Source organism: Pseudomonas sp. TWI923 (assembly GCF_039673365.1).
In the GTDB taxonomy this organism is placed as follows: Bacteria; Pseudomonadota; Gammaproteobacteria; order Pseudomonadales; family Pseudomonadaceae; genus Aquipseudomonas; species Aquipseudomonas sichuanensis.
This window is the reverse complement of record NZ_JBDJLM010000028.1, coordinates 1-57,671: the sequence shown is the minus strand read 5'-3', so window position 1 is coordinate 57,671 and position 57,671 is coordinate 1. Positions and strand designations below refer to the sequence as shown.

Genomic DNA, 57,671 nt, shown 5'->3' with positions numbered 1-57,671 from the left:
TCACCGCGTTCATGCTCATGCCGGCAAAGTCGGCAAGGCCGGCGTAGTCCTCCGACAGGAAGCGGTGGATGCCGCAGTACATCAGCATCATGTGGTCCTCGGACTCGAAGCGCTGCTGCAACGCACGCAGCGACTGGCCATGCTCGATCATCAGCTCTTCGCGCATGGAGTCCAGGCAGCCCAGTTGCGGGTAGGCGTCCTTGAGGTCGAACAGGGTGAAACGGCCCGGGTAGTGCTGGTCGGCGTAGCGCTGGATATCGTCGGTGTAGGCCTGGACATGGGCGTCGGGCACCCGCACCAGGTCAGAGAACACATAGCCGTCGGAGCAGATATGGATCACCGCGCCCGGTGCGTGCAGCGCGCGGATCTCTTCACAAAGCCTGTGCAGTTCATCGATGGCGTGGTGCTCGGCCAGGTCCGGCAGCGGACCGAGGGTTTTCTGGCGATTGGGTGACTTGCCTGGGAAAGCCGGCAACACCATCTCGATCGGCTCACCCTGTTCGAGGGCGGCCATGACCTTGGGCAGGTGCGGCGCGAGGGCCAGCTCGTCCAGCGCAGGATCCTGCCCCGGCGCGAGGCTGCGGCGGCTGAACAGGCAGTGCAGGATGGCAAGGGCGGTGTCGATGGGCGCAGCGGGGTGACGTTGGCGCAACAACGCGCCATACGCCGAAAGAGCGAGGCTCGAATCGGTCATGGAACATTCCTTTGTCTGAAAACGCGGCATTTGGGCCGCCGGGTCATCCTGACCCGCGGCGCATAAAGTCCTGCAAAGCGGGTGACGATGTCAACCACGCCCCGAGGAATTTTTACCTAGGCATAAAAAAACCCCGGCGCAAAGGCCGGGGTTTTTCGGGTAACAGCCCGTTGTATCAGCGTGCGTAGGTCATCAGCACATCGGCTGCGGTCTGGCTGTCCACACCCATCATCACGCTCAGGGCGGTGACGGTGAGGATGGAGAAGCCGAAGACCTTGCGCGCCCACTTGCTGTCGTCCTCGGCCTTGTAGCCGCCCCAGGCCATGTACAGCCAGTACAGGCCCATGGCGGCTGCCACGGCGAGGTAGCCCAGGCCGGCGTAGCCGCCCAGGGTCAGCATCAGGGTGGCGAGCACGAAGGCCAGCACGTACAGCACGATCTGCTTCTTCGCCGCGAGGATACCGCGCGCCACCGGCAGGACCGGGATGTTGGCGGCGCTGTAGTCCTTGAAGCGGAAGATGGCGATGGCAAAGCTGTGCGGCATCTGCCACAGGCTGAACATCACCAGCAGGGTCACTGCAGCGAGGTCGAAGCTGTTGCTCACGGCGCAGTAACCGATCACCGGAGGCATGGCACCGGACAGGCTGCCGACCAGGGTGCCGTGCACCGATTTGCGCTTCAGCCAGAGGCTGTAGAAACCGACGTAGACCACGAAGCCAACCAGGGCGCAGAACGCCGACAGTGGGTTGGCCTGCACATACAACAGGCTGAAACCCGCCACCCCGAGCAGGGTGGCGTAGATCAGCGCGAGGGGCAGCGACATGCCGCCCTGCACCATGACGCGGTTCTTGGTGCGCTCCATCTTGTGGTCGATGTCACGGTCGATGCAGTTGTTGAACACGCATCCGGACGCGACCACCAGGGAGGTACCGATCACCACTGCCAGGAACAGGGCGAAGTCCACTTGGCCCTTCGCGGCAAGGAAGAACCCGCCTGCCACGGAAAGCACGTTACCGAAAATGATCCCCGGTTTGGTGATTTGGATAAAGTGCTTCACGGACATGCAGTCTTACCTCACTTGGCCATCATTTCGAAGTGGATGCTGAACATGATCCACAGCGACAGGCCGACCAGCAGTGCAATTACCAGAACGGTGAACAGGAACGTCGACACGTTGGAACGCTGCTCTTTCGAGCGGTCCATGTGCAGGAAGTACACGAGGTGCACTACCACCTGGATGACGGCCATGGCCACCACGATCAGGACGGTCAGGTTCTTCGGCAGGCTTGGGTACATCACCAGGCCGAACGGGATCGCGGTCAGGATGATCGACAGTACGAAGCCGATCATGTAGGACTTCACGCTGCCGTGGCTGCCTTCGTGATGAGTGTCGTGTGCGTTAGCCATTACAGAACCCCCAGCAGGTAGACGACGGTGAATACGCAGATCCAGACCACGTCGAGGAAGTGCCAGAACAGGCTCAGGCAGCTCATGCGGGTCTTGGCGGTCGGCGTGATGCCGTGCTTGTTGATCTGGTACATCATGATCGCCATCCAGATCAGACCGGCGGTCACGTGCAGACCGTGGGTACCGACCAGCGCGAAGAACGCCGACAGGAAGCCGCTGCGCTGCGGGCCGTAGCCCTCAGCGATCAGGTGATGGAACTCGTAGATTTCCATCGCGATGAAGCCAGCACCGAACAGGAAGGTCACAGCCAACCAGCCCAGTACACCTGCTTTCTTGCCGTCGAACATCTTCAGCATGGCGAAGCCGAAGGTGATCGAGGACAGCAGCAGGAACGCGGTTTCAACCAGCACGAAGTCGAGCTGGAAGATGTCGTGACCCGACGGGCCGCCGGCGAAACCGCCGGACAGCACCGCGTAGGTGGCGAAGAGCGACGCAAACAGGATGCAGTCGGTCATCAGGTACAGCCAGAAACCGAGGACGGTCATCTGGCCCGAGTCGTGGTGGTGCTCGTCGTGCCCATGGTCGTGACCATGAGCAGCACCGTGGATTACTTGACTGGACATTGATTACACCCGTTCAAACGATTCGACACGTGCGCCGCCGGCAGGCAGTACACCAGCCTTGGCCAGCGCCTTCATGCGCTCGCCTTCGATGCGCGCCACTTCTTCGGCCGGAACCATGTAGCCCTGGTCGTCACGTGCAGCGTGGCGAACGAAGACCGCGATGGTCGCAACCAGGCTCGCACCCACCAGCCACCAGATGTGCCAGATGAAGGCGAAGCCGAACACGGTCAGGAACAGACCCATGAACAGACCGGTGGACGTGTTGCTCGGCATGTGGATCGCTTCGTACTTGGCCGGAGCCTTGTACGCAACGCCGGCTTCCTTGGCTTCGTGCCAGGCGTCCAGGCCAACTTTCTCAGGCATGTGAGCGAAGTTGTAGAACGGAGGTGGCGACGAAGTGGACCATTCGATGGTACGGCCGCCCCATGGGTCGCCAGTGACGTCCATGTTGTCTTTGCGGTCGCGAACCGATACGAAGATCTGGATCAGCTGGCAAGCGATACCGAACAGGATCAGCACGGCGCCGACAACGGCTACGTACAGGTAGGGTTCCCACAGTGGGTTGTCGGAGTGGTTCAGACGACGGGTCATGCCCATGAAGCCCAGGGCGTACAGCGGCATGAACGCAACGTAGAAGCCCGACAGCCAGAACCAGAAGGCAGCTTTGCCCCACTTCTCGTTCAGGGTGAAACCGAAGGCTTTCGGGAACCAGAAGGCGAAACCGGCGATGTAGCCGAATACCGCGCCACCGATGATCACGTTGTGGAAGTGAGCGATAACGAACAAGCTGTTGTGCAGGACGAAGTCAGCACCTGGAACGGCCAGCAGTACGCCGGTCATGCCACCGATGGAGAAGGTGACCATGAAGCCCAGGGTCCAGAGCATCGGTGCGGTGAAGCGCACACGGCCTTGGTACATGGTGAACAGCCAGTTGAACAGCTTCACACCGGTCGGGATGGAGATCAGCATCGTCGCCAGGCCGAAGAAGGTGTTGACGCTGGCGCCGGCACCCATGGTGAAGAAGTGGTGCAGCCAGACCGCAAAGCCGAGGATGGCGATGGCGCCCGATGCGTAGATCATCGAGTGGTGGCCGAACAGGCGTTTGCCAGAGAACGTCGAAGTCACTTCCGAGAACACGCCGAAGGCCGGCAGGATCAGGATGTAAACCTCAGGGTGACCCCAGGCCCAGAACAGGTTGACGTACATCATCGGGTTCCCACCAAGCTCGTTGGTGAAAATGTGGAAGTCCAGATAACGGTCAACAGTCAGCAGGGCGAGTGCGGCGGTCAGGATCGGGAACGAAGCGACGATCAGCACGTTGGCCCAGGTGCAGGTCCAGGTGAAGATCGGCATGTCCATCAGCTTCATGCCAGGTGCGCGCATCTTCATCACAGTGACGAGGAAGTTCACGCCGGTAAGCGTCGTACCCAAGCCTGAGAGCTGTAGCGCCCAGATGTAGTAGTCGACACCCACCCCAGGGCTGTACTGAATGCCCGCGAGCGGCGGATAGGCAACCCAGCCGGTCTTGGCGAATTCACCAACGCCCAGCGAGATGTTGACCAGCAGCACGCCTGCCAGCAGCAGGTAGAAGCTCAGGGAGTTCAGGAACGGGAAGGCAACGTCACGTGCACCGATCTGCAGAGGAACCGCCAGGTTCATCAGGCCGGTGAAGAACGGCATCGCCATGAAGATGATCATGATCACACCGTGGGCGGTGAAGATCTGGTCATAGTGTTCAGGCGGCAGGTAGCCTTCGGAGCCACCGGTAGCGGCAGCCAGCTGGGTACGCATCATGATGGCGTCGGCGAAGCCGCGCAGCAGCATGACCATAGCGACGATGATGTACATCACGCCGATTTTCTTGTGGTCGACCGTGGTCAGCCACTCGGTCCACAAGTAGGTCCACTTGCGGAAATAGGTGATGGCACCAACGACAGCGATACCACCGAGCGCGATCATGGCAAGCGTCACCATGACTATCGGCTCGTGATACGGTATCGCCTCCAGAGTTAATTTACCGAACATCTCTTACTCCTCTGCACCGGCAGCTGGTTGCATACTCGATTCCACACCCTTGGTGGTGGCCAGATCTTTGCTGCCTGCTTCTTCGTGGACCGGCTTGCCGCGGTTCATGCCTTCGTACTTGTCGACGATGCGCTGGAACTGGTCAGCCGGTGCCTCGCTGTACAGCGCGACCGGGTTGTTTTCGCTTGGTTTGGCCAGGGCTTCGTATTCGGCCTTGTCCAGCTTCTTCGGCGAGGCCTTAACTTCAGCGACCCATGCATCGAAGTCAGCTTGCGAAGTGGCGGTTGCCTTGAATTTCATACCGGTGAAACCGGCGCCGCTGTAGTTGGCGCTGATACCGTCAAACACACCGTTCTCGTTGGCGATCAGGTGCAGTTTGGTGGTCATGCCAGCCATGGCGTAGATCTGGCCGCCCAGGCCCGGGATGAAGAACGAGTTCATCACGGCGTCCGAGGTGACGCGGAAGTTGACCGGGGTGTTGGCCGGGAAGACGATCTTGTTGACCGTGGCGATGCCTTGTTCCGGGTAGATGAACAGCCATTTCCAGTCCAGCGCGACCACGTCGATCTGCACCGGCTTCACATCGGAATCCAGTGGACGGTACGGGTCCAGCTTGTGGGTGGAGTGGTAGGTGACGTAACCCAGGGCGATGATGATCAGGATCGGGATGATCCACACCGCGGCCTCGATCTTGGTCGAGTGCGACCAGTCAGGGGTGTAGGTGGCGGACTTGTTGGAAGCACGGTACTTCCAGGCGAACGCCAGCGTCATGATGATCACGGGAATGACCACCAGCAGCATCAAGCCGGTGGCGATCAGGATCAGGTTCTTCTGCTCAATGCCTACCTGGCCCTTCGGGTCGAGCAGGGTCCAGTTGCACCCACTGAGTAAAAGCATGCCTAAAAAGGGCAATATGCCAAACAGTCTGGGGTAACGCTTTTTACTCATCTCACGACCTCTAGATCAGCTTGCTTCAATGCAATTTGTGTTTTGGTAGCCAACACTTCGTCCTGCCAAGCGTCAGCATTTCGAGCCCGAATTCGCCCCTGCCTGGGGTCCGACTGCTGGACCTGGGCGCGAGCGCGTATACGGTGCTTTATGGTTTCGTAGGCAAACGGCCTGTACTTCAGACCAAGTCCATTTGGTGCGGGAAAACGCGGAGGGGTGTCCGCCCGGATCGCCGTTGGGCGAAACTTGTCGAAGTCAGCAATAAGAAAGCGCTGCGGCTTCCTTCAATCCTGCGACTCGCAAGCAGTGCCGAACGGAAATTGGGGGCGATTGTAGATAGGTCGCCCCCCATTGACTATGACTTATTGAGCAACAGTCTTTTACAGAATCCGTAACAATAGCACCCCAAAAATCAACTTCGCGACAGTTTGTCGCACCCCGCGCAGTAGCCCTGAAACCCTTGTAGCGCAAGGCCTGGGGGTTGATCCAGAGCAACCCTGGGGGCTGATTTCCTACTTATCTCGCCGCGCAATAGACCTGGGTCAAACAAGGACTTTGGTCTAACGAACGGTGCGTTCGTGGCGACGGTTACGGTAGATCCCCAGCGGCACCAGGATGGCCGTCAGCACGAACGCCAACAGGGCCCACTGGGCAAGCGACAGACCGAGAATCGGTGGGTACGGCGTCGAGCAGAAGCCGTCGACCTGGAAGGCCAGCGGCCAGAGCTTGGCCAGCGGCAGGTCATCGACGATCGGCTGCAAGGTGTCGATGCCGCAGCTGACCATCGGGTTGGCGAGTATATACACATGGTTACCGGCTGCAACGATGCCACCGATGGCACTCAGCACCACCAGCGCCTCGAACAGGGTCAGGCTTTTACGCCCGGGCATGGCCGCGGCGATGAAGGCGAAGATCGCGATGAACAGCAAGGCGTAGCGTTGCAGGATGCACAGAGGGCATGGCGCTTCGCCCAGCACCACCTGCATGTACAGGGCACCGCCGATCAGCGCCAGGCAGATCAGGCCAAGGAGCACCAGGAAGCGCCGTTCGCGGTTCAGGCGCGATGAGAGTTCGTTCATTGCCGATTCCTTCGATGGAGAGTGGCAGCGCTGGCTGCCCGAGGGGCGCCAAGTCTACACGCTGGAGTGGACCTGTGACTGCGTCGAGGAACGGTGAGCGCGGCTATCCATTGATGACCTAGGACCGAGCGTGTCGGTTTCGGTTCACTGCCGCGCGTAAAAAACACGGCAGCCCGAGCGCCAGGCAGGAGCAAGCCCCTCGACACTCGGGAGTGAAGGATACAGTGATTAAAGGAGGATTAAAGATGAAGGCGGGTGTAACCGCGTTCATCACTTCCTTATATAGAAGAGGTGGTACGCCCAATTGCTGGCAAGCCAGCCCCCGCACGGCGAATGCAACCTTCCGCTTCGTTCTCGATTACCCACGGTCGGGAGCATCCGGTGCGAGAGCTGGTTTGCCAGCAATTGGGATGGTGAGAAACCTTGGGGGCGCTTTGCGCCCCATTCGCGACACAAGGCCGCTCCTACAGAATGTTGCGCACTCCTGTAGGAGCGGCCTTGTGTCGCGAAAGGGCTGCACAGCAGCCCCGGCGATTCTCGACTGAACCAGTTACTCCAAAGCCGCCGCCGGCCCGAAGAACTCATAACGGCTCTGCCCTTCCGGCACACCAATCGCCTTGAGCTGGCGCTTGATTGCTGCCATGAAGCCCTTCGGCCCCAGGAAGTAGGCATCCACATCACGCTCGCGTGGCAACCACTCGGCCAGCAGCTCCTGGCTCAGCAGGCCCACGGCATCAGCCGCCTGGCTACCGTCATTCTCGGCATAGCAATAAAAGCGCTTGAGCTGCGGATGACGCGCGGCCAGGCCGTCAATCCAGTCGGCAAAGGCATGCACCGCACCATTGCGTGCGCAGTGGATGAAATGCACCGGGCGCTGGGTTTTCAACGCAGCCTCAAGCATGGCCAAGGTCGGAGTGATGCCCACGCCACCACTGATCAGCACCAGCGGCTTGTCGCTGGCCGCCAGGGTGAAGTCGCCGGCCGGCGGGAACAGCTGCAGGCTGTCGCCCACCATCAGCCCGTCATGCAGGTAGTTGGACACCTTGCCGCCCGCTTCGCGCTTGACGCTGATGCGGTACTGCTCGCCGTCGCACAGCGCCGACAGCGAATAGTTGCGACGCTGCTCCTGGCCATCGATGAACAGCTGCAGGCCGATGTACTGGCCCGGCTCGGCCTTGAGCACCGGCTTGCCATCCACCGGGGCGAAGTAGAACGAGACGATCTCGCTGCTTTCCTGCTCGCGGCGCACCAGGCGGAACTCGCGGGCACCCCGCCAGCCGCCGGCGGCTTCTTCCTTCTGTTTGTACAGGCTCTCTTCGGCGCCGATCAGGATGTCGGCCAGCTGGCCGTAGGCGGCGCCCCAGGCGGCGATCACTTCAGGGGTGGCGATCTCCTTGCCCAACACTTCCTCGATGGCGCGCAACAGGCAGCTGCCGACGATCGGATAGTGCTCAGGGAGGATCTGCAGGGCGACATGCTTGTTGATGATCTGGCCGACCAGGCCACCGAGTTGTTCAAGCTTGTCGATGTGGCGGGCGTACATCAGCACGCCGTTGGCCAAGGCACGGGGCTGGTCGCCGCTGGCCTGGTGGGCCTGGTTGAACAGCGGACGCACCTCGGGGAACTCGCTGAGCATCATCTTGTAGAAGTGGGTGGTCAGCGCTTCGCCGCCGCTTTCCAGCAGAGGAACAGTGGCCTTGATGATTGCACGTTGTTCGGCATTGAGCATTGCTGCAACTCCTGAGCCTTTGGCTTCGAATGGTTGCCTTGGACTTATCAGCAATCGTGCCAACTTTAAAAGCCAATAAAATCAGGCCCTTGAGCATATAAGTGTCAAAAAGACACACTCAGGCGTATAGTCATTTCGACCCAATGGAGTCCATATGACTGCAAAACCCCTGCTCACCGCCCTCCTCCCCCTGGTCAGCGACCTGTCCTGCGACCTGCCCGACCAGGAACGCTACCGCCGCCTGCTCCAGGCCATGCGCGGCCTGTTGCCGTGCGACGCTGCGGCGCTGCTGCGCCTGGATGGCGAATGGCTGGTGCCGCTGGCGGTGGATGGCTTGTCGCCCGACACCCTCGGCCGGCGCTTTCGGGTCAGCGAGCACCCGCGCTTCCAGGCCCTGCTCAGCCGCCCCGAGCCGACCCGCTTCCCCAGCGACAGCCCGCTGCCCGACCCCTACGACGGCCTGGTCGATGCCGAACATGTCGACCTCGAAGTGCACGATTGCATGGGCTGCCCACTGATGGTCGACGAGCAGCCCTGGGGCCTGCTGACCCTCGATGCCCTCACCCCCGGCCAGTTCCAGAGCCTGGAGCTGGACGCCCTGCAGGCCTTCGCCAGCCTGGCCGCCGCCACCGTCACCGTGGCCGAGCGCATTGAGCACCTGGCCCTGCGCGCCGAGGATGAACACCAGCGCGCCGAGGTGTACCGCCAGGCCAGCGGCCAGGATCGGGAACTGATCGGCCAGAGCAAGGCGCACAAGCGCCTGGTCGAAGAAATCCGCCTGGTCGGCGGCAGCGACCTGACCGTGCTGATCACCGGCGAAACCGGCGTGGGCAAGGAACTGGTGGCCCAGGCCCTGCACCGCGCCAGCAAACGCGCCGACAAGCCCTTGATCAGCCTCAACTGCGCCGCCCTGCCCGACACCCTGGTGGAGAGCGAGCTGTTCGGCCATGTGCGCGGCGCGTTCACCGGCGCCCACGGCGAGCGGCGCGGCAAGTTCGAACTGGCCAACGGCGGCACGCTGTTCCTTGATGAAGTGGGTGAACTGCCCCTGGCGGTGCAGGCCAAGCTGCTGCGGGTGTTGCAGAGCGGCCAGTTGCAGCGCCTGGGCTCGGACCGCGATCACCAGGTAGACGTGCGCCTGATCGCCGCCACCAACCGCGACCTGGCCGAAGAGGTACGCAACGGCCACTACCGCGCCGACTTCTATCACCGCCTCAGCGTGTACCCGTTGCAGGTGCCACCGCTGCGCGAGCGCGGCCGCGACGTACTGATGCTGGCCGGCTACTTCCTGGAACAGAATCGCTCGCGCCTGGGCCTGGGCAGCCTGCGCCTGTCCGCCGAGGCCCAGGCGGCGCTGTTGGCCTACGACTGGCCGGGCAACGTGCGCGAGCTGGAGCACCTGATCGGGCGCTCGGCGCTCAAGGCGCTGGGGCAGCATGGGCAACGGCCGAAGATTCTTACCCTGGAGGCGGCGGATCTTGATCTGCGCCCCGCCGTGCCCAATGCGCAGTTGCCCGCCCCTGTGGAGCTGGCGCAGGCGCCACTGCCGAACGGTGGATTGCGGGAGGCGCTGGATGAGTACCAGCGGCAGATCGTCGAGGAGTGCCTGAAGCGCCATGGTGATAACTGGGCGGCTGCGGCACGGGAACTGGGCTTGGACCGGGCCAACCTGAGTCGTTTGGCCAAGCGCTTGGGACTGCGCTGAATACGCCATCGCGGGGCAAGCCCGCTCCCACGAGCGTATACGCTGTCTGCGTGGGAGCGGGCTTGCCCCGCGATGGGCCACAAATAGCAAACTAAGCTAAAGCCTGACGTCAAAAAGCCGATAACCCGGCATCCTCCCCCTTATCCGAACGAAGGTTGCCCATGGCCACGCAAAAAGCCCGCGCGGACTCGTTGTCCCTGCTGCTGTTCACCCTGCGCAGCGGCAAGCTGATGGCAATCAACCTGCTCAAGGTCAGCGAGATCATCACCTGCCCGCCGCTGACCAAGCTGCCGGAGGCCCACCCGCACGTCAAAGGCGTGGCCACCCTGCGCGGCAACTCGCTGTCGGTGATCGACCTGTCCCGCGCCATCGGCGAAATGCCCCTGGCCGACCCCGACGGCGGCTGCCTGATCGTCACCGAGATCAGCCGCTCGCGCCAGGGCCTGCACGTGCAGGCGGTGAGCCGCATCGTCCACTGCCTGAGCACCGACATCAAACCGCCGCCGTTCGGTTCGGGCAACCGCTCGTTCATCACCGGCGTGACCCGGGTCGACAACACCCTGGTGCAGGTGCTGGACATCGAAAAGGTCATCCACGGCATCGCCCCGCCGCAGCACGAACCGCACCCGGGCGAAGTCAGCGAAGAAGACGCAAGCCTCTTGGCGGCCGCCAACATCCTGGTGGTCGACGACAGCCAGGTGGCGCTGCAGCAATCGGTGCACACCCTGCGCAACCTCGGCATCGAATGCCACACCGCACGCAGCGCCAAGGATGCAATCAACGTACTGCTGGAGCTGCAAGGCACCGAGCGGGAGATCAACATCATCGTCTCGGACATCGAGATGTCCGAAATGGACGGTTTCGCCTTCACCCGCACCCTGCGCGAAACCCCGGACTTCCAGCACCTGTACATCCTGCTGCACACCTCGCTGGACAGCGCCATGAGCGGCAAGAAGGCCGAGGAAGCCGGGGCCAACGCCATCCTCACCAAATTCAGCTCGCCGGAGCTGACCGACTGCCTGGTGGTGGCGGCCCGCGCTGTGGTGTTCGCCGAGCGCTGATATATTCAGCGACAAACTCCCCGGCTTGCTGTCGGGGAGCGTTCGGGCATAATTCGCGCCCTTCGCAGCCAACGGCGGACCCGCACATGAAATACCTCAGCTCCCTGCTGATCGCTTTCGCGTTGTTTAGCGGCGCGGCCCACGCGTCCAGCACCCAGGCCTGGAACGACCAGCGCCAGCACATGCTCAAGGCTTGCCTGAAGGCCAGCCAGTTCAAGCAAGCCCACGCCCTGGGCAAGCCTGCCGAATTCGACGACCAGGTCGGCTACAGCGCCCTCCTGATCGAAGGCGTATACCCGCAAAAGCACATGAACAACGCCACCGGCACCGAACTGTGCCTGTACGACCGCCAGCGCCAGCAGGCTTTCGTCACCGAGTGGGCGGCCGGCAAGTGAGCGACAGCATCCGTTTCGGCTGTACCGGCTGCGGCAAGTGCTGCACCGGCCACCATGTGCCGCTGACCCTCGCCGAAGCGGGCCAGTGGGCGCATGCCGGGGGCCAGGTGATCGTGCTGATCGAAGGCTTCATGGTCGATGGCCCGGGCATGCCGCCAGAGCAGCGCGAACACGTGCTGCGCCGCTCCCACCCGGTGCCCTGCGGCACAGGCGAGCTGAGCGTGTCGGTGACCTTCGCCGCATTCAACCCGGGGCGCTGCCGCAACCTGAACGCCGACGATCTGTGCAGCATTTATGAAAGCCGCCCGTTGGTATGCCGCATCTACCCGGCCGAAATCAACCCGCACCTGCCGCTGCGCCCCGAGAGCAAGGACTGCCCGGCCGAAGCCTGGGAGCAGGGGCCGGAGCTGATCCATGGCGGATTGCTGCAGGATGCAGAACTGCGCCGGTTGATCGAGGCGTCGCGCCAGGCCGACCGTGACGACATCGCCAGCAAGGTCGCCATCTGCCAGGCGCTGGGGATGACCACCAGTGCGCTCAAGGGCAATGGCTTCACCGCCTGGCTGCCGGACATGGGCGCCTTGGCAGCCGCGCTGGCCGCAGTGCCTGTGGATAACCCTGCGCAGTGGCAGGTGCATGTGGTGGATGGCGAGCTGGCCGGCAGCCTGCAGCGGCATGGGTTGCAAACTACCGCCGAGACGCCGGTGTATTACGCCTTTATCGGGTTCTGATCTGCCCGCTACCCATTGGCCAAACCAGCCCCTGTGGGAGCGGCTTTAGCCGCGAACACCGGCAAAGCCGGTGCCATCCACCGCGTTGTCTGCTTCGCGGCTAAAGCCGCTCCCACAGTGATCGCTTCTGCAAACTACCCAGCCGCTTACTGACACCTGCGCCAGAACTCATCCGCCAGCCGCCGCAGGTCCTGCGCCAGATCCGCCACGTCGCTGGCGCTGCCATGGCTGCGCTGCCCCACCTGCACCGTCGCCTCGCTGGCCTGGCGAATGCTGATGATGTTGCGGTTGATGTTCTCGCTGACCTGGCTCTGCTGCTCCACCGCCGCGGCAATCTGCAAACTCATCTCGTTGATCTGGTTGACCCGCACGCTGATGCTGTCCAGCGCATCGCTGGCCAGTTGCGCCTGCTCGACGCTGTGCCCGGCATGGGCGCTGCTCTCGCGCATCACCTGCACGGCAGCGCGGGCGCCGTCCTGCAGGGCGCTGATCATGTGCTGGATATCATGGGTGGACTGCGCGGTGCGCTGGGCCAGGCCACGCACCTCGTCGGCCACCACGGCAAAGCCGCGCCCCTGGTCGCCGGCCCGCGCCGCCTCGATGGCGGCGTTGAGTGCCAGCAGGTTGGTCTGCTCGGCAATGCCGCGGATCACGTCGAGCACCCCGGAAATCTCGCTGCTGTGGCTTTCCAGTTGCTGGATCACCTCGCCGGCCTCGACCAGCGAACCGGCCAGGTCCTGGATCGCGCAGCGGTTACGGTCCACCAGCTGGTGCCCGGCCTGGGTCTCGCCCTCGGCCTGGTCGGCGGCCATCGAGGCCATCTGCGCGCTCGTGGCCACCTGGGCCACGCTGGCGCTCATCTGGTGGATGGCAGTGGCCACCTGGTCAGCCTCGCTTTGCTGCTCAAGGCTATTGGCATGGCTGCTGTGCAGGGCCTCGACCAGCGAGCCGGAATGCCCGGCCAGGCGCGACGAGGTGTCGCCGATGCGCCCGACCACGGCGCCCAGCTGCGCCTTGAGCATGCGCATGGCGAACTCGATCTGGCCCAGGCCATCACGCCGGCCTGTGTATAAAAACTGGCTCAGCGGGTTGTCGGCAATCGCCAGGGCCTGGCGGCGCAGGCGCTCATAGGGGCGCAGCAACAGCAGGATGGCCAGGCCCGCCAGGCCCGCCACGGCAAACACTTCAGCCAGTGACACCAGCAGTGGCGCCCCTGCCCACCACTGCCCCACGCCGATCACCAGCGCCGCAACCCCCGCCACCGCCAGCGCCAGGCGCGTTGCCAGGCCCGCCACCGGCAGCCGTTCGCGCCAGCTGCGCCGCCCTTCGCGCAGGCGTGCATAGCAAGCCTCGGCCGCCGCCACCTGCTCTGCGCCAGGCTTGGTGCGCACCGACTGATACTCCAACGCCTGCCCACCACTACTGATAGGCGAGACGAACGCACTGACCCAGTAATGGTCGCCGTTCTTGCAGCGGTTCTTCACCAGCCCCATCCATGAACGCCCGGCCTTGAGCGCCTGCCACATCTGCGCGAAGGCCTGGGGCGGCATGTCCGGGTGGCGGACCAGGTGGTGGGGCTGGCCCAGCAACTCGTCGCGGGTAAAACCGCTGACCTGCATGAACACGTCGTTGGCGTAGGTGATGCGGCTGTCCAGGTCGGTGGTGGACAGGATGTTGGCGTCGCCGGGGTAATCCACTTCGCGACCGGTAACAGGCAAATTGCACTTCATCGGAGGCTCTCGTTGTTGTTGGGGACAATCGGCAGGGCGCTCGAGATTAGTGGCAATTGGCAATCATTTTTTGATCTGGCTCAATCATTTGTAGGTCAGGGTGAAGCTCAGCGAAGCGTTGGCTACACCGGCCGTGGGGGCGTCGTCGCCCAGCTGGATGTAACGAGCGGATAACGGCAGATCAAAATCGCCATCGGAGAACTCGAAGATCGGCACCTCCTCGTTAAGCCGCATAGGTTTTCCGCCGTAGGACTCCATCACCTGTACGCCAATCCCCGTGGCGTCGGACTCGGCATTGAGGCCAATGATGCCATTCGCGGAATCCACCACGGGCGAGCCATTGCGTGGGTCCAGGCGCAGGTAGGCAGTGGGGTAGTTGCCAGGCTCCGATCCACCTATGCAGTTCCTGAGCGGCAGGTAGAACACCTTGGTGTCGGTGAAACTGCCCGGCCCGCTGAAATGCGCGACCTGCCAGGTGCCCATCGGTACCCGTACCTGCTCCGAGGACGCGCCAGGCAAACCACACTGCGCCACATTCAGCGTGCCGCCGGAAAAGTCCACCTCCAGCACCTTGCCGCTACGGTTGCTGGTGAACTGGGCCAGGGTGTGCCCGGCAAGCGGTTGAGGGCCCATGCCTGGGTCGATGGGGCCGATCTTGATCAGGCGGTAGTGGTATTGCAGTGAGTTCACAAAAGGCACCCGGATCGCGCCGCCCACCTCTGCCGGGCTGACGATCTCGCGGTGCGGCACGCCCCAGCCAAAACGCCCCTGCCCCGGAATGAACTGCCAGTGCCGGCCAGGCGTGGCGTTGCCGAAGCTGGCCAGCACGGCCAGGCCGACACCGGGAATATTCGTGTGCAGCAACACCTCTCCTGGCGCCACCCAGGGTGAACCCGTCTCTTGCCGCAAGGGGGTGGTGACCTCGAATACCGTCTGATCAGGGCAGTTGATATTGACTGCGGAGAAAGCCACCGAGCTGTAGGTGTAACGGGTTTCGCTCGAGAAGATGAGGCTGCCGATGGGCGCATCCCTGCCCACCACCAGGTTGCCTGGGTCGAAGGAGATCCGCTGGAAGAATCCGGGGGGAAACTCACAGGCCAACGCCTGCAACGGCAGGTACAGGCCAGACAGCACTACCAGTTTGCGCAAATACATACTGCTACGCCTCCGGGGTAAGTAACCGGTTCAAGCTCATTTGTAGGTCAGGCTGAAGGCCACCGATGCATTGGCCACGCCACCGACGGGGGCGTCCTTGCCAACCTGGATGTAGCGGGCAGCCATGGGGATGTGGATATCGCCGTTCTGCAGGCGAGTCATCGGCACATCTTCCAGCAGCGGCATGGGCGTGAGGTCAGGCTTGAGCACCTGCACGCCGATGCCGGTGGCATCCGAGTCCTGGTTGAGGCCAAGGATGCCGCGCGGCGCGTCGAGCACACTGGAACCATTGCGTGGGTCCAGGCGCAACTCGGCAAAGTGCTCGTTGCCGGGCTCGGTGCCGGCCTGACAGGCTTGCAGCGGGAGGTTGAACGAACGGGCGTCGGTGAAGCTGCCCTCGCCGGTGAACTGGCTAGTGCGCCAGGTCCCCATGGGCACGGTGACCTGGGTGGACGGTGCGCCGGGCAAGCCACACAGGGCGATGTCGAGGGAACCCGCCGAGAACACCAGCTCGACCACTTTGCCTGCCTTGTCGTTGATGACCTCCGCCAAGGTGTGGCCAGCCAGGGATTGTGGCCCCATTCCCGAATCCACAGGGGCGTACTTGATGATGCGGTAGTCGTAGTACATGGGGCGGATTCCAGAACCCACCTCATCGCTTTCAGTCTGGACGGTCGACGTGTGGGGCACGCCCCACCCGAAGCGTCCATGGCCAGGCATGTACGTCCAGTAGCGACTCGAGGGCCAGCCATAGCTGGCGCCCATCACGACGCCGATCCCCGGTATCCGCGTCTGCAGGATCACCTCGCCAGGGCCGACCAGACTGGAGCCATGGATCTGCGGCATGGGCGATTTGACCTCGAACCGATTGGTCCCACGGCACCAAATCAGCTCCACGCTTGTGTACTCCCATTGATAGCTCGGCCTCTGAGGACGAATGACCGTGCCGACGGGGGCGTCCCGGCCGACAAACAGGTGCCCCGGGTCAATGTTCACCCGGTAGAAGAAACCCGGTGGAAAATCGCAGCCCAGCACTGACAGCGGCAACCACGAAAACATCGCCAGCACCCACTTCAATGCCCCACGCCAAATGGCACCATCCGACACACCACGCATTGCTCTGTCCAACAGACTGCTCCTCATCCACGCCCCTCGGCATGATGCTCAACCAACGCCACCTCTCCTGGGCGACAGACACTCTGCACCTGTCGATACCCTTGTGCAGGCGCTGCGCCAGCCAGTGCCAGCAGCGCCCGGCACTGTTGCGAGGCACTGGCGCCCCAGCGCACGGTCAGCGCCCCTGCTGCCCCTTCGAATGCCAGCAATGCCTGCCCGCCAGGCCCGACCACGCCGACCGTGCGCTGCGCCGCGTCCAGCACCTGAGCGCCGAAAGGCGGCAGCCCGCCGTCTTCCAGGCGCAGGTTCAACAACACCTTCTCCACCCGCTGCGCGGCAAATTCGGCCTTGACCACCGCACCCCGGCGCGGCACCACGTTGGTGACGCCGTTGTCGATCTCGGTGCTGTGGTCCAGCCCGCTGGTATCCAGGCTCACACGGTTCTTGCGGTACGGCGTGAGGTAGGGGATCAGCGCATAGCCGCTGCTGTCGGTTCGGGTGCCCGGTGCATTGCCAAGGCCCACCCCCGGCGTGTCGGTCACATGCACCAGCCCCAGGGTTTCGCCCAGTGTCTGGCCCAGGGCGATGCCGCCGCCATGGGCGAGCAACGAGCCCGAGGCACTGACGTTGACTTGCTGGTAGCGTTCGCCGGCACTCACCCCGGCGCCGAGCTGGGCGAACGGCGCCAGGTAGTTGAGCGAGGCCGAGCCGCTACCGCCGGAACGCTCGGCATGGCTGGCATCCACCGCATAGTTGAGGTGCCCTGAACGGCCCCGGTATCCGGCACGCTGGTCGTAGCTGCCGTCGTTATTGCGGGTCAGCGCCAGGGTGCCACTGCTGCCGCCCCCCAGCGGAATCGACAGGTTGAAGCTGATGAAGCTGGACTGGCCGAACGAGTCGACCAGGCTCTTGCTGGCGTACAGCCCGTAGCTCACCCCGCGGTACACGGTGTTGATGCCCAACTGCAACTGACGTTCGCGGCGCGAAGTGTTCCAGTAGTCCTGCTGGCTGAGGTTCAGGTACAGCGAGGTATTGCCGAAGTTCTGGTTGATGCTGGCCTGCACCCGGCTGCGCTTGGTCATGCGGTTGAAGTCATCGCCCTGGTGCTGCCACACCGCCTCGCTGAAATCGCGGTAGCCCTCGGTGGAGTAGCGGTAACCGGCGAAGCGCACCGAAGTGCCAGTGGCGAAGGCCTTGCCGTAGCGAATGCCATAGCTGCGACCTTGATCGCTGTGCCCGTCACGGCCCTCGGTGCGAGCCTGGGTCACATCCAGCGAGATGGCGCCGAGGCTGCCCAGGTTCTTGCCCAGGCCCACCTGCGTGGCGCGGTAGAAGTCATTGCCCAGCAGGCCGCCTGACAAGGTGTAGTCATGGGGCAGGCCGTAGGCCAGCGTGGCCTGGGCCAGGCCTGGGCGATTGCCGTTTTCGTCGGCGGCGTTGTACTCGCCGAAGGTCAGGCCGTAGCGCCAGGTATTCTCGCGCAGCAGGTTGCCGAGGGTGGCGTAGGGCTGGGTGAAGCTCCGCTCACGGCCATCGGCCTCGGTGATGATCACCTCGAGGTCACCGCTGCCGCTGGAGGCGTTGAGGTCGTTGATCTCGAACGGCCCGGGCGGCACATAGGTGGTGTACAGCGAATAGCCGTTATGGCGCACCTCGACCCGCGCGCGGGTTTCGGCCACGCCACGGATCACCGGCGCGTAGCCCTGCATCGAATCGGGCAGCATGCCGATGTCGCTGGCCACCTGCACACCACGAAACGGCAGGCTGTCGAACACATCACCGGCCGTGAAGCTCTCGCCGAGGGTGAAGGTGCCGAGGCTGCCCGGCAGGTCGGTTTGCGCGTAGCTGGTCGAACGCTGCCACTGGCGGCGGTTGTTCTGGTCCTGGGTGAAGCTGCCATTGGAGCGCAGGCGCCAGCCGGAAAGGTTGAGCCCGCCATTGAGGTACAGGCTGAACTGGTTGTGATCGCCCTGCCCTGCCGTGTGCCCTTGCGAGCCGGTGAACTGGTAGTTGAGCAGCCCGGCGTTGATGCCAGCGTCCCATTCCTCCGGCGCCACGTAGCCCGCTGCGTCGCGACGCAGGGCCACCTGCGGCACGCTGATGTCCAGCGCCAGATAGGCGGGATCGAAGGTCACCAGAGCGCCTTCGACCGCCTGCTGCAGGTCGACGCAGTCCAGCGTATCCAGCTCGCGCTGGTCGATGAACGCGGCCAGCTTCACGCCCATGGCGTCGAGCATTGCCGGGCTCAGGCAGGCACGTACCTCGCCGTTGCCGGCATCGTCGAAGCGCAGTTCGCGGCGCTCGTAGAAGCTCTGGTTCAGGCGGATGGTCACCTGGTGCAGGCCAGGAGGTACCTGGGCGTTGTGGGCGATAGCCTCGAGGTCGAGGTTGGGGCCGGCCGAGCCGCCGCCAAAGGGCTGCATGAAGCTGCTGTCGAACATCGCCGCCTGGGCAACCGGCAGGCCGACAGCGAACAAACAGGCGAGCAGGGTCGGGCCGCAAGCGCCAGGCCTGCGGCAGGAAGAATTGGGCATTACGGTTACTCGATCAGAGAGCGTGCGCCAGTCAGCGCGTAGCGCCAAGGCTGACCCGTTCGGGCTTGGTGTAGCCGCCGTAGTCGTTGATCACCGAGAACTCGACGCTGTTCGGCGTCCAGCCCAGGCGCGGGGCAATGGCGTACTGGCGAGTGGAGAACGGCGCCACCATCACCGGCTTGTCGATTTCGCTGTCGCGCCCGCCGTCGGCCACCTTGATATGGATGAACGAGACGTGGAACGGCGTTGGGTTGTGCACCTGAAGCCGCGCTTCACCGGCCTCCTGGCGAATGGCCCACTCCAGCCGTGGCAGGGCTTCGAGCAGGCTGCCCTGCAACCCCTTGGGCCGGTAGAACAGCTTGATCCGCGTGCGCAGGGCGATCTTCAGGGTGTTGCCATCGTCGTTGCTGGCAGCGGGGATTTCCTGGGCGTTGAAATAGAACACCGACTCGCGGTCGGTCGGCAGGTTGTGCGCGGTCGGCACGATACGCACCATCTGCTCCTTCATCGCATCCAGTCGAAACAGCGGCGGCGTGGCAATGAACGGCGCGCTGATGGCGTGGTCGTCTTCCTCGGTGTTGACCCAGGCCTGCACGGCGTAGGGTTTGTCGGTGCCGTTGCCAGCGGTGATCGATGCATCGCGCTTGCTGGCATCGAAGATGATGCGCGTGCCGCTCAGGGTCACCCCTGCCTGCGCCGTTGGCAGCAGTGCCAGCAACAACGCGACGGCCAGCCACCTGTGTGAATGGGTTCGGAACATCACAGCCCCCTTGGTTTCAGGGTGAGTTTCAAGGTGAGCCACGCCCTGCACAGGGCGCGGCTGCAGCCCGGTTTACTGGATGTTCACGGTGAACTGCGCCTTGGCGTTGGCCGGGCCAGGGGTGGCAGTGCCGGTGGCGATGTAGTTGGCGGTGAAGCGCAGGGGCTGGCTGAGGTTGGCGTACTCGGCGGACGGCTCGGACACCGGCAGCTCGGTGCCCCTGAAATCGCGCAGTTGCACCGCCACGTTGCTGGCGGCACCGGCCACCGGCTCCAGTGCCAGCCACTGGCCCGCCGCACCGGCGGAGCCGGTGATCGGCAGGAAAGTCACGGTGGCGGCTTTGCCGGTGATATCGCAACCTGGGTCGCTGGCGTTGACCTGCAGGGTGAATGCCCCACCGCCGGCCACGTCGCCGGCCTTGGCCAGGCTGCTAACCGGCACTTGGTCGCCGAGCTTGACCACACCCTTGGCACCGCCGGTGCCGTTACCCACCTCGATGGCGCAGGTGCTGTTGACGATGGTGCCTTCAAAGCTGATCTCGCCATCGGCGGCCTGTGCGAACTGGGCCGCGCCCATCAATGCCACTGCGGCGGCCAGGCCGCTCAAGGTTACCTTTTTCATGGTTGCTCCCTTCATGATGCTGCGCGCGTTGCGCCTTGATGATTCGTGCAACGGCAGCTTGCCGAGCACGAAGAGCATCATGCCGTGGCCGACAGGCCGGTCCACGGCGAAACGGAGCAAGTTCATGGGAACGCTTTCCCAAGCAAACTGCGAAATTTCCCAAACGCATGCAAAACTGACAGTGCTGACAGCCAGCGGTCACCCTGGCGACCCGATCGGCGCGCTATAAGACACTGTCCCCTTCCCCTTTCCGGCCACCGCCACATGACCCGCCCCCTGCCCCGCAAAGCCCTGATCCTGCTGCTCGTCGTCGCCCTCGGCGGCGCCGCCTGGTGGCTGCGCCCGACCGCGATTACAGCGCACAAGCCGGCTGCCGCCATCCCGGTGCGGGTGGTCGGCGTGGCCCAGCAGGATGTGCCGCGCTACCTCGGCGCCATTGGTTCGGTGCTGTCGCTGCACAGCGTCGAGGTGCGCCCGCAGGTCGAAGGCGTGCTGACCCAGGTGCTGGTGAAGGAAGGGCAATGGGTGAAGCAGGGCGACCTGCTGGCCACCCTCGATGACCGGGCGATCCGCGCCAGCCTCGACCAGGCCCGTGCCCAGCTAGGCCAGACCCAGGCGCAACTGCAGGTGGCGCGGGTCAACCTCAAGCGCTACCAGTTGCTGAGCAGCGATGACGGTGTGTCGAAGCAGACCCTCGACCAGCAGCAGGCGCTGGTGAACCAGTTGCAGGCAACGATCACCGGCGACCAGGCGGCCATCGACAACGCCGCCGTACAGCTCAGCTATACGCAAATCCGCTCACCGGTGAGCGGACGCGTGGGCATCCGTAACGTCGACCCGGGCAACCTGGTGCGCACCAGCGACAGCCAGGGCCTGTTCAGCGTTACCCAGATCGACCCGATCGCCGTGGAGTTCAGCCTGCCCCAGCAAAACCTGCCGACCCTGCATAAACTGCTCGAAGCCCCCACGCCCGCCGACGTGGAGGCGTTCATGGATGCCGACGGCGAGCGCAGCCTGCTGGGCAAGGGCCACCTGGCATTGATTGACAACCAGGTGTCGGCCAACACCGGCACGGTGCGGGTCAAGGCCGAGTTCGACAACAAGGACAGCCACCTGTGGCCCGGCCAACTGGTGACCGTGCGCCTGCTCACGGCGGTGGACGAGAACGCCCTGGTGGTGCCGCCGCCGGTGGTGCAGCGCAGCATCGACGGGCACTTCGTTTATCGGCTGGACGGCGACAAGGTCGCCGCCGTGCCGGTGAAAGTGCTGTATCAGGACAGCACGCTGAACGTCGTTGATGGTGTGAAGCCTGGGGATTGCCTGGTGCTCGATGGCCAGTCGCGGCTTAAGCCCGGCAGCCGGGTTGAAACCAGCGGACAGTGCGCAGAGCCGCAGCGCCTGGCCGATGGCAATCGCGGGGCAAGCCCGCTCCCACGCGATACCGCCACTGCCCAGGATGCAGGTAGTACCGTGGGAGCGGGCTTGCCCCGCGATGGCGTCAGCGCAAACAACCCGGAGCCCCAGCCATGAACACCCGCAACGGCGTGTCGGCCTGGTGCATCGACCACCCCATCGCCACCCTGCTGCTGACCTTCGCCCTGGTGCTGCTGGGCGCCATCGCCTTCCCGCGCCTGCCGGTGGCGCCGCTGCCGGAGGCCGACTTCCCGACCATCCAGGTTACCGCCCAACTGCCCGGCGCCAGCCCCGAAACCATGGCCTCGTCGGTGGCCACCCCCCTGGAGGTGCAGTTCAGCGCCATCCCCGGCATGACCCAGATGACCAGCAGCAGCGCCCTGGGCTCGACCAACCTGACCCTGCAGTTCACCCTCGACAAGAACATCGACACCGCCGCACAGGAGGTCCAGGCAGCGATCAACACCGCCACCGCACGCCTGCCCCAGGACCTTCCCAGCCCGCCGACCTGGCGTAAGGTGAACCCGGCCGACAGCCCGGTGCTGATCCTCACCGTAAGCTCGGCGCAGATGCCCGGCAACGAGCTCAGCGACTACGCCGAAACCCTGCTGGCGCGCCAGCTCAGCCAGATCGACGGGGTCGGCCTGATCAACATCACCGGCCAGCTGCGCCCGGCCATCCGCGTGCAGGTCCAACCGGAGAAACTCGCCGCCATCGGCCTGACCCTGGCCGACATCCGCCAGGCCATCCAGCAGACCAGCCTGAACCTGGCCAAGGGCGCGCTGTATGGCGAGCACAGCGTGTCGACCATCGCCGCTAACGACCAGCTGTTCCACCCCGAAGACTATGCCCGGCTGATCGTCAGCTACCGCAACGGCGCCCCCGTGCACCTTGCCGACATGGCCAAGGTGATCAACGGCGCCGAGAACGCCTACGTCAAGGCGTGGTCGGGCGACCAGCCGGGGCTCAACCTGGTGATCTTCCGCCAGCCCGGGGCGAACATCGTCGACACCGTGGACCGGGTGCTCGATGCCCTGCCGCGCCTGCAGCAAATGCTGCCGGCCTCGGTCGAGGTGTCGGTGCTGCAGGACCGCACCCAGACCATCCGCGCCTCGCTGCACGAGGTGGAGCTGACGCTGATGATCGCCGTGGCCTTGGTGATCGGGGTGATGGCGCTGTTCCTGCGCCAGTGGTCGGCAACCCTGGTGGTGTCCAGCGTGCTGGGCGTGTCGCTGATCGCCAGCTGCGCATTGATGTACGTGTTCGGCTTCAGCCTCAACAACCTGACCCTGGTGGCCATCGTCATCGCCGTGGGCTTCGTGGTCGACGACGCCATCGTGGTGGTGGAGAACATCCACCGCCATCTGGAGGCCGGCGACGACAGCCGCACCGCCGCGCTCAAGGGCGCGGGCGAAATCGGCTTCACCGTGGTGTCGATCAGCTTCTCGCTGATTGCCGCGTTCATCCCGCTGCTGTTCATGGGCGGCGTGGTCGGCCGGCTGTTCAAGGAGTTCGCCCTGACCGCCACGGCGACCATCCTGATTTCGGTGGTGGTGTCGCTGACCCTGGCGCCGACGCTGTGCGCGCTGTTCATGCGCAAGCCGCCGCAGGAGCAGCATGGCGGCTTCGGCCAGCGCCTGCTGGGCTGGTACGAGAAAGGCCTGGACCGCGCCCTGGCGCACCAACGCCTGACCCTCGGCATCTTCGGCATCACCCTCGCCCTGGCGGTGGTCGGCTACGTCGGCATCCCCAAGGGCTTCTTCCCGCTGCAGGACACCGGCTTCATCCTCGGCACCACCGAGGCGGCGGCGGATGTGTCATACCCCGCGATGATCGAAAAACACCTGGCCCTGGCCAAGATCATCGGCGACGACCCGGCGGTGCGCGCGTTCTCCCATTCGGTGGGAGTGACCGGCAGCAACCAGACCATCGCCAACGGCCGCTTCTGGATCTCGCTCAAGCCCCGCGGCGAACGCGATGTCTCGGCCAGCGAATTCATCGACCGCTTGCGGCCCAAGCTGGCCCAGGTGCCCGGCATCGTCCTGTACATGCGCGCCGGCCAGGACATCAACCTCAGCTCCGGCCCTTCGCGCACCCAGTACCAGTACGTGCTCAAGAGCAACGACGGCGTGGCGCTGAACCTGTGGACCCAGCGCCTGACCGAGCGCCTGCGGGAAAACCCGGCGTTGCGTGACCTGTCCAACGACCTGCAACTGGGCGCCAGCGTCACCCGCATCGACATCGACCGCCAGGCCGCGGCGCGCTTCGGCCTGACCACCACCGATGTCGACCAGGCGCTGTACGACGCCTTCGGCCAGCGCCAGATCAGCGAATTCCAGACCGAGACCAACCAGTACAAGGTGATCCTCGAGTTGGACGCCCGCCAGCGCGGCAAGGCCGAAAGCCTGAACTACTTCTACCTGCGCTCGCCGCTGTCGGGCGAGATGGTGCCGCTGTCGGCACTGGCCCACGTGGCGCCCCCCAGTACCGGGCCGCTGTCGATCAGCCACGACGGCCTGTTCCCCGCTGCCAACCTGTCGTTCAACCTGGCCCCCGGCGTGGCCCTGGGCGATGCGGTGCAGATCCTCGAACGCACCCAGCGCGAGCTGGGCATGCCCGACTCGATCACCGGCAACTTCCAGGGCGCGGCCCAGGCATTCCAGAGCTCGCTGTCGAGCCAGCCGTACCTGATCCTCGCCGCGCTGGTGGCGGTGTACATCATCCTCGGCGTGCTCTACGAGAGCTTCGTGCACCCACTGACCATCATCTCAACCCTGCCCTCGGCGGGCCTGGGGGCGATCATCCTGCTGTGGGGCAGCGGGCAGGACTTCAGCATCATGGGGCTGATCGGCGTGGTGCTGCTGATCGGCATCGTCAAGAAGAACGGCATCCTGTTGATCGATTTCGCCCTCGACGCCCAGCGCCACCACGGCATGACCCCCGAACAGGCGATCCGCCAGGCGTGCCTGGTGCGCTTCCGGCCGATCATCATGACCACCCTGGCCGCGCTGCTCGGCGCGGTGCCGCTGATGTTCGGCTTCGGCGCCGGTGCCGAGCTGCGCCAGCCACTGGGCATCGCGGTGGTGGGCGGGCTGCTGGTGAGCCAGGCGCTGACGCTGTTCTCCACCCCGGTCATATACTTGGCCCTGGAGCGCCTGTTCCATCGCCGCCAGGCCGCCACCGTCGCCGCGCCGACCGCCCGCTGAGACAAGACCATGCGTGTACTGATCATCGAAGACGAAGAAAAAACCGCCGACTACCTGCACCGCGGCCTGACCGAGCAGGGCTTTACCGTGGACCTGGCGCGGGACGGCATCGACGGCCTGCACCTGGCCCTGGAAGGCGACTACGCGGTGATAGTGCTCGACGTGATGCTGCCGGGCCTGGACGGCTACGGTGTGCTGCGCGCGTTGCGGGCACGCAAGCAGACGCCGGTGATCATGCTCACCGCCCGTGAACGGGTCGAGGACCGCATCCATGGCCTGCGCGAAGGCGCCGACGATTACCTGGGCAAGCCGTTCTCGTTCCTGGAACTGGTCGCCCGCCTGCAAGCCCTGACCCGCCGCAGCAGCAGCCACGAACCGCTGCAGGTGCAGGTGGCCGACCTGTGGATCGACCTGATGGCACGCAAGGCCACCCGCGCAGGCCAGCGCCTGGAGCTGACCGCCAAGGAGTTCTCGTTGCTCAGTGTGCTGGCCCGGCGCCAGGGCGAAATCCTGTCCAAGACGGCCATCGCGGAGCTGTTGTGGGACATCAATTTCGACAGTGACGCGAATGTGGTGGAGGTGGCGATCAAGCGCCTGCGCGCCAAGCTTGACGGGCCCTTCGACAACAAGCTGCTGCATACCATCCGAGGCATGGGCTATGTCCTGGAAAACCGTGGGTAGTGAGCAGTCCCTGTGGGTGCGGGTTTACCCGCGATGTGGCCACCGTGGTGCCTGGCACCGGCTTCGCCGGTGTTCGCGGGTAAACCCGCTCCCACAGGGGCTTGGCGGCGGCGATTGGATTGACAGTCAATGAACACAAAAGACCATTTGCGCAAAAGAGCCGGCAACTCCATCGCCCTGCGCCTCTGCGCCCTGTTCACCCTGGTCGCCCTGGGCGTGTTCGTGCTGATCGGCAGCGCCCTGTACCGCCAGGTCGACCGCAGCCTCGACCTGCTGCCTGCCGCCGAACTGGAAGCCCGCTTCAGCGTGCTCGAGTCCGCCCTCAACCGCTACGGCACGCCCGAGCATTGGGCCAAGATCCACAACAAGCTCAACCTGCTCGGCGAAGAGGACAAGCGCATCCGCTTCTGGGCAGTCGGCAGCAACCCGAACTACGAATATGGCCAACCCACCGAGCTGGTCCGCGCCTTCGCCGAAGGCCCGCCGGGCATGCGCGAGCTGCGCCTGGCGGACAGCCCCTACCCTTACAAGGTGCTGGTCAGCGAGCTGCCGGCACTGGGCGAACGCCCGCCGCTGCGCTTTCTGATCGGCATCAACACCGAAACGTTCTGGCAGGCCCAACACAGCCTGCTGGTGGCCATTGTCGGCCTGGCGGCATTCGGCGTGGTGCTGGCTTCGCTGCTCAGCTACTGGGTGGCGCGCATCGGTTTGAAGCCCTTGCTGACGCTCTCTGACCAAGCCCAGGGGCTCGCCCCGCCACGCCTGGACGGGCGCCTGCCAACCGAAGCCCTGCCACCGGAACTGGCGCGCTTCGCCGGTGCCTTCAACGCAGCGCTGGACCGGGTCAGCCAGGCCTATACCCAGCTCGAAGCGTTCAACGCCGACGTCGCCCACGAACTGCGCTCGCCGCTGACCAACCTGATCGGCCAGACCCAGGTGGCACTGACCCGCGGGCGCAGCGCCGAGCACTACTTCGAGGTGCTGCAATCGAACCTGGAGGAGCTGGAACGCCTGCGCAGCATCATCAACGACATGCTGTTCCTGGCCAGCGCCGACCAGGGCAGCAAGGCCACCGCCCTGGCCGAGGCCTCGCTGGCCGAAGAGGTGGCCACCACCCTCGACTACCTGGACTACATCCTCGAGGACGCCCAGGTGCGCGTGAGCGTCAGCGGCGACGCCCGCGCACGCATCGAGAAAGCCCAGTTGCGCCGGGCGCTGATCAACCTGCTGAACAACGCCGTGCAGCACACCGCGCCTCACCAGGTGATCCAGGTACGCATCGAGGCCGATGAGCAACAGGTCAGTATCGCGGTGAGCAACCCGGGGCCGAGCATCGCCGAGGAACACCTGCCGCTGCTGTTCGAGCGCTTCTACCGGGTGGATGCCGCGCGTGCCAACAGCGGTGGCAACAATCACGGCCTGGGGCTGGCGATCGTCAAGGCCATCGCCTTGATGCATGGAGGTGAGGTCTTCGTGCACAGCGATAAGGCAGGGAATTGCTTTGGGATCCGCTTACCGAATGCGGGGCCGGAGTACACCGCACAAGACGCCAGCAAAAAGAAAAGAGGCGAGCAGGTCTGAACGCCTCTTTAGCTTAAACCGATCTGCTATTTCTTGGCGCTAACAGCCGTGGCCTTGAATTTGCCCGGTTTGTTTGGGTCGGGTACCTTGGTGAAGGTTACTTCTGAGCCTACGGCAATTCCGGAGTTGGCTATTAATTCGAATTGAAGCTGGTCATCCTCTTCCTCCGACTCAGGTTCAAATTCAATCCAACCGAAGTGCAAGTCCGTGTTCATTGATTTAACTTTTCCACTCTGCTCGGCCATGTTGATCACCTAAATATTGAGTTGCTCCGGGCGCTCCGAATGCCTTGACAACTCAGTATTCGGAACAGCCTCTATTCAATCCTATTAAACTCATCAAACAGGCGCCACTAGCATTTCTATCAGGTCCTGCACCACGCGGCGACTCAAATACTGAGTTCCATTGTGCTGCGAATTTCGAACTGGCTAATAGCACGTGCTACTTCCTTGATGTTGGGATCAGGAAGATAAGAGCCTCTTGCCCTTGTACTGATTGTCGAGGTTTGATTACCCCGCGCCAGTGCAATCGACGAGTCGATCGTCCCGCGCAGGATGTTCGCTTCAATCGCCAACGCCATGTTTTGACTGAGTGTGGAAACGAAGCGCAATTGGTTCGCCCAATTGTAGAAGGCGATCGATCTACCCGTGAGGTTGAGGGGATCCGGTCCATCCCAAAGGCTTTTCAACTTGCCGAACACACCATGCCTTCCGTAAGTGGGCATAGGCTCAAGCCGAGCGGCCGGGGCCTTGATATAGTCGTCCACCTTACACAAGAGCTTTCCAGGCGCGGACTTGGCGGCTGCTATCGCCCTGGATGCACCCTCTCGTATACTCAGCCACACTGATTGGCGCGTGACGCCCAGTTTGGCGGACTTCAGTCGCTTGAAGCCCTGCCCGACGGCCTTCAACCCGTTCCCCACCCACCGGACAGTGCGTTGCACCAAAGTCCTGGTAGCGTTGAACAGCTTGATACTGGCTTTCATCACCCCCTGGAAGCCCTGCGTGGACGCCACGCCGGTTGCCATTGACGCAATCCCCAGCGCCTTGGACAACTCCGGATTGGTCTCTGCGGTCAACGCCGAGGCCACTTCCAGTCCGAAGGACGTTACAGCCATGGTGGTCAAAAAGGCGAAGAGCAACATCGAGGCTGTTCCCCCCGAAAACACCGTCGCTCCCACTCCTAGTACCGTCAGCACGAATGACAAGGCCAGCCCTCGCCACTTGCCCCCCAGCCCCACGTTCCTGGTCCCCCGCAATTGCTCCTCGCGCTCGCGCAATTGACGGTCCCGCCCCCATCGGCTGAGCATGATCGCGCCGCTAGGGTCATGCAGGTTGACCGGGTCCGGACAGTGCTGATAAGGATTGTGGCCACCGTCCCCAAACGGGGCCAGCCAGTCAGGCTGAGCATAGCGGCCTATGCCGGGATCATAACTACGGTACCCGTTGCCCGCAGGATACTGCCCTGTCACTGGGTCACGACGCATGCCGTTGTATCCGCTGACCACGCCCTCCAGCAACGCGCCCTCGCCAAACGGCAATCGCGGGGCCAACGTGAGCCCACCGTCCCTGACCTGCCCTGCAATGCCAACCTGTGGATCGTCGATCAACCAGCGCACCTGGTCGTCTTCGTACTCCGCCAGGCCTGCCGAGATGCTCGTACGACGCGTGACGGCACGCGTCTTGTCGAACCAGATTTCGCCAATCAGCTCATCACCGTCATATCGCAGCTCGCAAATGCTTTCGTCCTGTTCGACGTGTTGCGCGACCAAGCGCTGATAGCCGTCGTACTGATAGCGCGATAACAGTTGGCCTTCGGCATCCTTCACCCTGCTCACCTGGCCGGCACCGGTATAGCTGAATGCGTGGCTCTGTCCATCATCGACCAAGTAGCCATTATCGCTCCAGCTCAAAACCCGAGACTGCGAGCCGTGCTGCACCGAGGTCATGCGCGTGGGGTCTGCATTCGCGTCGTAGCTGAAATCCTGCGTGTGCTGGGTGCCATCAAAGCGCGTAGTCACTTTAGTGACAACGTTGTCCAAGGCGTCCCAGGTAAACGCTTGCGCCTTCACGGCATCGCCGCTGGCATTGGTCGGGCAGTAGGCGGTATCGTCGCTTTCGCAGGTGTAGCCCTCAAGACGATCAAGTGCATCGTAAACGAAGCGCTCGGTGCTCTTGAGCTGACCGTCCTGGTAGTTCTCTTTGCTGATCAGCCGGCCATCACCGCGCCAGGTCATGCGTTGACTGAAGCGTATCGCGCCATTGTGCAGGAAAGTCCGCACGATCTCCTGACCGAGACCATTGTGTTCACTGAGTACCTGCCATTGCTCACCGGCCTTCATTGCATGGACGAGGCGCGACTTCAGCCTGCCCAAGGCATCGTAACGGTACAGCACATCCTCATGATCCTTGCATGTACGCAGCAACCGCCCCTGGTCGTCGACGAAGACTCGCTGCCAACGCCCATCGGCACGCAGTGAAGCCACGGTGGCGCCACACAAGGTCTGCCAGTCCTGCGTCGGCACCTTTCCACGAGGCGTAGTCTCTGTGCCCTCGATGCGCCCTGGCAGGTCGCCCTGGATGAAGCGGTGCCTCCAGGTACCGCCCGCTCCATCCTCGCAGACCACAGTGGCTCCGCCATTCTTGCGTGCAAGACTGCCCATGGCGCTGTCGCCCGCGCGCCAACGGACGCAGTCGGCATCGATGTGCGTCTGCAGGCACGTCTTGTCGGGCAGGGTAATGGTATCGTCATCGAAGGAGTAAGTGCGGTTGCCGACCGTGCGCGACGTTAGCGTGGAATCATTGGCCACGGTCTGGGTGGCAATGACCCTGCCGTCTATCTTGAGGGCAGTGGGCTGGTTGCTGAAACCGTGATAGGCACGTTCGACAGTGCTGCCATCGGGGCGCGTTGCCTTGGTAATCCGGCCCAGATCATCACGCTCGAAGGCATAGATGCGTGTTTCACCGTCCACGAAGCGCTCGCTGCGCACCACTTGGGCACTCGCATCGAGTTGTTGGACCAGTTTTACCTGCTGCAGCCCGGCACCGTCGACGAGGGTTTCGGTACGCTCGAAGGTGCCATCCGTTAGGGTCACGTATTCGGTGGTGAGTTCAGACAGGCATTGTTGCGCCAATCCCTCTTTCACAACCTGACGGGTAGTGGTGCCTTTGGCAGGATTCGCATAAGTGAAAAGCACGGGACTGGCGATCTGTAGATAGCCTCGTGCCCGCTCGGCTTCTGCTGAATCGAGTAGCTTCAGAAAGTCCAGAACCTCAGGATTCTCGACATCAGCCCCGCCGAGGTTGAAGTCTCTAATTACGAGGTTCGCGGCCCACCTTTCGAGCTTCTGCCCATATCTGACCGGAATCCGATACGCCCCCACCACTGGAATACATTGATCCCCTTTGCGCCCCGCAAGACCTTGAAAGAACTTGAAGAACTCAGAGATAGAATAACTGTCATTATCGAACAGCTTCACCAACAGATGCAGGGCTTGCCCAATCAAGTCTGTGATGTCTTTATCAGACACATCGTGTGCATCTCTCATATCCCTTAGTTGCACAAGACAAGTAAGAAACCTGAGCATTTCCTCTTCATCATCTCCACCACTGCACGTTAGCGCGACAGCAACGTCCCACTCACTTGAATCGACGTCCGGTGGAGTTTGGTTTGTGCTCGATTGCTCCTCGACAACGGCTCCCAGCGCTGTCAGCCACGCTTCTCGCCCGTCCTTGAGCTGCACCTGCGCCATCTCGATCACTGCCTGGCCCCCCGGCAGATAGTCCCACTCCCAACACCCTACCGACTGCGACTCATCGAGCCCGTCCCTGCAGTACTCATCCAGTGGCACATAATCAATGGCCCCAGCGGGCTGCCATTCACTGCGCCAAACCCGCTGAACACCGTCCAGGTGATTGCGGCGTTGAGCACCGTTGGCATGGGTGTGAGTCTCCAACTTGTTATCCGCAGAATATGCAGTGGTGATATGTATCACCGCTCGCTGGTTTTCTGCCCTGCTTTTTCTGCCAGGCTCCAGGCGATACCGAGCGTCGTCCACGACCCGCCCAAGAGCGTCGTACTGCCTTGTCATCTCGATCTCAGAGTCCGTTTGAGTAAGCCAGTTCGCGCTATGGCGTGAGAAGTGACGGACACTGACCTGCTGCGTGCCGGCCTGGGTTTGCGAGGTAATACGCTCCAGGATGTACGGGGCATTTGGGTTGTCCTCGAACGTCTTGGTGGTTTCCTCCCAGAAGACATCAGGCCCCTGAAGCGTCATCTGAGTATCCTTGACGGTCCATACCTTGACCTTGCTCGCATCGCTCGGCGTCGCCTTGTGCGTCACCGTCGACGAACTATGCAAATGTCGACGACACAGCACCGAGGCAAGGCCGATTTGCTTCGGTTCGTCCGCAGGGATGAAGAGCTCGCCGGACGCGATCTCCAGGCGCCCCCCCTGAATGACTCGCTCTTCGGCCAATTCAAGGTACGGTCTGCCTGCATGCGCTACCGTGCGGTAGCCGAAGAGTTTCAGACCAAGTGGATGACCGAAATCGTCACATTCATACTCGAACATCACAGGTAGCATCGCGTACTCAGGTACTGCCGGGCAGTCCAGTAGCGGTAGTTCCTGTAGTTCCTGTAGTTCCTGTAGTTCCGGCAGGCAGTCAACTGTGCGCAACAGATCGGCCTCGATACGATTCGCGCCACCCGCGCGACCATAGTAGCCACGGCAAAGCGTATGCTGGCCCTCGATGACCACTTTCACGGGCAGTCCGTCATCGTCCGTCGTCATGAGCTGCATATCGACCGCCTTGCCATGGGGCTGACGCTGTGCGACCGGGACGACTTGCAAGCAGGCCTGAATAGCGTTGACCAACACCACACGTTGATTGCGGCTGAATCGCCAGAGCATCTCTACGATTTCCTGCTGATGCTTGACGGATTGTTTGCCAGCCAATGCAGGCTTTCCCTTCCTGATGACCAACTTGATCGACTCGATCACCTTGATCAGGTCATTCCCATACCCCGTGTATCGAATGCTCTGCGTCGTATTCTTGTTCTGGGCCTTTAACTCCAGCCACTGGTCCTCGGCGGATGCCTCACCTGCCAGTATTTCTCGCCTGTGACTGCCGTCCTCACCGAACACCTGCAAATGATGCCGTCGCTTGCCATAGGGACCTCGCCGGCCGGCAATGATGTACAACTGATCAGAGATGTCACGCAACTCCCCCGTGTATTGGTAGGTGGCCACGTGGTTCTCTTGCCCACCGCCAGGAATCAAGGCATGGAGCTTGACCTTGGGCCACGAGGGCCACTTATTGGTGTCGTTTGGTTCTGGGCGTACACCCGGGGTGTAGCGCACGTACTCGACCGAACCATCCAACTCCTCTAACCGACACAGCACCCGGTCTAGAACCGGATCGTCTTCATAGCCACATTTGACCTGCTGAAGGCACGCACCTGCTTGAGTCCACTCAAGGGTCCGTAGCAGCCAGTCATTCAATTGCAGCTTGACCTCGAAGCATTCATCGCTTGCTGGCCATATCTGCATGTTCACCTGCGCAGCCGACTTGTCCGGGGTGACGTACTCAGCCGTGAACAAGGTTTGTTTCTCGCTCTCGATGCGCATGAGCAGGAATTGCCCAAGCTGACGCTTCCACGTCAGTTCGAGCACCTCACCATAATGCGAGATGATGCGAGCAGGCAGCAGCTGCACGAATGGACGCTCGTAGTAGGCGATGCGCTCGTTCAGCTCCTCGATCGTTCCATGCGTTGCCCAGGCCTTGGCGGCCTCGTTGTAATCGAGCGCCGCACCAATGTAGTAGGCCCCCGGTGAAGCCACCAGCAGCACCCATTGAGTCCAGTGCTCAGGCACGGCGGGAAACTGCGGTTTGCTTTTCTCCTTGATAGCCCGCAGGAGCTTCAGGACTGTCTGGCGAAATTCATCATTGGGCTCGACCTCGTTGGCGGTCTCCACGGCAGGCTTTTTCAAGACTTCCTGACGGCCATTGGGCAGCTCGATCGTGAATTCACTGCAATCCTTGTTACAGCGCAACAGGCAGTGCTTCTTCTTCAACGGTTGTTCCTTGCCAAGGTCTTCCCACTCCTTGGGGGTGAACGTGATTCGCTCGCCATTGGCCAGGGTCAACACACGTTCACGCACGTCCAGGCTGGAGAAGCGCCAGGCCCAGCCATCCCCCAACCCCGCCTCGTTTCCGCGCAAGGCCGAATAATGCAAGGTCAGGTCGCACAATGGCCCCCGTGCGCCCAGACCTTGCAGCGTTGCGATCGGGTAGTGAGCATGGAACAAGCCCAGGCGGCCATCCACGCCGGTCATGTCATGCCCGAAAGTATCGAAAATTTCCGAGTGATCCGTGTTCCCCCAGTCTTCGCATAGCAGACTCCTCGGCGTGTAGGGCGCCAATGCGGCGGACGGGGTGAACTCGACCGATTTCGAATTTTTCCAGAATGCGTGTTCGTCAAAGGCGCCGAAATGGCCGACGATCAATTTGTCTTCATCGCGCAGGCTTTCGGGATAATCCAGAACGATCTCGTAGTCTTGCTTGACCCGGCCGCCCCAGATGATCTTGCCGGCGCTGACCCAAAGCGGCGACTCTTCACCTTTGCCGAAAACCGTCGGCTCGCAGGCGGCCACCCGTATACCCTTGTCCCAGGCGTGCTGAGTCAGACGAAACTCGAGCTCCCCTGACTGCAAGTTGATGGAGGCATTGAGTTGGCCCTTGGCTGAGTCGAACTCAACGGACGGCGCCGAGGCCATTTCCTCCTTCAGAACATCGGGTGCCACTTCTACGAAGGGTTCGAATTCGACCTGCAGTTCACTGAAGGCTGAGTCGAAGTCAACGGACAGCACCGAGGCCATTTCCTCCTTCTGAACATCGGGTGCCTCTTCTACGAGGGGTTCGAATTCGACCTGCAGTTCACTGAAGCGTGGGATTGATAGCGACCCGGCACCTCCAGTCGTGCTGTCAATGTCAACGTAAAGTTCAGGCCAGGCTTGTTCCTGGAGAAAACGCGCCAAGGCAATGCGCCAGGACGGCAGCTCGATCTCGCCGCCTTTCTCTGTCTGCGGAGGTCTGAACACGCCAGTATGTAAGGCCCGGTTGCTAAAGGGATGCCGTACCGCAACGTTCAGCGAGGCTCGGGACATCGCTTTTGTCGGAAGCTCCAGCGCCGGTACCCAGTTACCCGCATCCGGCAGCGAGGTGAAGATGCGCAAGGCGTCGCCCCGGTGCCATAAACCAAGGCCGAGGGCATCCTGGCCGATAAGATTGTTGGACGCAGGCCTTGAGGAACTGGCTTGCACATAAGCGGACACCTCTGAACGATTCAGGGCAGTAGCCCAGTCCGCCAGCCATTTGCCACTTGCCCTCAGGGTCGTGGTGGGGCCCCACTGATGATGACCCAGCAAGCGCTGAGAACATGCATCGTAGACCCAGGTATGCAACGTGGTACCGACCGGTAAAGCCTGCGATCCTTCGACTTTGCGGCTTTCCCACCAGCCTGAGACGGTCAGGTTCACGCTCAGTTCGGCCCGCTGCGGCACCCAAAACGCGTTGCCGATTTCGGCGGGCGTTACCTGACAGTCGCTGTTCAATACACCCGCCCGCAGCAGATGGCTGTCACGATTGATCTGATCGCACAATGCCTTGGACCAGCCCAAGCCGACCTGCCCCTGCGTGGGGCTGAAGAAATGATTTTCGAACAGCGCTTGTGTTTTAAGGTCGCGAACCTGCAAACAAAGCGTCTGCCGGGCAGTCAAGCGGAAACTGTCATTGCAGGCCAGCGCCTGTACCAGATTGCTATCGAAGGGAGCATTGCTGAAAGCCCGGTACTTGGCATGGCTCCACAGCCGTAATGGGCCACTCTCGGTCGTGAAGTTATTGTTCTCGTCCCATGCTCCGGCAGTGATCGGGGCGCCCTGGTCGGCAACAAACTTGGCGAATGCCCGAGGCCACTTCTGTGCCGTTAGTTCACTGGCCTGAGGGGTGAAGGCAAACCGACTGACCTCTCCATCGCAGCGGTTGACCAGAAACGCACTGAGCGTTTCATCACGCGCGAGTTCGCGACCTGCCTTGATCGGTACGGTGCTGTACCACCCATCGTCGACGCTGCCCTCTCGCATCAGTGTGAAGTCGGTCATGTCAGGAAGGTAACCGTCAGACCGCGTGGTGATCTGGTAAGGAACCGCATAAGGGTCAATCTGACTGACGATTCCGCTGAGCAAATAGACATTCTTGATGAAGCTGAAAAACTCATGCTGACCATTGAATAGGCCAGTCCCCTTCAATATCGGATAGTCAAGGGTGAGTTGAGCATGATGATCCTGCAGAGCATCATCGACAGTGAACACAAATTTCGCGTATTGACCGGGGTAGTCTACGACCGTTACGTGGCCAAAAAATGAGTAGTAGCCGTTTAAATCAGTAGTCAGCTCCACCCACACCGCCCCCAACGCTGGTGACAGCTTCCCCCACTCCTCGGGTTTGACCAGTACCGCGCCGCTTTCGAGCATGGCCTCCAGCTGCATGGCCTCTTGCTCTAGCTTCGCGCCCAGCTCGGGCACAAGCTCGATGTCGGTGTAAGCCAAGTTTCGTTTGTCTGGAGACCTGATACGCAGCACATCGTTCTCTGCGAATTCGTAAACAGCTTTGACGCCGTTCACCGTGATGAGATCGCCATTCTTGAAGAATTTCCTGAAGGCGTGACAGTTGTAGGTCATCACCAAACCCTCGCGTGCTATCGGCTCGTCGTCATTGAATGGCGACCAGGTGATCTGCACAACTGACAAAAATGCCAGGTGCCCGCTGCGTGGGCGAGAACATGTGCACCGCGAGAAGATGCGTTTCAATCCTGAAGCGCTCTACAACGTGGGTTGTGAACGAAAATCCGCGCATGCAAGCGCCTACAATTACATTTTTCGCAACAGTGCTTATCGAACGGGGTGCTGTTTCAGGCCTAGGGAAACGACTAACTTTAGCCCTGTCTCCATTAACACTTGCCCCCGCAAGAAGGTAGTTTCAAATGTCCAACAGTATGGGTATTGCCAGCGTTTTCGTCCTGTCTTCCCTGTTGTTGTCGCCACTGGCCATGGCCGAAGAATCCCAAGCCTTCGTCACCCGCAGTGCAGAACTTGCCGCTGTTCACCAAGAATCCCGCGAAGCCTTGGCGCACAAGGCTGACGCCGGCGAATCCGCAGAACAGACAGCCTCGAAGGTTTCCAGCGACGCCAATGTCGATAGCTGATTGCGCACCGTCGCACCTCCCAGCTTCCCTTGGCTACACATGGGCACCCGCGGTGCCGATATGTTAGCCTTTCAAAGCCGCTGCTCATCAGCGGCTTTTTTTATGTGTCGAAAATATCAGCCAGGCTGCTGCGTCTCTAATAAGAAACTTGCAGAACACGACAATAAAAACTGCCCCACCGCTTGACCAAAGGAGTTTGTACCGGTGTCTTTTGCGTTTCGTTTTACCCCGCTTTTCCTTGCGTTTACCGCAACGATGCCCCTGGCCGCCCAGGCCGATGAAGACAAGGCTGATGGCTTCATCGAAGGCTCTACGCTGAACCTGCATTTTCGCAATGCCTACTTCAACCGCAACGAACTCAACCGTGACGTGCGTGACAAGCGCGAATGGGGCCAGGGCGCCGTGGCGCGCTTCGAGTCCGGCTACACCCCTGGTGTGATCGGCTTCGGCCTGGACGCCCACGGCATTCTCGGCCTCAAGCTCGACGGTGGCGCGGGCCATGCCGGCACCTCGATCCTGCCCAACCACGTCAAGGACGACGGCAGCCAGGGCGCTGCCCCGCACTCGTTCTCCACCGCGGGCGGGGCGATCAAGCTCAAGGGCTTCGACACCGAGTTCAAGGCCGGTGACCTGTTCCTCACCAACCCGGTGATCGCCGGCGGCGAATCGCGCATGCTGCCGCAGACCTTCCGTGGTTTCGCCCTGACCAACACCAGCATCGACGGGCTGATGCTCGAAGGTGGCCAGGTGAGCTTCACCAAGCCGTACAACCAGAGCGGCCATCGCCGCATCGACACCTACTACGGTGCACTGGAAGACGGCGACAAGAGCAAGCACCTGAACTGGGCCGGCGCGTCCTGGAGCGGCACCGAGAACGTCACCGCCAATGTCTACGCCGCCGAGCTGAAGGACATCTGGAACCAGTACTACGCCGACTTCGACTACACCTACCAGGTCAATGACCTGGTCAGCCTGAACCCGGGCGCGCACTACTACCACACCCAGGACACCGGCCAGTCGCTGCTGGGCAAGATCGACAACAACACCTACAGCCTGCACTTAACCGTGGCCGCCGGGTTCCACAGCGTCACCGCCGCCTACCAGCGGGTCAACGGCAACACGCCGTTCGACTACATCAACCTGGGTGACAGCATCTACCTGGACAACTCGCGCATGTACTCGGACTTCAACGCGCCCAACGAGCGCTCGTGGAAGCTGCAGTACGACTATGACTTCGCCGGTGTCGGCGTGCCGGGGCTGACCAGCTCGCTGTCGTACTCGCGCGGCGAGGCGGACCTGACCAAGGCCACCCAGGACACCACGCACTACGACTACTACAACGCGGACGGCAAGCACGCCACCCACTGGGAGCGCGACTTCGACCTGAAGTACGTGTTCCAGGAAGGCCAGCTGAAGGATTTGTCGGTGCTGCTGCGCTATGCCAGCCACCGGGCCAATGCGGCCTACGCGGCAGAGTCGGATAACGACGAAGTGCGGGTGATCGTCGATTACCCGGTGAACGTGTTCTGATCTGACGTCGGTGCACGGCGAGGGCTTCGCCCTCGTTTCGCCAGCAAGCCGGCTCCCACAGAGGTAGCCTGTGGGAGCTGGCTTGCCAGCGATGGGCCGCAAAGCGGCCCCAGTCAGCATCACGCATCCCCGCTGTTGGCATACGTGTCCTCCAGAAAGCAAAACGCCCAAGGGGTCGGCACGTCCTGGATGAGGTGGACGGCTTACAGCCTTGGGCGGGATGCGCGAAGAATACGAGCCTCTGTTTTACTAACGCCTGTTCAACCCGAGTTCCAGGTCATTGACCAGTGCCTTGGCCATCGCGCTGAGAATCCGCGCCGCACTGCCGGCCAGCAAATCCCCCTCCATTTCCGCCTCGGTCGTCAGGTGCAGGATGCAACCCTGCAACATCGACAGCTCATCGAATGCCCGGCTGAACGGGATATCGGGCTGCACACGGTACAACTCAAGGAAGGTCTCGACGCCTGCGGTGAAGGCGGGTTCGGGTTTGTCGCTCATGGCGCCACCTGCAGGGACCGAGCATGGTCGAACAGGCAGCGAAGTAGCTGGCTGAGGATGGCCACGTTTTCCATCAGGACCATGGGGCGGTCGTCAGGGGGGAACGCGCGGTAGGCGTCCAGGGTTCGGCTCATGGTCGACATCAGCACGGCGGCGTGGGCCATGGCGGCGTCGTGGGTCAGGTGGTCGATGATGCTGATGTAGGGGATGGGGGGATCGGGGACTAGCTTTTTCATTTCGAATCACTCATGTCGATTGAGGAAATCGCCACGCGGACCTTTCTCACGGGATTGGGTGGCAACCGTGCACGGGGTGAGAAACCGAGGACATGAGACCCGGCCAGACCAAAGGTCTGCCCGAACACGGCTGCCATGAAAAATGCCGAAACTCACATCGTCGGGTTCTCACGCCCGGTCACCAAAATCGGCGACCCGAGGAAGTTATCCCTGATGATTGTCCCGGCATATCTGGAACCTTCCGGCAGGCGCGTAGGATAGGTCCCAAGCATGGCCTGACTGAAGTATTTGGTTTCAGATTCGGAAATGTCGTACGCCGTTGCGGGGTGGCTGATCGGGAGCTGGTAATGGCCACCAGGTGCATGTCGAAAGATTAGGTCAGGGCCACCAGGTGCTTGCCGGTGTTTTTGCAGCGCCTATGAGATCGAGCGCCGCCCGCGCGGCGCATCGCTGGCAAGCCAGCTCCCACAGTTTGTTTCGGGCCAGTTACTTCTGTGAAAGTACCGGCGCCTGCCTTGGTGCATGCCTTGAGTCATGTGGGGCGTCGGCAACGCACACACTGAAACCGCGTCGTACCAACAAGGCGGACAGCGATGAACTCACAGGAGTAACTGGCCCGAAACAGATGTGGGAGCTGGCTTGCCAGCGATGCGCCGCGCGGGCGGCGCTCGATCTCATAGGCGCTGCAAGAGTTGTGGCAGGCACCTGCATGCCCTGATGCAACCAACAGCCAGGCCCCTGCATGCCCTGACACAATCAACAGCCAGCCACCCGACAACCCTCATGCGATCCCAAATCCACCACCAGAGCCCCGCCCCCACGATTTCGTCGGACGAATCACCATAATTCTTGTCCGACAATCCACCGTTCCTTAGAATACCGCCGCCGCGTAATGGCCCATCCCCCATGGATCAAGGGGCTTATGCAGTAGCGAGCATGACGTCAGTTACCCGATCACCGCGTTCAGCCCTGTACAAGTCGCACCCCGAACTGATCCTCAACCTGGGCAGTTGCCTCGCCGTGCTCGCCATAGTGGGCATCGTCAGCTACCTGCTGGCGCGCGAGCGCGACAGCGTCGAGCAGTCGGCCATCCGCTCCTCGGGCAACATCGTGCAGCTGATCGAAAGCGACATCGTGCGCAATGTCGAACTCTACGACCAATCCCTCAAAGGCCTGATCTGGGCCGTGAAACACCCCGAATTGCTCAGCGTTCAGCCCAGCCTGCGCCAGCAGATCCTGTTCAGCCAGGCGATATCGGCACCGGTGCGCGGCGACATTCTCTGGCTCGACGCCAAGGGCGATGTGGTCGGTGACTCCACCAGCGTGGTGCCCCGCCAGGCCAACTTCGCCGACACCATCCCCTTCCAGCGGCACCGCGACCACCCCGGCCTGGGCCTGCTGATCAGCCCACCGTTCAAGGCCCGGCTGGGCGACCTGGACTGGTGCATCAGCTTCAGCCGGCGGATCTCCGGCAGCAACGGTGAATTCATCGGCCTGGCCGCCGGGGCACTGCGCCTGTCGTATTTCAGCCGGCTGTTCGAGCGCCTGGACATCGGCGACGACAGCAGCATCAACCTGCTCAACACCGACGGCCAGCTGCTGGCCCGCCAACCTTCCCGGCCACAGGACCCGCTGATCGGCACCAGCTTCAGCGAACGGCCCAACTTCAAGCGCATCCTCGGCGAGCGCAGTGGCAGCTTCACGGCCAGGTCCAGCCTGCAGGACACCCAGCGCATGTACACCTTCGCCCGGGTCGCCGACCTGCCGTTGATCGTGCTGGTGGTGCACTCCACCGACGAGGTGTTCCAGTCCTGGCGGCGCACGGCCATCGTGGTCAGTGTGGCCACCGGCGTGCTGTGCATCGGCATCCTCTGGCTCACGTTGTTGCTGGGCCGTGAATTGCGCCGGCGCCACGATGCCGAGCAGGGCCTGGCGACCCTGGCCGCCACCGACAGCCTCACCGGGCTGGCCAACCGCCGCCGGCTCGACCAGGTGCTGCGCCTGGAATGGGCACGCGCCCAGCGCAACCGCAAGCCACTGGCGGTGCTGATGGTGGATGTGGATCACTTCAAGGCGTTCAACCAGCGCCACGGCCATGCCGGCGGCGACCACGTGCTGCGCGAGGTGGCCAAGACCATCGAGCATTGCATTCGGCGCCCGGCGGACCTGGCGGCGCGTTATGGCGGGGAAGAGTTCCAGGTGGTACTGCCGGAGACCGAACTGGCCGGCGCGCTGCTGCTGGCCGAGCGTATTCGCGCCAGCGTCGAGTCGATGCCGCCGTTCGGCGCGGACGAACGCTCGGTGACGGTGAGCGTCGGCATCGGCCTGCACATCCCCGGCACCCAGCACGACCTGACCCGGCTGCTGGGTGACGCGGACGAAGCGCTCTACCGGGCCAAGGCCAATGGCCGTAACCGGGTAGAGGGCCCCAAGGCTTAAGAAGCGGCGCGGGCTGCGTTGCGCAGCGCCTTCACCTGGTCGTGGTTGCGCTGTACACCTTGCAGCTGGTTTTCCACCAGCATGTAGGTCTGGTCACTGGCGGTGCGGCCCAGTTTCACCAGCTTCTCACGGCCATCCTTGTAGGCCTTGAGCGCGTGATCCTCACCGCGCTCCACTTCATTGAGCACCGCCGCTTCATCCTTGCCGGTGACCATCGACTTGAGGTTGACCCAGCCACGGTGCAGGTCGCCGCTGATGCTGGTGCTGGTTTCCGGGTCGCCACCCAGGCGACGGACTTCGCTTTGCAGCTGGGCCGCGGCATTGGCGCACTCGCCGGCACGCTGAACGAAGAACGCCTTGAGTTGTGGGTTCTTCACATCCTCGGCGGAGGTCTTGAAGCCCTTCTCGCCGTCCTTGCTGTACTCGATCAGGTCGTTGAGCACATCGATGACGTCTTTGTTGGGGTTACTCATGGCAACAACTCCTTGGCAGGTGATAGTCACCTTAACTGGAGCAGGCTTCATGCCAGGCTTTCCGGTTAAAAATAATCTATAAAAATCAGTAATTTACAGTTATTTCGAAAGCGTCGTGCTGGTGCGTTCTGCATGATCGCCGCTTGGGTCGTCGTGCAGATTGCAGTATCGTCCGCGCTTCACCCGCCACAGGCTGCCGCGCCAATGAAACCTGAATCCCTGCAACTGCTGGTTACCCGCACCATGCCTTTTGGCAAGTACCAGGGGCGGATCATCGCCGACCTGCCGGGTGATTACCTGGCGTGGTTTGCGCGCAAGGGTTTCCCCCATGGCGAGCTGGGTGCGTTGCTGGCATTGATGCATGAGATCGACCACAACGGCCTGGCCGACCTGCTGGTGCCGCTGCGGGCAAAGACACGTCAGGGCTGAGCGCTCAAGACTCCGTTGTACCCGCCGAAAACTCGAAGAACTCTTTTCAAGGACGAATGACCTTCCATGCAATCGCGTCAATCCGCTTCATCGGCGTTTGTCATCTCCCTGCTGATCGCAGGCTCAGGCCTCTACTATGTAGGCCGCCTGCGCTGGGCGCTGATACTGCTGGCACTGTTCCTCATCGACTTCTTCCTGATCGGCCTGTTTGCCACGCCCAAGGCGGTGATCGTCGGCCTGTGCATCGCGTTGGCGCTGAAGCTCGGCTCGGCCTGCCTGGCCGCCTGGATCGCCTGGCGCGGCCACCCGGGCAGCGAACCGCCCGGGGCACGCCTGGTGGCCTATGCCGCCGCGGTGGTGGTCCTGGCCGCCGTGCTGGTGGTGCTGCGGGGGCCGTTGTTCGGTTACCGGCTCGACCAGATTCCTTCGGGCTCGATGGAGCCGGCGCTGCAGATCGGCGATCACATCGTCAGTGACTCGCGCTTGCTTGGCGACCTGAAGGTGGGGGATGTGGTGCTGTACCGCCAAGGCAATGTGGAAGGCTTCAAGCGCGTGGCGGGGGTGGCCGGCGACCGGCTGGAGATCGTTGCGGGCGAACTGTTGGTCAATGGCCGCAACCTGGGCTTGTTCCATGCCCCCGCCGAGATGGTGCGCAGCCCTTATTCACTGAGCCTGGCGCCCCTGGTGGTTGAACCCGGCCATGTCTACCTGCTCGGCGACCGGCGCGACAACAGCACCGACAGCCGGTACTTCGGCCAGGTTGCAGTGGCGGATGTAACGGCGAAGGTTAACGGGGTCTGGTACGCGAAGAATCGCCAGCGGATCGGTACGACCTTCGAATAGCCATCGCGGGGCAAGCCCGCTCCCACAATTTGAACCCCCGGGGAGCGGGCGTGCCCCCCGATGGGCGCTAGCCCTTGGCCGGCGCCACCACCATCTCCACCTGCTCGCCCTTCTTGATCACGGCATACACCACCGCCGTCACCAGGCTCCCTGCCAGGATCGCCAGCAAGTACAGCAACGCGTGGTTGATCGCATTGGGGATCAGCAGCACGAACAGCCCGCCGTGCGGGGCCATCAGCTTGCAACCGAAGTACATCGACAGCGCGCCGGTCAAGGCCCCGCCGGCGATGCTCGCCGGGATCACCCGCAGAGGGTCCTTGGCGGCGAACGGGATGGCGCCTTCAGAGATAAAGCACAGCCCCAGCGCCAGCGCCGCCTTGCCGGCCTCGCGCTCGCTCTGGGCGAACTTGCGCCGGGCGAGGAAGGTGGCGATGCCCAGGCCGATCGGCGGCACCATGCCGGCAGCCATGGTCGCCGCCATCGGCGCGTAGCTGGACGACGCCAGCAAGCCCACCGAAAACGCATAGGCGGCCTTGTTGATCGGGCCACCGAGGTCGACGCACATCATGCCGCCGAGCAGCAGCCCGAGCAGGATGGCGTTGGTGGTGCCCATGCTGTCGAGGAAGTGCGTAAGCCCTGCGAGCATGGCTGCCACCGGCTGGCCGACCACGTAGATCATCACCAGCCCGGTGAACAGGCTGGCCAGCAGCGGGATGATCAGGATCGGCTTGAGCGCTTCGAGGCTGCTGGGCAGGGTCACCCAGCGAGCGATGGCCTTGGCGCTGTAACCGGCGAGAAAGCCGGCGACGATGCCGCCGATGAAGCCCGCGCCGAGGGTGCCGGCCAGTAGGCCGCCGATCATCCCCGGCGCCAGGCCCGGGCGGTCGGCGATGGACCAGGCGATGTAGCCGGCCAGCAGCGGCACCATCAGTTTGAACGCCGCTTCGCCGCCGATCTGCATCAATGCCGCCGGCAGCGTGCCGGGCTCCTTGTAGGCCTCGATGCCGAACACGAACGACAGGGCGATCAGCAAGCCGCCGGCCACCACCATCGGCAGCATGAACGACACGCCGGTCAGAAGGTGCTTGTAGACGCCGGTCTTCTCGGTTTTTTGCGGGGCGCTGGCGGCATCAGCGGCGCTTTCCACCTTGCCTTCGGCCAGGGCCTTGTCCAGGGTAGCGCGGGCCTGCTTGAGGGCGATGCCGGTACCGCAGCGGTAGATGCGCTTGCCAGCGAAGCGCGCGGTGGGCACTTCGATGTCGGCGGCCAGCAGCACCACGTCGGCGGCGGCGATGGCCTCGGCCGGCAATGGGTTGCGGGCGCCTACCGAGCCTTGGGTTTCCACGGTCAGCGTGTAGCCCAGGGCCTGGGCGGCCTGCTGCAGCGCCTCTGCGGCCATGAAGGTATGGGCAACGCCTGTCGGGCAAGCCGTTACCGCAACAATCTTCGGCGTGCTGGCTGCCGCACTGGGGGCGGATTGCTGCTCGTGCACCCGGGCCTTGGCGGCGGCTTCGTCAAGAAAGCCTTCGCGGTCGGCCAGGGCCTGGGCCGGCGTGCTCTGGTACAGGCGCTTGCCGGTGAAACGGGCCAGATCGACCGGCCCGGTGCTCACTACCAGCACCCAGTCGGCCTCGGCGATCTGCGCGGGCGACAGGCGCCGCTCGGGGTGTTCGGCCTCCTGCACTTCGACACTGGTGCTCCAGCCTCGACGCTGGGCGGCGGCGGCCAACAGGCGCGCACTGAGCACGCTGGACACCTGGCCGTTGGGGCAGGCGGTGACAATGGCAATGTTCATCAGCAGCCCTCTTGTTGTTCTGTCAGGTGCACGGCGGCTTCCAGGCGCGCCAGTTGCTCGCGGTCGTGGATGCCGAAACCGACCTGGGTGACCGCCTGGGCGGCGATCGCGGTGGCGCGGCGCAAGGTAGCTGTGGGCGCTTCGCCCTGCAGCAGGCCATGGACCATGCCTGCCACCAGTGAATCACCGGCGCCCACGGTGCTGGCGATGCGCACCTGCGGTGGCTGGGCATGCAGCGCCAGGCCTGCGGCAAACCAGGTGACACCGTGCTCGCCCTGGGACACCACCACATGCTCGACGCCACTGGCCAGCAACTGGTCGGCGGCGGCGCGTTGCTGTGCCGGGCCGTCCACCGGCAAGCCGAGCACTTCACCCAGCTCGTCAGTGTTCGGCTTGACCAGCCAGGGCGCGGCCTGCAGGCCGGCGCGCAAGGCTTCGCCGCTGCTGTCCAGGGCCACTTTCAGGCCCTGCACCTTGAGCATCTGCAGCAACTCGCGCAGCCAGCCGGGGCTGATCCCTCGTGGCAGGCTGCCGGCCACCACCACCGCATCATGCCCCGGCGCTACCTGCGCCAGGCGGTGCAGCAGGTCGTTCCTGGCGGCCTCATCGACCTGCGGGCCCTGGCCATTGATGTCGGTGACCCGGCCGTCGGCCTCGACCAGCTTGATGTTGCTGCGGGTCTCGCCAGGCACGCGGACGAAGCAGTCGGCAAAGCCGCGCTGGGCGATCAGCGCCTCGAAGGGTTGCAGGTTGTCCTGGCCGAGAAAACCACCGACGGTGACGCTGTGGCCCAGGTCGGCCAGCACCTGGGCGACGTTCAGGCCCTTGCCGGCGGCATGGCTGTGCTGGGCCTGGCTGCGGTTGACGGCACCGGCCTGCAGGCGGTCGAGGCTGACGGTGATGTCCAGCGCCGGGTTGAGGGTAAGGGTGAGGATCTTGGCCATTTCAGTAACGCTCCACCAGCGCCCGGACCGCTTCGGCGCTGTCTTGTTGCAGGGCCTCGCGCGCCAGGGCGCGGGCCGTCGATAGGGTGGCCTGGCGCACCAGTGCCTTGACTTCGGGGATGCTGCGGGCGGCGACACTCAACTCATCCACCTCCAGCCCCAGCAACACCGCGACCGCCTGCGGGTCGGCCGCCAATTCACCGCAGATACCCACCCATTTGCCTTCGGCGTGGGCGGCGCGCACGGTCATGTCGATCAGTTGGAGTACGGCCGGGTGCAGGCCGTCGGCCTGGGCCGAAAGGCTTGGGTGGCCGCGGTCGATGGCCAGGGTGTACTGGGTGAGGTCGTTGGTGCCGATACTGAAGAAGTCCACCTCGCGCGCCAACTGCGGGGCCAGCAGCGCGGCGGACGGCACCTCGACCATGATCCCGACCTGCAGGTCGCTCACCGGGATCTCCAGGCGCAAGCGCTCGACCATGGCCTTGGCGGCGCGCCATTCGTGCACCTGCCCGACCATGGGGAACATGATCCGCAGGGGGCGATTGCCTGCCGCGCGCAGCAGGGCGCGCAACTGCTCTTCCATCACCTGCGGGCGCTGCAGGGTCAGGCGTACGCCGCGCACGCCGAGGAAGGGGTTGTCTTCCGCCGCGATCGGCCAGTAGGGCAAGGGCTTGTCGCCGCCCACGTCGAGGGTGCGCACCACCAGTGGCCGCCCGCCCAGGCCGTCGAGCACGCGGCGGTATTCGGCTTCCTGGGTGGCCACGTCGGGGGCCTGCGGGTGGGCCATGAAGATCAGCTCGGTGCGCAGCAGGCCGACGCCTTCGGCGCCCTGCTCCACCACCTTGTCGATGCCGCTGCTTTCGCCAATGTTGGCGCACACTTCGACGCGGTGGGCGTCGCGGGTCACTGCCGGTTCATGGCGGTTGGCCCAGGAAATCTGCAAGCGCCGCTCGCGGGCGTCGCGTTCGGCCAGGGCGCGTTGCAGTTCATCGGCGGGCGGGGCAATGGCGACACGCCCGCGCTGGCCGTCGAGCAACAGCGGCGTGCCGCTGTCGAGCAGCAGGATCGCCGCGCCGGCACCGACCACCGCCGGGATGCCCAGGGCGCGGGCAACGATGGCGCTGTGGGCAGTGGCGCCGCCCTGGGCGGTGACGATGCCGGCGACCCGTACCGGGTCCAGGCGCGCCACGTCCGAGGGGCCCACTTCGGCCATCACCAGCACGTAAGGTTGTGCCGGCTCGGCGGCCTGCTGCACACCGCACAGCTGGGCTAGCACACGCCGGCCGATGTCGCGCAGGTCGGCGGCGCGCTCGGCCAGCAGGGTGTCGTGCAGGGCCTCCTGCTGGCGCGCGGCGGCGTCGATCACGGCCATCCAGGCGGCGGCGGCGCTTTCGCCCTGGGCCAGGCGCAGCTCGACCTCGTCCATCAGGGCCGGGTCGCTGAGCATCTCTTGATGGGTGACGAAGATTTCGCCGATGGCCTTGTCACTGCGCTGCACCAGGGCCTGCAGCTCGGCGTGCACCGCCGCCACGGCGCTGCGCAATTTCAGGCGCTCCTGTGCCGGGGACTCGCCGCGCAGGGGGTAGTCGATGTCGCGCTCGACCCGCACAAAGGCCGGCCCGCTGGCAATCCCGGGGGCTGCCGCGACGCCTTGGACAGTGCTGCCGGGCAGCGGTGCCTCAAGCACCTGCGCGGATGCCTCGGTGACAGGCTGGGTAACGGCCGGCAGTGGCTCCACCTCCTCACCAAGGCCTTGCTCGATGGCGGCCAGCAATACCGGCAGCGCGTCACTGGCGATGCCCGGTTCGGCGATCAGCTCCAGCACCTGGCCACGCCGGGCGCCCAGGCTGAGCAGCTTGCTCAGGCTCTTGACCGAAACCGCAGGCTGGGGGCTGTCGAGCACACGCACGCGGATCTCGCCTTCGAAACCTTTGGCCAACTGCGCCAGTTCCTTGGCCGGGCGGGCATGCAAGCCATGGGGGTTGGCCAGCGCCACCCGGGCGCTGGGCCAGTCGGCAGGCGCTTCACCGCCGAGCACTTCGAGCACGGCGCGGCTGCTGGTGGCCTGGTAGAGCATCTGCCCGCGGCCTTCGATCAGCACTTCGCACAGGCGTTCGAGCAAGGCCTGGTGCGCGGCACCGAGGCTGGCCAGGCAGAACAGGCCATTGAGTGGCTGATCGCGGTAACGCAGGGGTGTTTGCGGGGTGATGAAGGCCAGGCCCGGCTGGCGCACCTGGCGCTCGCTGTGCAGCCACCACAAGCCTTCGCCCAGGGGCAGCGGCTCGGCCTGTTGCAGTACGGCGGCAAAACCGCTGTCGACACAGCCGGCGCGCTGCAACAGGCGTGCACCGCGCCAAGCCAGTTCGTCGAAGTCTTCGGCGGCCAGGTTGAGGCCGACCAGTTGCGCATCCAGTGCCAGTTCCTGGGGGGCGCCTTGCAGCAGCTTGAGCAAGGCCTCGGCACTGCCGGCGCGGCGCAAGGCCTCGGCCAGGTCGGTCTCGCCGAGGGCGCGGGTGAGCAGTTGCAGCAAGCGCAGGTGTTCGTCGGAACGGGCGGCGATGCCGATGGCCAGGTACACAATCTGCCCGTCGCCCCAGTCCACCCCTTCGGGGAACTGCAGCAGGCGCACGCCGGTAGCGAACACCAGCTCGCGGGTCTGCGGTGTGCCATGAGGGATGGCGATGCCCTGGCCGAGGAAGGTCGAGCCCTGCGCCTCGCGGGCGCGCAAGCCGTCGACATAGCCCTCGGCAACCAGCCCGTCGGCCACCAGCCGCGCGGCCAGCAAGGCCAACGCCTCGCCTTTGTCGGCAGCCTTCTGGCCCATGGCAATCTGCTCCACGGCAAGCTCGAGCATGACCTTCTCCTTTCCGGCGCCCAGGTGGGGTACCGAGGTATTGTTGTGGATTTTTCCGGCAAAAGCCGTTCAATTGATCAGCGCAAGTGGCCAGGCTGGATGTGGCAAGCAGGAAAAATCAGCCAAGCTGAAACGATTAATCTGACCAAGCGGCCACGTTACTCGATAATCTGCCGACGAAAAAGCCCCATCCTGTCGGACAATTGCGACAATGGTCGTCTGCGCGCGGGCCTGCGCTTGGGTGAAACTACCCGGTCAGGCAAGCAGTCAGCCCCGGAAATAACAAGGAAAATTCGGTGAAACTCAGCGATATCGCCCGTCTGGCCGGTGTGTCCGTGACCACGGCCAGCTACGTCATCAATGGCAAGGCCGAGCAGCAGCGCATCAGCAACAGTACCGTCGAGCGCGTGCGCGCGGTGGTCGAGGCCCATGGCTTCACCCCCAACCCGCAGGCCGCCGGCCTGCGCAGCCGACACACCCGCACCCTGGGCTTCATTCTCCCCGACCTCGAGAACCCCAGCTACGCCCGCATTGCCAAGCAGCTGGAACAGGGCGCCCGCGCCCGTGGTTACCAGTTGCTGATCGCCAGCAGCGACGACCAGCCCGGCAGCGAGCACCAGTTGCAGCAACTGTTCCGCGCCCGCCGCTGCGATGCGCTGTTCGTCGCCAGCTGCCTGCCGCCCGAGGACGACAGCTACCGTGAGCTGCAGGACAAGGGCCTGCCGGTGATCGCCATCGACCGGCGCCTGGACCCGGCGCACTTCTGCTCGGTCATCAGCGACGACCGCGACGCCAGCCGTCAGCTCGCCGAGAGCCTGTTGAACACCCGCCCACAAAGCATCGCGCTGATCGGCGCCCGCCCCGAGCTGTCGGTGAGCCAGGCCCGCGCCGGTGGCTTCGACGAGGCCATGCAGGGCTATGCCGGGGAAGTGCGCCGCTACCAGGGCGATGCGTTCAGCCGCGAGTGCGGCCAGCGCCTGATGCAGCAACTGATCGCCGAACACGGCGGCCTGCCGGACGCCCTGGTGACCACCTCCTATGTGCTGCTGCAAGGGGTGTTCGACATCCTGCAGGCGCGCCCGGCCGATTCGCGCCAGCTGCAACTGGGCACCTTCGGTGACAACCAGTTGCTCGACTTCCTGCCACTGCCGGTCAACGCCATGGCCCAGCAACACGGGCTGATTGCCGCCACCGCGCTGGAGCTGGCGCTGGCCGCCATCGAAGAGAAGCGCTACGAGCCCGGCGTGCACGCCATCGGTCGCACCTTCAAGCAACGCATTCCGGGCGCCTGACATGCGCCTGATCGACACCCACACCCACCTCGACTTCCCCGACTTCGACGCCGACCGCCCGCAGCTGCTGGCCAACGCGGCGGCGCGCGGGGTGGAACGGATGGTGGTGCTGGGGGTGTACCAGGCCAACTTCCAGCGCGTGTGGGAGCTGGCCTGCAGTGACTCGCGCCTGTACGCGGCACTGGGCCTGCACCCGGTCTACCTCGACCAGCATCGCCCGGAGCACCTGGTGCAGTTGCGCGACTGGCTGGAGCGCCTGCGTGGCGACCCTCGCCTGTGCGCGGTGGGCGAGTTCGGCCTGGACTACTACCTGCCGGAACTTGACCCGCAGCGCCAGCAAGCGCTGTTCGAAGCCCAGCTGCAACTGGCCTGCGACTTCGAACTGCCGGCCCTGCTGCACGTGCGCCGCAGCCACGCCCAGGTGATCGCCACGCTCAAACGCTACAAACCGCGGCGGGCGGGGATCATCCATGCCTTTGCCGGCAGTCATGAAGAGGCGCGCGAGTACCTCAAGCTGGGCTTCAAGCTGGGCCTGGGCGGCGCGGCGACCTGGCCACAGGCGTTGCGGCTGCGCAAGACCCTGGCGCGTCTGCCGCTGGACAGCGTGGTGCTGGAGACGGACTCGCCGGACATGGCGCCGGTGATGTATCCGGGGATGCGCAACAGCCCGGAGCACCTGCCGGAGATCGCCGGTGCCCTGGCCGAGGTGATGGGGGTTGACGTCGGGCTGCTGGCCGAGGCCAGTAGCCGTAATGCCGGCGAGCTGTTTGGCTGGTAACTGCCAGGCGACGCGATCTGTGTAGGAGCGGCCTTGTGTCGCGAAAGGGCTGCAGAGCAGCCCCAGCAATCTGCGCGTCGCCGCTGAAATCCTGGGGCTGCTACGCAGCCCGTTCGCGACACAAGGCCGCTCCAACAGGGACCGTGAACGGGGTCAGACCCTGAACGCTCCGATAAGTCGCTTCAACTCCACCACCTGCACCGACAACGCCCGGCTGGCATCCTCGGTCTGGCAGGCGCCTTCGGTAGTGTCCTGGGCGGCCCGGTTGATCGCCACGATGTTCTGGTCGATGTCGTGGGCCACGGCGGTCTGCTGCTCCACCGCTGCCGCGATCTGCTGGTTCTGCTCGACGATGCCGCTGACCGCGCCAAGGATGTTGCCCAGCGCCTGCTGCACCTGGCGCGCCTCGTCCACCGTGCCGGCGGCCATCTGGTGGCTGCTGCCCATCACCCGCACCGCCGCACCGACCCCCTCGCGCAGGCGCTCGATCATCTGGGCGATCTCCTCGGTGGAGTCCTGGGTGCGCCTGGCCAGTGTGCGTACTTCATCGGCCACTACCGCAAAGCCGCGGCCCTGCTCGCCGGCCCGGGCGGCTTCGATGGCGGCGTTGAGGGCCAGCAGGTTGGTCTGCTCGGCAATGCTGCGGATCACCTCCAGTACCCGGCCGATGGCCTGGCTGTCGGCGGCCAGCTGGTTGACCGCCACCACGCTCTGGTCGATCTCCCCCGCCAGGCGGGCGATGCTGCCCTGCTGGCTTTCGACCAGGTCGCGGCCCGAGGCGCTTTCGTGGTTGACCCGTTGTGCGCCCTCGGCCGCCAGCGCCGCGCTGCGCGCCACTTCCAGCGCGGTGGCGGTCATCTGGTTCATGGCCGTGGCCACCTGCTCGATCTGCTCGCGCTGGCCGCCAACCGCCTGGTTGCTGCGCGCCGACACCGACAACACCTGGCCGGCCTGTTCCTCGACCGTGGCTACCGTATGGCCGACCTGTTCGATCAACCCGCGGATGCGCCGCACGGTCTCGCTGAAACCACGGCCCAGCTCGCCCAGTTCGTCCTGGCTGCTGGCCTGGAAACTCACCGTCATGTCGCCGGCGGCCACTTTGTCCATGGCGCTGCCGAGCTTGCCCAGGGTTTCGCGGGTGGACACGTAAAAACCGCTGTAGAGGTAGATGATCAGCACGAACACCGTGGCCAGCGCGGCGACCAGGGCGACCATGCGCAGGCGGTGCTGGGCGAGGCGGTCTTCCAGTTGCCCGTTCAATTGAGCCAGCACGGCGTCGTTGAGGCGGTAGGTCTGGGCCATCAGCTCGCTGGTCTGCTGGTAGAAACCGGCCCAGGGCGCGTCCAGGGTCTCGGCCACCACCACCTGGTCCTCGAACAAGCTGGCGGCCTGCTTGACCGTGGCTTGGCTGGCCTGGGCAGTGGCCGCCAGCGCCGCCTTGGCCCGGTTGTCGGCAGCCAGGGCGTCGTCCAGGCGGATGGCGTAGTCGGCAGAGAGCCGCTCCAGGCGTTGCAGCAGGTCTTCGAAACGGGCGCTGCCGGCGGAGTCCATGAAGCCGCGGCCCAAGGCCACCGAGCCCATCGCCCGCCCTTCGCCAAGGGCCTGGGTGACCTGCGCCGTGGCACTGCCGATCAGCTCGCCGAGCTGACGCACCGAGGCCTGGCTGTCCTGGTTGAGGCCCGACTGGCTGGCAACCAGCTTGCCCAGCACCTGGGCCTGGGCGAGCAGTTTTTCGAACAACGCTGCCTTGTTCTGCAACGAGGTTTCGCCGCGGGCGCGGGTGAAGGCGTCGGCCAGCTCGGCGCGCTTGGCTTCGAGGGCCGGGTCGCTACCCTTGAGCGCCTCGAGCCGGGCCTGAACCTTGTCCTGCAAGCTGGCGATTCGGCCTTCCACATCACCGGCCTGGCCCGACTGGCCAAGTACGGCGTTGATCTGCAGCAGGTTGCCGAGGGTTTCCAGGTCGCCCCGCAACGCCAGGCTCTCGCCCAGTGGGGCCAGGCCCTGCAGCTCGACGCGGGTGGCGTGGAACTGGTTATAGGCGTCGCGAACCAGATAGAAGCTGGTGACCAGCATGGGCAGGAAGAACAGGACGCTGATCAGGCTGAACTTCATGCCGAAGCTCAGCCGATTCATCAGCGCGATGGCCGGATAGAGCAGACGCTTCACAGGTCACCTCCTTGAATTCTTGTTGTTCTGCGGGGTAGCACTTGGCCATCGAGGGCCAAACACTTTGTATAACGCAGAATGAATTCAAGGTTTGTAACTTAAGGTTAAGCGACCCGCGCTCAACCTTTGCGTCAGACCAGTACCGTCCACAGGGCGAAACAGGCATACCACAGCACCGCGCTGCGCAGCAGCAGCTCCCACAGGCTGTCCAGCCGCTCCAGCCCGCGCTGGCGGTCTTCTTCCTCGGGAATGTCGTCGGCTACCCGACCGACCTTGGCCACCAGATGGCCGGCGCTGATATGCCAGTCGAGCAGTTCGTGCAGCATCACCCGGGTGACTGCGACGAAGTTGCCGACCAGGGCAAAGCTCACCGCCAGCACCCGTACCGGCAGCCAGTCCAGCGCATGGCGCAGTTGCTCGGCGAGGGTCTTGAGCGCCGGCTGGCGGCTGTTTTCGCCGGTCAAGGCCAGCAAGCGGTAGGCCAGCGCCGCCGCCGGACCGAGCAGGAAGTACCAGAAGATCACCGCGAAGAAACTCTGGTAGGCCTGCCACAGCAGATGCCCCTGGGCCCGCTTGATCAGGCCCGTGGCATCGTCGGCGGCCAGCCCCAGGTCGCGCTCGGCCACGTGCAGCGCGGCCTGGTCGTCGCCACGGCGCCAGGCATCGCGGAACGGGCCAAGGGCGGCTTTGACGTCACCGCGGCCGAGGCTGTAGATCAGCACCAGCAGATGCACCGGCAGCGCCAGCAAGCCATAGGCTACCGGCTCCAGCACATGCAGCAGCAGGACCAGCAGCGCCACCGGGGCGAGGATCAGGATGGCCAGGGTCCACCAGGGGTGAACCTTGCCGCTGCGCTCCAGGCGCACCAGTTCGCCAAGGTAGAAACCGTCGCGCTGCAACCGTTGGCGCAGCGACGAAAACTTCTCGAACCACAGCGCCAGCACCAACACCAGAAAACTCATGCCTTGTCCTCATTGCGTTGCACAGCGTCGCGGTAGCGCGGCCAGTCGAAGGCCGGGCCTGGGTCGGTCTTGCGTTGCGGGGCGATATCGCTATGGCCGCAAATGCGCTGCAGGTCGATCACTGGCCAGGCTACGCGAATCGCTTGGGTGAGTTGGCGCAGGGCGCTGTACTGGGCATCGGTGTAGGGCAAGTCGTCGGTGCCTTCCAGCTCGATACCGATGGAAAAGTCGTTGCAGCCTTCACGGTCCTCGAAGCGCGACACACCCGCGTGCCAGGCGCGGTCGAGCAGCGAGACGAACTGGGTGACCGCGCCGTCGCGCTCGACGAACAGGTGCGCCGACACGGTCAGGTGGCTGATGCTGGCGAAATAGGGGTGCTCGTTCGGGTCGAGGCGGTTCTGGAAGAACTGCTGGACCTTGCCGGTGCCGAAGCAGGCCGGTGGCAGGCTGATGTTGTGGATCACCAGCAGCGAGATCGCCTCGCCGTCAGGGCGGGCATTGCAGTTCGGTGAAGGGCAGTGGCTTACGCCGGTGAACCAGCCGGTCGCATGGTCCAATTGCATGGGGCAGATCCTGAATGACGCCGGGGGCAGGCGTTTAGTATGCCGCGCACGTGCAGCGCTTGCATGTAAATGATTGTTCAGCCAATGCCCTGCTCGGCACGCAGCCGCGCCAGCACGGCCTCCAGTGCACGCTCGAACAACTGCCCGTCATCGAGCGTGCGCACCTGGCCCAGGCACAGCGCCTGGGCCAGGCCCGCGTGGCTCCATTCGCGCACTTTCATGCCGGTACGGTTGGCGAACACCAGCCGGTCGCTGCCGTCGATGCGGGCCACCAGCTTGCAGCGCAGTGGCTCTTCGTCGTCCAGCACCTCGATCCAGGCGCCGATGCGCAAGTGCTCCACCAGGCGCTGCGCGGGCGCCTGCTCATCGCCGTCCAGGCAAGGGCCACCGGGCGTTTGCTCGGCAATGGCCAGGACGATATCGGCCTGTACGCACACCTCCTGCAACGCATCATCAGGCACCCACGGGCCGCCGCAGGCGCGCTGGTGCAACTGCTCCAGGTGCTGGAAGAAATCACGGGTGGCCGCGGCGTCCAACGCCACGCCCGCCAGCCCCTCGCGCAACGCTTTGAGCAGGCCGGGCAGCTGCTCCAGCAACTGCGCAGGTTCCCGTTGCGGGGCAATGCTGGCCAGCAACTGGTCGACCGTCGCCAGGCCAGCGCGCCAGGCCGCAGACGCCTCGCCCTGCTTCAGCCAGGCCAGCAGCAGCACCTGGCTCCAGGCCTGCTCCAGCATCTGCACCACCACCTGCGGCAACACCCGGCCGCGCAGGCGCAGGTTAAGTGCCTGCTGTACCCGCAGCTTGGCCTGCAACGCCCGTGCGCGCCCTTCCTCGGCGTCGCGGGTGCGTTGCTCGAGCAGTTCGTTGCGCCGCCGTTCGTCCTGGCTAAAGGCAAGAAACTCGTCGAGCAGTTCGTCGAACAGCTGACAGTCTTCGGCGAAGTCCTTGAGCAGCCGCTGGACGATGCGCTCGACGCGCCGGTGCAGGCCCTCGCCGTCGGCCTCCCAGCCGATGGCCACGGCGGCGATCTCGTTGAGCAGGCGGCGTGCCGGGTGGCTGGCGCGGCTGAACAGGCCTTTGTCGATCAGGGCAACCTTGAGCAGCGGGATATGCAGGCGGCCGACCAGCGCGCGCACTGTCGCTGGCAGGTTGTGGTCAGCGTCGATGAAGGTGAACAGCAGGCCGAACAGGTTGATCATGTCTTCGTCGCCGGTGGCGATATAGCGGCGTGTGCCGCTGCGCACGCTGACCCGCAGCACCAGCTGTTCGAGCTGCATGCCCAGGTCGAAATCGTCTGCCTCGCCGGGGCCCGGAACATAATGCTGCAGGTGGGTCAAAAGGCGCAGCAGGTCGCCGGTGCTGATCGGCTGTGCGTCGGTGGCCGCCTGCAGGCGCGGCGCTATACGCCCGCGAACAGGGGCCAGCAGGGCTTGCAGGGAGGCGAAGAACGCCTGACCGGCAACGTCGACCCCGGCGCCCCTCTCTTGCGCAGGGCTGGCCGCCACCCTGCGGGGAATATTGCGTCGATCGTCGGCGCGACGGCGTGGCGCGGGCGCCAGGTCAGGCAACACGCCAGCAGCGACGAGCAACTGGTTGGCCTCGCCATAGAGCAGGTCGAGGTCGCGCAACACATAGCGCTCGAACAGTTTGAGCAGGACCTGCTTGACCTCAGGCCCCACGCCCAGGTTGCGCCCGGCAGTGAGGAAGTAGCCACACAGGTTGCCAGGCCCCAGCGGGTTGCAGGCCGGGTCCAGGCCCTGCTCGAGCAGGGCGGCGCAGCGCAGGTTCAGTTGCAGCAAGTCGAAACCGTCGCGCGACAGTACACGGTCGACCATCGCCTGGACCACGATGGAATGCGCCGGTGCGGCCATGGCATCGGCCTGACCGATCAGGGCGAAGGCCTGGTAGAAGGTGTCGAGAAAGCCGCGCTCTATGCTCTTGCGCTTGAGGCGCAAGTCACGCATGGCCTCGAAGTGCAGATTCTGATCAAGACGGTCGCGGGCTTTGTCGGCCATCTCGAACAGGGTGTCGTCGGCGTTGTCGAACAATGCCTGAAGGCCTTGGCGCAGCTGAAGCGCGGCCTTGTCACGCACTTGCAGGAGCAACAACGGAAGGCTGGGCGAGGGCGTTTGCGCACCTCGATCGATGGCTGCCGCCAAGGGCACCACCTTGCCTTCTTCATGCATCCCGGACTCCTTGATGGATGTTGCGTAATCACCGCGCAAAAATCGTCAAAGCTATGACGCCAAATACAAGGCGCCATTATCTGTGAAAATCATTACAGCTGCCAGCGTGCCTTTCGCACGACTCAACAGACCGTGCTTTACCGCAATCACTCGCAGAGCCCGACCAACGGTCATCGTCCGCGCTGCTGTACACACCGCCCCCCTGCCCTATAATCGCCGCCATCTAGCTTGTGGAGCCGACCATGCCGAACCTACGCCTCGCCGACCTGACCGCCGAAATCGAAGCCAACGTGCGCCGCGCGCTGCTCGAAGACATCGGCAGCGGCGACATCACCGCCCAGCTGATCCCGGCCGAGCGCCTGGCCAAGGCGACCATCATCACCCGCGAAGATTGCGTGGTTGCCGGCACGGCCTGGGTGGATGCCGTGTTCCGCCAGCTCGACCCGCGGGTGGCGGTGCACTGGCAGGTGGCGGATGGCGAGCGGGCCAGCGCCAACCAGGTGCTGTTCCACCTCGAAGGCCCGGCACGCTCGCTGCTCAGCGGTGAGCGCTCGGCGCTGAATTTCCTGCAGATGCTCTCGGGCGTGGCCACCCGCGCACGCTTGCTCGCCGACCTGGTAGAGGGCACCCAGGTGCGCCTGCTCGACACCCGCAAGACCCTGCCGGGCCTGCGCCTGGCGCAGAAGTACGCGGTCACCTGCGGTGGCTGCCACAACCACCGCATTGGCCTGTACGACGCCTTCCTGATCAAGGAAAACCATATCGCTGCCAGTGGCGGCGTGGCCCAGGCAGTGGCTGCGGCGCACCGCATCGCCCCGGGCAAGCCGGTGGAAATCGAAGTGGAAAGCCTGGACGAGCTGCGCCAGGCACTGGCGGCCGGGGCCGATATCGTCATGCTCGACGAACTGACCCTGGATGAAATGCGCGAGGCGGTGCGCATCAACGCCGGCAAGGCCAAGCTCGAGGCCAGCGGCGGGGTCAACGAGACCACCCTGCGGGTGATCGCCGAGACCGGAGTGGACTACATCTCCATTGGTGCCATGACCAAGGATGTGAAGGCGGTGGACCTGTCGATGCGCCTGAGCCTGTAAGGTTTTCCACAGGCACAAAAAAACCGGCCCCTGGAGGCCGGTTTTTTTTCATCGCGGGGCAAGCCCGCACCCACCGATCGTGGGGGCGGGCTTGCCCCCCGCAGGGTTGGCCAGGCCAAAGCGGTAGCCACGCC

At 63.9% G+C, this 57,671-nt stretch carries 41 protein-coding genes and 1 pseudogene (1 of these 42 running past the window's edge); 16 read left to right on the top strand and 26 right to left on the bottom strand.

Translation table 11 applies throughout. From position 1 onward, the window contains the following. The 8 genes from ABE459_RS13300 to hmpA all read right to left on the bottom strand — a co-directional run. On the bottom strand, positions 1-694 hold the 5' portion of the coding sequence (locus tag ABE459_RS13300) for an isocyanide synthase family protein (RefSeq protein WP_125465459.1). The gene continues 299 nt to the left of window position 1, outside the view; only the first 694 of its 993 coding nucleotides appear in the window; the start codon lies at positions 692-694; its stop codon lies beyond the left edge, outside the window. A gap of 175 nt (positions 695-869) precedes the next feature. After that, on the bottom strand, positions 870-1,757 hold the full coding sequence (gene cyoE / locus ABE459_RS13295) for a heme o synthase (protein ID WP_125465460.1): 888 nt from the start codon (positions 1,755-1,757) through the stop codon (positions 870-872). An 11-nt stretch (positions 1,758-1,768) separates the two neighbouring features. Next, on the bottom strand, positions 1,769-2,101 hold the full coding sequence (cyoD, locus tag ABE459_RS13290) for a cytochrome o ubiquinol oxidase subunit IV (protein ID WP_110995871.1): 333 nt from the start codon (positions 2,099-2,101) through the stop codon (positions 1,769-1,771). Further along, entirely contained in the window at positions 2,101-2,724 is a 624-nt protein-coding gene (cyoC, locus tag ABE459_RS13285) for a cytochrome o ubiquinol oxidase subunit III (protein ID WP_110995872.1), read from the bottom strand. The genes cyoD and cyoC overlap by 1 nt, the downstream gene beginning before the upstream one ends. 3 nt (positions 2,725-2,727) lie before the next feature. Continuing rightward, positions 2,728-4,749: a cytochrome o ubiquinol oxidase subunit I gene (gene cyoB, locus ABE459_RS13280; protein ID WP_110995873.1), complete on the bottom strand. Its 2,022-nt coding sequence runs from the start codon at positions 4,747-4,749 to the stop codon at positions 2,728-2,730. A gap of 3 nt (positions 4,750-4,752) precedes the next feature. Further along, positions 4,753-5,697: a ubiquinol oxidase subunit II gene (gene cyoA, locus ABE459_RS13275; protein ID WP_110995874.1), complete on the bottom strand. Its 945-nt coding sequence runs from the start codon at positions 5,695-5,697 to the stop codon at positions 4,753-4,755. Between the two features lie 560 nt (positions 5,698-6,257). Continuing rightward, complete coding sequence (locus ABE459_RS13270; RefSeq protein ID WP_110995875.1) at positions 6,258-6,776, bottom strand: disulfide bond formation protein B; 519 nt, start codon at positions 6,774-6,776, stop codon at positions 6,258-6,260. Between the two features lie 550 nt (positions 6,777-7,326). Continuing rightward, entirely contained in the window at positions 7,327-8,505 is a 1,179-nt protein-coding gene (hmpA, locus tag ABE459_RS13265) for an NO-inducible flavohemoprotein (protein ID WP_323830590.1), read from the bottom strand. Positions 8,506-8,659: 154 nt separating this feature from the next. On the opposite strand from hmpA, the gene norR reads away from it, so the two are divergent. From norR to ABE459_RS13245, 4 genes are all read left to right on the top strand, one after another. Further along, positions 8,660-10,210 (top strand): nitric oxide reductase transcriptional regulator NorR, encoded by a 1,551-nt coding sequence (gene norR / locus ABE459_RS13260; RefSeq protein ID WP_323830591.1) that lies wholly within the window; start codon positions 8,660-8,662, stop codon positions 10,208-10,210. 161 nt (positions 10,211-10,371) lie between these two features. Further along, entirely contained in the window at positions 10,372-11,271 is a 900-nt protein-coding gene (locus tag ABE459_RS13255) for a chemotaxis protein (protein WP_125465463.1), read from the top strand. An 86-nt stretch (positions 11,272-11,357) separates the two neighbouring features. Continuing rightward, positions 11,358-11,666, top strand: coding sequence for a hypothetical protein (locus tag ABE459_RS13250; protein ID WP_110995879.1), 309 nt, complete (start codon positions 11,358-11,360; stop codon positions 11,664-11,666). Then, entirely contained in the window at positions 11,663-12,397 is a 735-nt protein-coding gene (locus tag ABE459_RS13245) for a YkgJ family cysteine cluster protein (protein ID WP_125465464.1), read from the top strand. Before ABE459_RS13250 ends, ABE459_RS13245 begins: the two co-directional genes overlap by 4 nt. Before the next feature lie 146 nt (positions 12,398-12,543). Here the strand turns inward: ABE459_RS13245 and ABE459_RS13240 are convergent, their stop codons facing one another. From ABE459_RS13240 to ABE459_RS13215, 6 genes are all read right to left on the bottom strand, one after another. Next, a complete protein-coding gene (locus tag ABE459_RS13240; RefSeq protein WP_323830592.1) occupies positions 12,544-14,127 on the bottom strand; it encodes a PAS domain-containing methyl-accepting chemotaxis protein in 1,584 nt (527 codons plus the stop codon). Between the two features lie 84 nt (positions 14,128-14,211). Continuing rightward, positions 14,212-15,282 (bottom strand): fimbrial protein, encoded by a 1,071-nt coding sequence (locus ABE459_RS13235; RefSeq protein ID WP_323830593.1) that lies wholly within the window; start codon positions 15,280-15,282, stop codon positions 14,212-14,214. A 36-nt stretch (positions 15,283-15,318) separates the two neighbouring features. Next, positions 15,319-16,128 carry a fimbrial protein gene (locus ABE459_RS13230; protein ID WP_190306021.1) on the bottom strand — a complete coding sequence of 270 codons (810 nt, stop codon included), beginning with the start codon at positions 16,126-16,128 and terminating at the stop codon, positions 15,319-15,321. A gap of 293 nt (positions 16,129-16,421) precedes the next feature. Next, the gene (locus ABE459_RS13225; protein ID WP_323830594.1) at positions 16,422-18,932 is read right to left on the bottom strand and encodes a fimbria/pilus outer membrane usher protein; all 2,511 of its coding nucleotides are present in this window, start codon (positions 18,930-18,932) and stop codon (positions 16,422-16,424) included. Positions 18,933-18,963: 31 nt separating this feature from the next. Continuing rightward, on the bottom strand, positions 18,964-19,692 hold the full coding sequence (locus tag ABE459_RS13220) for a molecular chaperone (RefSeq protein WP_323830595.1): 729 nt from the start codon (positions 19,690-19,692) through the stop codon (positions 18,964-18,966). Positions 19,693-19,764: 72 nt separating this feature from the next. Then, the gene (locus tag ABE459_RS13215) at positions 19,765-20,439 is read right to left on the bottom strand and encodes a fimbrial protein (RefSeq protein ID WP_323830596.1); all 675 of its coding nucleotides are present in this window, start codon (positions 20,437-20,439) and stop codon (positions 19,765-19,767) included. A gap of 138 nt (positions 20,440-20,577) precedes the next feature. Between ABE459_RS13215 and ABE459_RS13210 the strand changes: the two are divergent. From ABE459_RS13210 to ABE459_RS13195, 4 genes and pseudogenes are all read left to right on the top strand, one after another. After that, positions 20,578-21,681 (top strand): annotated as a pseudogene (locus ABE459_RS13210) (efflux RND transporter periplasmic adaptor subunit); the annotation flags it as partial. Between the two features lie 158 nt (positions 21,682-21,839). Then, entirely contained in the window at positions 21,840-24,932 is a 3,093-nt protein-coding gene (locus ABE459_RS13205; protein WP_323830597.1) for a multidrug efflux RND transporter permease subunit, read from the top strand. 9 nt (positions 24,933-24,941) lie between these two features. Further along, a complete protein-coding gene (locus ABE459_RS13200; RefSeq protein WP_346648042.1) occupies positions 24,942-25,613 on the top strand; it encodes a heavy metal response regulator transcription factor in 672 nt (223 codons plus the stop codon). Between the two features lie 129 nt (positions 25,614-25,742). Beyond that, a complete protein-coding gene (locus ABE459_RS13195; protein WP_323830598.1) occupies positions 25,743-27,194 on the top strand; it encodes a heavy metal sensor histidine kinase in 1,452 nt (483 codons plus the stop codon). A 26-nt stretch (positions 27,195-27,220) separates the two neighbouring features. Here the strand turns inward: ABE459_RS13195 and ABE459_RS13190 are convergent, their stop codons facing one another. Together ABE459_RS13190 and ABE459_RS13185 are read right to left on the bottom strand one after the other, a co-directional pair. Further along, positions 27,221-27,439 carry a hypothetical protein gene (locus tag ABE459_RS13190; RefSeq protein WP_323830599.1) on the bottom strand — a complete coding sequence of 73 codons (219 nt, stop codon included), beginning with the start codon at positions 27,437-27,439 and terminating at the stop codon, positions 27,221-27,223. 143 nt (positions 27,440-27,582) lie between these two features. Next, a complete protein-coding gene (locus tag ABE459_RS13185; RefSeq protein WP_346648043.1) occupies positions 27,583-35,934 on the bottom strand; it encodes an RHS repeat-associated core domain-containing protein in 8,352 nt (2,783 codons plus the stop codon). A 302-nt stretch (positions 35,935-36,236) separates the two neighbouring features. Here ABE459_RS13185 and ABE459_RS13180 point away from each other — a divergent pair, with 302 nt between their 5' ends. Both ABE459_RS13180 and ABE459_RS13175 read left to right on the top strand, forming a co-directional pair. Next, entirely contained in the window at positions 36,237-36,458 is a 222-nt protein-coding gene (locus ABE459_RS13180) for a hypothetical protein (RefSeq protein WP_322359993.1), read from the top strand. A gap of 204 nt (positions 36,459-36,662) precedes the next feature. Next, complete coding sequence (locus ABE459_RS13175; RefSeq protein ID WP_323830603.1) at positions 36,663-37,988, top strand: OprD family porin; 1,326 nt, start codon at positions 36,663-36,665, stop codon at positions 37,986-37,988. 249 nt (positions 37,989-38,237) lie between these two features. On the opposite strand, the gene ABE459_RS13170 is transcribed toward ABE459_RS13175, so the two are convergent. Beyond that, positions 38,238-38,486, bottom strand: coding sequence for a DUF3077 domain-containing protein (locus ABE459_RS13170; protein WP_125465478.1), 249 nt, complete (start codon positions 38,484-38,486; stop codon positions 38,238-38,240). Continuing rightward, positions 38,483-38,722: a hypothetical protein gene (locus ABE459_RS13165; protein ID WP_125465479.1), complete on the bottom strand. Its 240-nt coding sequence runs from the start codon at positions 38,720-38,722 to the stop codon at positions 38,483-38,485. The genes ABE459_RS13170 and ABE459_RS13165 overlap by 4 nt, the downstream gene beginning before the upstream one ends. Before the next feature lie 936 nt (positions 38,723-39,658). On the opposite strand from ABE459_RS13165, the gene ABE459_RS13160 reads away from it, so the two are divergent. Then, positions 39,659-41,161, top strand: coding sequence for a sensor domain-containing diguanylate cyclase (locus tag ABE459_RS13160; RefSeq protein ID WP_125860284.1), 1,503 nt, complete (start codon positions 39,659-39,661; stop codon positions 41,159-41,161). Here ABE459_RS13160 and ABE459_RS13155 read toward each other — a convergent pair. After that, positions 41,158-41,634, bottom strand: coding sequence for a PA2169 family four-helix-bundle protein (locus tag ABE459_RS13155; protein ID WP_125465481.1), 477 nt, complete (start codon positions 41,632-41,634; stop codon positions 41,158-41,160). The genes ABE459_RS13160 and ABE459_RS13155 overlap by 4 nt on opposite strands. Positions 41,635-41,838: 204 nt before the next feature. Between ABE459_RS13155 and ABE459_RS13150 the strand changes: the two genes are divergently transcribed. Then, entirely contained in the window at positions 41,839-42,063 is a 225-nt protein-coding gene (locus ABE459_RS13150; protein WP_110995897.1) for a DUF3820 family protein, read from the top strand. Positions 42,064-42,129: 66 nt separating this feature from the next. Further along, on the top strand, positions 42,130-42,906 hold the full coding sequence (lepB, locus tag ABE459_RS13145; protein ID WP_323830604.1) for a signal peptidase I: 777 nt from the start codon (positions 42,130-42,132) through the stop codon (positions 42,904-42,906). A 67-nt stretch (positions 42,907-42,973) separates the two neighbouring features. On the opposite strand, the gene ABE459_RS13140 is transcribed toward lepB, so the two are convergent. The 3 genes from ABE459_RS13140 to ptsP are packed head-to-tail and all read right to left on the bottom strand — an operon-like array spanning position 42,974 to position 48,499. Continuing rightward, positions 42,974-44,701: a PTS fructose-like transporter subunit IIB gene (locus ABE459_RS13140; protein ID WP_323830605.1), complete on the bottom strand. Its 1,728-nt coding sequence runs from the start codon at positions 44,699-44,701 to the stop codon at positions 42,974-42,976. Then, the gene (pfkB, locus tag ABE459_RS13135) at positions 44,701-45,645 is read right to left on the bottom strand and encodes a 1-phosphofructokinase (RefSeq protein ID WP_323830606.1); all 945 of its coding nucleotides are present in this window, start codon (positions 45,643-45,645) and stop codon (positions 44,701-44,703) included. The genes ABE459_RS13140 and pfkB overlap by 1 nt, the downstream gene beginning before the upstream one ends. Before the next feature lies 1 nt (position 45,646). Next, complete coding sequence (gene ptsP, locus ABE459_RS13130) at positions 45,647-48,499, bottom strand: phosphoenolpyruvate--protein phosphotransferase (RefSeq protein ID WP_323830607.1); 2,853 nt, start codon at positions 48,497-48,499, stop codon at positions 45,647-45,649. Between the two features lie 296 nt (positions 48,500-48,795). Between ptsP and cra the strand changes: the two genes are divergently transcribed. Beyond that, the gene (gene cra / locus ABE459_RS13125; RefSeq protein ID WP_323830608.1) at positions 48,796-49,791 is read left to right on the top strand and encodes a catabolite repressor/activator; all 996 of its coding nucleotides are present in this window, start codon (positions 48,796-48,798) and stop codon (positions 49,789-49,791) included. A gap of 1 nt (position 49,792) precedes the next feature. Next, positions 49,793-50,569 (top strand): TatD family hydrolase, encoded by a 777-nt coding sequence (locus tag ABE459_RS13120; protein WP_323830609.1) that lies wholly within the window; start codon positions 49,793-49,795, stop codon positions 50,567-50,569. 153 nt (positions 50,570-50,722) lie between these two features. Here ABE459_RS13120 and ABE459_RS13115 read toward each other — a convergent pair whose 3' ends face one another. The 4 genes from ABE459_RS13115 to ABE459_RS13100 all read right to left on the bottom strand — a co-directional run bounded on the left by ABE459_RS13115 (position 50,723) and on the right by ABE459_RS13100 (position 56,446). After that, a complete protein-coding gene (locus ABE459_RS13115) occupies positions 50,723-52,735 on the bottom strand; it encodes a methyl-accepting chemotaxis protein (protein WP_323830610.1) in 2,013 nt (670 codons plus the stop codon). A gap of 131 nt (positions 52,736-52,866) precedes the next feature. Next, entirely contained in the window at positions 52,867-53,697 is an 831-nt protein-coding gene (gene ampE / locus ABE459_RS13110) for a regulatory signaling modulator protein AmpE (RefSeq protein ID WP_323830611.1), read from the bottom strand. Continuing rightward, complete coding sequence (gene ampD, locus ABE459_RS13105; protein ID WP_323830612.1) at positions 53,694-54,260, bottom strand: 1,6-anhydro-N-acetylmuramyl-L-alanine amidase AmpD; 567 nt, start codon at positions 54,258-54,260, stop codon at positions 53,694-53,696. Before ampD ends, ampE begins: the two co-directional genes overlap by 4 nt. A 77-nt stretch (positions 54,261-54,337) precedes the next feature. After that, a complete protein-coding gene (locus tag ABE459_RS13100) occupies positions 54,338-56,446 on the bottom strand; it encodes a DUF1631 domain-containing protein (protein WP_323830613.1) in 2,109 nt (702 codons plus the stop codon). Between the two features lie 242 nt (positions 56,447-56,688). On the opposite strand from ABE459_RS13100, the gene nadC reads away from it, so the two are divergent. Beyond that, positions 56,689-57,537 carry a carboxylating nicotinate-nucleotide diphosphorylase gene (gene nadC / locus ABE459_RS13095; RefSeq protein WP_125465493.1) on the top strand — a complete coding sequence of 283 codons (849 nt, stop codon included), beginning with the start codon at positions 56,689-56,691 and terminating at the stop codon, positions 57,535-57,537. Positions 57,538-57,671 lie beyond the last annotated feature (134 nt).

Excerpts from the sequence above, each read along its gene's own strand:
- ABE459_RS13150 (WP_110995897.1), top strand. The coding sequence starts at position 41,839 with ATGAAACCTGAATCCCTGCAACTGCTGGTTACCCGCACCATGCCTTTT.
- ABE459_RS13205 (WP_323830597.1), top strand. The coding sequence starts at position 21,840 with ATGAACACCCGCAACGGCGTGTCGGCCTGGTGCATCGACCACCCCATC.
- ABE459_RS13185 (WP_346648043.1), bottom strand. The coding sequence starts at position 35,934 with ATGACCTACAACTGTCACGCCTTCAGGAAATTCTTCAAGAATGGCGAT.
- ABE459_RS13255 (WP_125465463.1), top strand. The coding sequence starts at position 10,372 with ATGGCCACGCAAAAAGCCCGCGCGGACTCGTTGTCCCTGCTGCTGTTC.
- cyoB (WP_110995873.1), bottom strand. The coding sequence starts at position 4,749 with ATGTTCGGTAAATTAACTCTGGAGGCGATACCGTATCACGAGCCGATA.
- ABE459_RS13270 (WP_110995875.1), bottom strand. The coding sequence starts at position 6,776 with ATGAACGAACTCTCATCGCGCCTGAACCGCGAACGGCGCTTCCTGGTG.
- ABE459_RS13165 (WP_125465479.1), bottom strand. The coding sequence starts at position 38,722 with ATGAAAAAGCTAGTCCCCGATCCCCCCATCCCCTACATCAGCATCATC.
- cyoC (WP_110995872.1), bottom strand. The coding sequence starts at position 2,724 with ATGTCCAGTCAAGTAATCCACGGTGCTGCTCATGGTCACGACCATGGG.
- ABE459_RS13230 (WP_190306021.1), bottom strand. The coding sequence starts at position 16,128 with ATGCCGCAGATCCATGGCTCCAGTCTGGTCGGCCCTGGCGAGGTGATC.
- hmpA (WP_323830590.1), bottom strand. The coding sequence starts at position 8,505 with ATGCTCAATGCCGAACAACGTGCAATCATCAAGGCCACTGTTCCTCTG.
- ABE459_RS13155 (WP_125465481.1), bottom strand. The coding sequence starts at position 41,634 with ATGAGTAACCCCAACAAAGACGTCATCGATGTGCTCAACGACCTGATC.
- cyoE (WP_125465460.1), bottom strand. The coding sequence starts at position 1,757 with ATGTCCGTGAAGCACTTTATCCAAATCACCAAACCGGGGATCATTTTC.
- ABE459_RS13180 (WP_322359993.1), top strand. The coding sequence starts at position 36,237 with ATGTCCAACAGTATGGGTATTGCCAGCGTTTTCGTCCTGTCTTCCCTG.
- norR (WP_323830591.1), top strand. The coding sequence starts at position 8,660 with ATGACTGCAAAACCCCTGCTCACCGCCCTCCTCCCCCTGGTCAGCGAC.
- ABE459_RS13160 (WP_125860284.1), top strand. The coding sequence starts at position 39,659 with ATGACGTCAGTTACCCGATCACCGCGTTCAGCCCTGTACAAGTCGCAC.
- ABE459_RS13220 (WP_323830595.1), bottom strand. The coding sequence starts at position 19,692 with ATGTTCCGAACCCATTCACACAGGTGGCTGGCCGTCGCGTTGTTGCTG.
- ABE459_RS13140 (WP_323830605.1), bottom strand. The coding sequence starts at position 44,701 with ATGAACATTGCCATTGTCACCGCCTGCCCCAACGGCCAGGTGTCCAGC.
- ABE459_RS13235 (WP_323830593.1), bottom strand. The coding sequence starts at position 15,282 with ATGTATTTGCGCAAACTGGTAGTGCTGTCTGGCCTGTACCTGCCGTTG.
- ABE459_RS13240 (WP_323830592.1), bottom strand. The coding sequence starts at position 14,127 with ATGAAGTGCAATTTGCCTGTTACCGGTCGCGAAGTGGATTACCCCGGC.
- ABE459_RS13120 (WP_323830609.1), top strand. The coding sequence starts at position 49,793 with ATGCGCCTGATCGACACCCACACCCACCTCGACTTCCCCGACTTCGAC.
- ABE459_RS13100 (WP_323830613.1), bottom strand. The coding sequence starts at position 56,446 with ATGCATGAAGAAGGCAAGGTGGTGCCCTTGGCGGCAGCCATCGATCGA.
- ptsP (WP_323830607.1), bottom strand. The coding sequence starts at position 48,499 with ATGCTCGAGCTTGCCGTGGAGCAGATTGCCATGGGCCAGAAGGCTGCC.
- ABE459_RS13225 (WP_323830594.1), bottom strand. The coding sequence starts at position 18,932 with ATGCCCAATTCTTCCTGCCGCAGGCCTGGCGCTTGCGGCCCGACCCTG.
- lepB (WP_323830604.1), top strand. The coding sequence starts at position 42,130 with ATGCAATCGCGTCAATCCGCTTCATCGGCGTTTGTCATCTCCCTGCTG.
- ABE459_RS13195 (WP_323830598.1), top strand. The coding sequence starts at position 25,743 with ATGAACACAAAAGACCATTTGCGCAAAAGAGCCGGCAACTCCATCGCC.
- nadC (WP_125465493.1), top strand. The coding sequence starts at position 56,689 with ATGCCGAACCTACGCCTCGCCGACCTGACCGCCGAAATCGAAGCCAAC.
- ABE459_RS13250 (WP_110995879.1), top strand. The coding sequence starts at position 11,358 with ATGAAATACCTCAGCTCCCTGCTGATCGCTTTCGCGTTGTTTAGCGGC.
- cyoA (WP_110995874.1), bottom strand. The coding sequence starts at position 5,697 with ATGAGTAAAAAGCGTTACCCCAGACTGTTTGGCATATTGCCCTTTTTA.
- ampD (WP_323830612.1), bottom strand. The coding sequence starts at position 54,260 with ATGCAATTGGACCATGCGACCGGCTGGTTCACCGGCGTAAGCCACTGC.
- ampE (WP_323830611.1), bottom strand. The coding sequence starts at position 53,697 with ATGAGTTTTCTGGTGTTGGTGCTGGCGCTGTGGTTCGAGAAGTTTTCG.
- ABE459_RS13200 (WP_346648042.1), top strand. The coding sequence starts at position 24,942 with ATGCGTGTACTGATCATCGAAGACGAAGAAAAAACCGCCGACTACCTG.
- ABE459_RS13190 (WP_323830599.1), bottom strand. The coding sequence starts at position 27,439 with ATGGCCGAGCAGAGTGGAAAAGTTAAATCAATGAACACGGACTTGCAC.
- ABE459_RS13170 (WP_125465478.1), bottom strand. The coding sequence starts at position 38,486 with ATGAGCGACAAACCCGAACCCGCCTTCACCGCAGGCGTCGAGACCTTC.
- ABE459_RS13215 (WP_323830596.1), bottom strand. The coding sequence starts at position 20,439 with ATGAACTTGCTCCGTTTCGCCGTGGACCGGCCTGTCGGCCACGGCATG.
- cyoD (WP_110995871.1), bottom strand. The coding sequence starts at position 2,101 with ATGGCTAACGCACACGACACTCATCACGAAGGCAGCCACGGCAGCGTG.
- pfkB (WP_323830606.1), bottom strand. The coding sequence starts at position 45,645 with ATGGCCAAGATCCTCACCCTTACCCTCAACCCGGCGCTGGACATCACC.